Annotated in this window: 44 protein-coding genes and 4 pseudogenes (1 of these 48 running past the window's edge); 21 read left to right on the top strand and 27 right to left on the bottom strand. The window is 64.4% G+C overall.

Annotated elements, in window-relative coordinates; all coding sequences use genetic code 11:
* The 7 genes and pseudogenes from AWB67_RS03550 to AWB67_RS03520 all read left to right on the top strand — a co-directional run.
* A protein-coding gene (locus AWB67_RS03550; protein WP_143328399.1) for a tyrosinase family protein crosses the window boundary here: on the top strand, window positions 1-1,576 show its 3' portion. The gene continues 104 nt to the left of window position 1, outside the view; only the last 1,576 of its 1,680 coding nucleotides appear in the window; its start codon lies off the left edge, out of view; its stop codon occupies window positions 1,574-1,576.
* A gap of 159 nt (window positions 1,577-1,735) precedes the next feature.
* Window positions 1,736-3,444, top strand: a pseudogene (gene poxB, locus AWB67_RS03545) (ubiquinone-dependent pyruvate dehydrogenase).
* A 110-nt stretch (window positions 3,445-3,554) separates the two neighbouring features.
* Complete coding sequence (locus AWB67_RS03540; RefSeq protein WP_087654856.1) at window positions 3,555-5,714, top strand: FUSC family protein; 2,160 nt, start codon at window positions 3,555-3,557, stop codon at window positions 5,712-5,714.
* Complete coding sequence (locus AWB67_RS03535) at window positions 5,711-7,171, top strand: efflux transporter outer membrane subunit (RefSeq protein WP_087654855.1); 1,461 nt, start codon at window positions 5,711-5,713, stop codon at window positions 7,169-7,171. The genes AWB67_RS03540 and AWB67_RS03535 overlap by 4 nt, the downstream gene beginning before the upstream one ends.
* Window positions 7,155-7,358, top strand: coding sequence for a DUF1656 domain-containing protein (locus AWB67_RS03530; protein WP_087654854.1), 204 nt, complete (start codon window positions 7,155-7,157; stop codon window positions 7,356-7,358). The genes AWB67_RS03535 and AWB67_RS03530 overlap by 17 nt, the downstream gene beginning before the upstream one ends.
* A gap of 16 nt (window positions 7,359-7,374) precedes the next feature.
* Window positions 7,375-8,319 carry an HlyD family secretion protein gene (locus AWB67_RS03525; protein ID WP_087654853.1) on the top strand — a complete coding sequence of 315 codons (945 nt, stop codon included), beginning with the start codon at window positions 7,375-7,377 and terminating at the stop codon, window positions 8,317-8,319.
* Window positions 8,320-8,537: 218 nt separating this feature from the next.
* Window positions 8,538-9,164: pseudogene (locus AWB67_RS03520) on the top strand (helix-turn-helix transcriptional regulator); the annotation flags it as partial.
* A 33-nt stretch (window positions 9,165-9,197) separates the two neighbouring features.
* On the opposite strand, the gene AWB67_RS03515 reads toward AWB67_RS03520, so the two are convergent.
* The 3 genes from AWB67_RS03515 to AWB67_RS03505 are packed head-to-tail and all read right to left on the bottom strand — an operon-like array spanning window position 9,198 to window position 13,935.
* Window positions 9,198-10,187 carry a cytochrome d ubiquinol oxidase subunit II gene (locus AWB67_RS03515; RefSeq protein ID WP_087654852.1) on the bottom strand — a complete coding sequence of 330 codons (990 nt, stop codon included), beginning with the start codon at window positions 10,185-10,187 and terminating at the stop codon, window positions 9,198-9,200.
* Window positions 10,188-10,214: 27 nt separating this feature from the next.
* Complete coding sequence (locus AWB67_RS03510) at window positions 10,215-11,612, bottom strand: cytochrome ubiquinol oxidase subunit I (RefSeq protein ID WP_087654851.1); 1,398 nt, start codon at window positions 11,610-11,612, stop codon at window positions 10,215-10,217.
* Window positions 11,599-13,935, bottom strand: coding sequence for an FdhF/YdeP family oxidoreductase (locus tag AWB67_RS03505; RefSeq protein ID WP_087655042.1), 2,337 nt, complete (start codon window positions 13,933-13,935; stop codon window positions 11,599-11,601). Before AWB67_RS03505 ends, AWB67_RS03510 begins: the two co-directional genes overlap by 14 nt.
* A 232-nt stretch (window positions 13,936-14,167) precedes the next feature.
* Between AWB67_RS03505 and AWB67_RS03500 the strand changes: the two genes are divergently transcribed.
* A complete protein-coding gene (locus AWB67_RS03500; RefSeq protein WP_200822161.1) occupies window positions 14,168-14,572 on the top strand; it encodes a hypothetical protein in 405 nt (134 codons plus the stop codon).
* A 202-nt stretch (window positions 14,573-14,774) separates the two neighbouring features.
* On the opposite strand, the gene AWB67_RS03490 is transcribed toward AWB67_RS03500, so the two are convergent.
* The 5 genes from AWB67_RS03490 to AWB67_RS03470 all read right to left on the bottom strand — a co-directional run bounded on the left by AWB67_RS03490 (window position 14,775) and on the right by AWB67_RS03470 (window position 19,939).
* Window positions 14,775-14,993, bottom strand: coding sequence for a hypothetical protein (locus AWB67_RS03490; RefSeq protein ID WP_087654849.1), 219 nt, complete (start codon window positions 14,991-14,993; stop codon window positions 14,775-14,777).
* Window positions 14,994-15,085: 92 nt separating this feature from the next.
* A complete protein-coding gene (locus tag AWB67_RS03485) occupies window positions 15,086-16,639 on the bottom strand; it encodes a DHA2 family efflux MFS transporter permease subunit (RefSeq protein WP_087655041.1) in 1,554 nt (517 codons plus the stop codon).
* Window positions 16,640-16,693: 54 nt separating this feature from the next.
* Entirely contained in the window at window positions 16,694-17,926 is a 1,233-nt protein-coding gene (locus AWB67_RS03480) for an HlyD family secretion protein (RefSeq protein ID WP_087654848.1), read from the bottom strand.
* 37 nt (window positions 17,927-17,963) lie between these two features.
* Window positions 17,964-19,445, bottom strand: coding sequence for an efflux transporter outer membrane subunit (locus tag AWB67_RS03475; RefSeq protein WP_087655040.1), 1,482 nt, complete (start codon window positions 19,443-19,445; stop codon window positions 17,964-17,966).
* A gap of 56 nt (window positions 19,446-19,501) precedes the next feature.
* Window positions 19,502-19,939, bottom strand: coding sequence for a MarR family winged helix-turn-helix transcriptional regulator (locus AWB67_RS03470; protein ID WP_087654847.1), 438 nt, complete (start codon window positions 19,937-19,939; stop codon window positions 19,502-19,504).
* Window positions 19,940-20,116: 177 nt separating this feature from the next.
* On the opposite strand from AWB67_RS03470, the gene AWB67_RS03465 reads away from it, so the two are divergent.
* On the top strand, window positions 20,117-20,782 hold the full coding sequence (locus AWB67_RS03465; RefSeq protein WP_087654846.1) for an FMN-dependent NADH-azoreductase: 666 nt from the start codon (window positions 20,117-20,119) through the stop codon (window positions 20,780-20,782).
* A 32-nt stretch (window positions 20,783-20,814) separates the two neighbouring features.
* Window positions 20,815-21,234 carry a cupin domain-containing protein gene (locus tag AWB67_RS03460; protein WP_087654845.1) on the top strand — a complete coding sequence of 140 codons (420 nt, stop codon included), beginning with the start codon at window positions 20,815-20,817 and terminating at the stop codon, window positions 21,232-21,234.
* Between the two features lie 9 nt (window positions 21,235-21,243).
* On the opposite strand, the gene AWB67_RS03455 is transcribed toward AWB67_RS03460, so the two are convergent.
* The 7 genes from AWB67_RS03455 to tauA all read right to left on the bottom strand — a co-directional run bounded on the left by AWB67_RS03455 (window position 21,244) and on the right by tauA (window position 26,905).
* Window positions 21,244-22,470 carry a YbfB/YjiJ family MFS transporter gene (locus tag AWB67_RS03455; protein ID WP_087654844.1) on the bottom strand — a complete coding sequence of 409 codons (1,227 nt, stop codon included), beginning with the start codon at window positions 22,468-22,470 and terminating at the stop codon, window positions 21,244-21,246.
* Between the two features lie 108 nt (window positions 22,471-22,578).
* Window positions 22,579-23,193: a TetR/AcrR family transcriptional regulator gene (locus AWB67_RS03450; protein WP_087654843.1), complete on the bottom strand. Its 615-nt coding sequence runs from the start codon at window positions 23,191-23,193 to the stop codon at window positions 22,579-22,581.
* Window positions 23,194-23,259: 66 nt separating this feature from the next.
* Window positions 23,260-23,664, bottom strand: a complete 405-nt coding sequence (locus AWB67_RS03445; RefSeq protein WP_087654842.1) for a hypothetical protein — start codon at window positions 23,662-23,664, stop codon at window positions 23,260-23,262.
* A gap of 56 nt (window positions 23,665-23,720) precedes the next feature.
* On the bottom strand, window positions 23,721-24,068 hold the full coding sequence (locus AWB67_RS03440; protein WP_087654841.1) for a hypothetical protein: 348 nt from the start codon (window positions 24,066-24,068) through the stop codon (window positions 23,721-23,723).
* Window positions 24,069-24,153: 85 nt separating this feature from the next.
* Window positions 24,154-25,071, bottom strand: coding sequence for an ABC transporter permease subunit (locus tag AWB67_RS03435; protein WP_087654840.1), 918 nt, complete (start codon window positions 25,069-25,071; stop codon window positions 24,154-24,156).
* The gene (locus AWB67_RS03430; protein WP_087654839.1) at window positions 25,064-25,879 is read right to left on the bottom strand and encodes a taurine ABC transporter ATP-binding protein; all 816 of its coding nucleotides are present in this window, start codon (window positions 25,877-25,879) and stop codon (window positions 25,064-25,066) included. Before AWB67_RS03430 ends, AWB67_RS03435 begins: the two co-directional genes overlap by 8 nt.
* A 24-nt stretch (window positions 25,880-25,903) precedes the next feature.
* Window positions 25,904-26,905 (bottom strand): taurine ABC transporter substrate-binding protein, encoded by a 1,002-nt coding sequence (tauA, locus tag AWB67_RS03425; protein ID WP_235025033.1) that lies wholly within the window; start codon window positions 26,903-26,905, stop codon window positions 25,904-25,906.
* 279 nt (window positions 26,906-27,184) lie between these two features.
* Here tauA and pdxR point away from each other — a divergent pair, with 279 nt between their 5' ends.
* The 4 genes from pdxR to AWB67_RS03405 all read left to right on the top strand — a co-directional run bounded on the left by pdxR (window position 27,185) and on the right by AWB67_RS03405 (window position 32,290).
* Entirely contained in the window at window positions 27,185-28,699 is a 1,515-nt protein-coding gene (pdxR, locus tag AWB67_RS03420) for a MocR-like pyridoxine biosynthesis transcription factor PdxR (RefSeq protein WP_087654838.1), read from the top strand.
* Between the two features lie 152 nt (window positions 28,700-28,851).
* Window positions 28,852-29,256 (top strand): nuclear transport factor 2 family protein, encoded by a 405-nt coding sequence (locus AWB67_RS03415; RefSeq protein WP_087654837.1) that lies wholly within the window; start codon window positions 28,852-28,854, stop codon window positions 29,254-29,256.
* 16 nt (window positions 29,257-29,272) lie between these two features.
* Window positions 29,273-30,691, top strand: a complete 1,419-nt coding sequence (locus AWB67_RS03410; protein WP_087654836.1) for an NAD(P)/FAD-dependent oxidoreductase — start codon at window positions 29,273-29,275, stop codon at window positions 30,689-30,691.
* Window positions 30,692-30,856: 165 nt separating this feature from the next.
* Entirely contained in the window at window positions 30,857-32,290 is a 1,434-nt protein-coding gene (locus tag AWB67_RS03405) for an amino acid permease (RefSeq protein ID WP_087654835.1), read from the top strand.
* Window positions 32,291-32,357: 67 nt separating this feature from the next.
* Here the strand turns inward: AWB67_RS03405 and AWB67_RS03400 are convergent, their stop codons facing one another.
* Window positions 32,358-33,122 (bottom strand): IclR family transcriptional regulator, encoded by a 765-nt coding sequence (locus tag AWB67_RS03400; RefSeq protein ID WP_087654834.1) that lies wholly within the window; start codon window positions 33,120-33,122, stop codon window positions 32,358-32,360.
* A 209-nt stretch (window positions 33,123-33,331) separates the two neighbouring features.
* Between AWB67_RS03400 and sauS the strand changes: the two genes are divergently transcribed.
* Genes sauS through AWB67_RS03385 form a run of 3 tightly spaced genes read left to right on the top strand, consistent with a single transcriptional unit; the run spans window position 33,332 to window position 37,764 of the window.
* Complete coding sequence (gene sauS / locus AWB67_RS03395) at window positions 33,332-34,765, top strand: acylating sulfoacetaldehyde dehydrogenase (protein ID WP_087654833.1); 1,434 nt, start codon at window positions 33,332-33,334, stop codon at window positions 34,763-34,765.
* Window positions 34,762-36,321, top strand: coding sequence for an AMP-binding protein (locus tag AWB67_RS03390; protein WP_087654832.1), 1,560 nt, complete (start codon window positions 34,762-34,764; stop codon window positions 36,319-36,321). Before sauS ends, AWB67_RS03390 begins: the two co-directional genes overlap by 4 nt.
* Before the next feature lie 60 nt (window positions 36,322-36,381).
* Complete coding sequence (locus AWB67_RS03385) at window positions 36,382-37,764, top strand: MFS transporter (protein WP_087654831.1); 1,383 nt, start codon at window positions 36,382-36,384, stop codon at window positions 37,762-37,764.
* 48 nt (window positions 37,765-37,812) lie between these two features.
* On the opposite strand, the gene AWB67_RS03380 is transcribed toward AWB67_RS03385, so the two are convergent.
* Window positions 37,813-39,135, bottom strand: coding sequence for an MFS transporter (locus tag AWB67_RS03380; protein WP_087654830.1), 1,323 nt, complete (start codon window positions 39,133-39,135; stop codon window positions 37,813-37,815).
* 47 nt (window positions 39,136-39,182) lie between these two features.
* Complete coding sequence (locus AWB67_RS03375) at window positions 39,183-40,814, bottom strand: GMC family oxidoreductase (RefSeq protein ID WP_087654829.1); 1,632 nt, start codon at window positions 40,812-40,814, stop codon at window positions 39,183-39,185.
* A 329-nt stretch (window positions 40,815-41,143) separates the two neighbouring features.
* Here AWB67_RS03375 and AWB67_RS03370 point away from each other — a divergent pair, with 329 nt between their 5' ends.
* Window positions 41,144-41,965 (top strand): IclR family transcriptional regulator, encoded by an 822-nt coding sequence (locus tag AWB67_RS03370; RefSeq protein WP_087654828.1) that lies wholly within the window; start codon window positions 41,144-41,146, stop codon window positions 41,963-41,965.
* Between the two features lie 141 nt (window positions 41,966-42,106).
* On the opposite strand, the gene AWB67_RS03365 is transcribed toward AWB67_RS03370, so the two are convergent.
* Together AWB67_RS03365 and xsc (AWB67_RS03360) are read right to left on the bottom strand one after the other, a co-directional pair.
* The gene (locus tag AWB67_RS03365; RefSeq protein ID WP_025527925.1) at window positions 42,107-42,859 is read right to left on the bottom strand and encodes an IclR family transcriptional regulator; all 753 of its coding nucleotides are present in this window, start codon (window positions 42,857-42,859) and stop codon (window positions 42,107-42,109) included.
* A 210-nt stretch (window positions 42,860-43,069) separates the two neighbouring features.
* Window positions 43,070-44,896, bottom strand: coding sequence for a sulfoacetaldehyde acetyltransferase (gene xsc, locus AWB67_RS03360; protein WP_200822159.1), 1,827 nt, complete (start codon window positions 44,894-44,896; stop codon window positions 43,070-43,072).
* A 181-nt stretch (window positions 44,897-45,077) separates the two neighbouring features.
* On the opposite strand from xsc (AWB67_RS03360), the gene AWB67_RS03355 reads away from it, so the two are divergent.
* Complete coding sequence (locus tag AWB67_RS03355; RefSeq protein WP_087654827.1) at window positions 45,078-46,061, top strand: AAA family ATPase; 984 nt, start codon at window positions 45,078-45,080, stop codon at window positions 46,059-46,061.
* Window positions 46,061-47,782, top strand: coding sequence for a cobaltochelatase CobT-related protein (locus tag AWB67_RS03350; protein WP_087655037.1), 1,722 nt, complete (start codon window positions 46,061-46,063; stop codon window positions 47,780-47,782). Before AWB67_RS03355 ends, AWB67_RS03350 begins: the two co-directional genes overlap by 1 nt.
* A 5-nt stretch (window positions 47,783-47,787) precedes the next feature.
* On the opposite strand, the gene AWB67_RS03345 is transcribed toward AWB67_RS03350, so the two are convergent.
* The 3 genes from AWB67_RS03345 to xsc (AWB67_RS03335) all read right to left on the bottom strand — a co-directional run bounded on the left by AWB67_RS03345 (window position 47,788) and on the right by xsc (AWB67_RS03335) (window position 51,484).
* Window positions 47,788-48,513 carry a sulfite exporter TauE/SafE family protein gene (locus AWB67_RS03345; protein ID WP_087655036.1) on the bottom strand — a complete coding sequence of 242 codons (726 nt, stop codon included), beginning with the start codon at window positions 48,511-48,513 and terminating at the stop codon, window positions 47,788-47,790.
* 41 nt (window positions 48,514-48,554) lie between these two features.
* Complete coding sequence (gene pta, locus AWB67_RS03340) at window positions 48,555-49,595, bottom strand: phosphate acetyltransferase (RefSeq protein WP_087654826.1); 1,041 nt, start codon at window positions 49,593-49,595, stop codon at window positions 48,555-48,557.
* A gap of 62 nt (window positions 49,596-49,657) precedes the next feature.
* Entirely contained in the window at window positions 49,658-51,484 is a 1,827-nt protein-coding gene (gene xsc, locus AWB67_RS03335) for a sulfoacetaldehyde acetyltransferase (protein WP_200822158.1), read from the bottom strand.
* Window positions 51,485-51,646: 162 nt separating this feature from the next.
* Here xsc (AWB67_RS03335) and AWB67_RS03330 point away from each other — a divergent pair.
* Window positions 51,647-52,787 (top strand): annotated as a pseudogene (locus AWB67_RS03330) (2-aminoethylphosphonate--pyruvate transaminase).
* Window positions 52,788-52,863: 76 nt separating this feature from the next.
* On the opposite strand, the gene AWB67_RS03325 reads toward AWB67_RS03330, so the two are convergent.
* From AWB67_RS03325 to AWB67_RS39420, 4 genes and pseudogenes are all read right to left on the bottom strand, one after another.
* On the bottom strand, window positions 52,864-53,802 hold the full coding sequence (locus AWB67_RS03325; RefSeq protein ID WP_087654825.1) for a dimethyl sulfoxide reductase anchor subunit family protein: 939 nt from the start codon (window positions 53,800-53,802) through the stop codon (window positions 52,864-52,866).
* A gap of 37 nt (window positions 53,803-53,839) precedes the next feature.
* Complete coding sequence (locus AWB67_RS03320) at window positions 53,840-54,571, bottom strand: 4Fe-4S dicluster domain-containing protein (RefSeq protein ID WP_087654824.1); 732 nt, start codon at window positions 54,569-54,571, stop codon at window positions 53,840-53,842.
* A gap of 12 nt (window positions 54,572-54,583) precedes the next feature.
* Window positions 54,584-57,505 carry a molybdopterin oxidoreductase family protein gene (locus tag AWB67_RS03315; protein ID WP_087654823.1) on the bottom strand — a complete coding sequence of 974 codons (2,922 nt, stop codon included), beginning with the start codon at window positions 57,503-57,505 and terminating at the stop codon, window positions 54,584-54,586.
* A 55-nt stretch (window positions 57,506-57,560) separates the two neighbouring features.
* Window positions 57,561-57,671: pseudogene (locus tag AWB67_RS39420) on the bottom strand (YeiH family putative sulfate export transporter); the annotation flags it as partial.

Here is a 57,671-nt window from a genome sequence, read left to right as displayed (position 1 = left end):
GAGCCATTTAAAACTTGACCGACGAACGTTCCTGGGGGGAGCCGCCTCGGCATTGTCTCTCGCTGCGCTACCGAGCTTTGGCCAAACGGGGAACCCGATACGCCTCGAGTGGCAGCAATACAAAACCACTTGGCAATACGGTGTCTTCATGGACACAATTGGCAAGATGCGGGCCAACCTTAACGCGAACGACCCGAACTCATGGCTGTATTGGGTCAATGTGCACGTCAATTACTGTCCCCATAAACTGCCCTATTTTCTCGCTTGGCATCGGGGGTATATGTGGTATTTCGAGCGGCAACTAAAGATAATTTCAATCCGTTCGGACTTGACATTGCCTTACTGGGATTGGTACACGAATCCAACCATCCCGAGCGAGTTTACCGACCCCATGAGCGGCAATCCGCTCTACGTGCCCCGCGTGAACACGAACGTCTACAGCGCGCTGGACCTGACACCATTTCAAGCCTCGACGGTGAACTTCCAGCGCGGCACGGTCAATTCGTTCGAAGAGCGTTTCGAAACGCGTCCGCACAATCCGATTCACAACATCATCGGCAACGTGATGTCGCAGATGACGTCGCCGACCGATCCGATTTTTTACCTGCACCATTGCAACGTCGACCGGCTGTGGCACGCCTGGGCGCTGCCCGACGGCCGGACGATGCCGGTATCGACTTCGCCCTACTGGACGACGACAGGCCCCGAGCCGTTCGTGTACGCGCCCGGCATGACGATGCCGAAGGTACAGACGTATTCGCCGCGCAGGTCGGGCACGACAGCGCCTTACAGAACCGCTTACGATTATGCGAACGCGACCCGGCCGCTGGTGCTGCCGCCGCAAGCGCAGGTTGGCCGTATCATCCGGGTGCAGGCGAGCAGTTCGCGATCCCTGAAGCGGCCGCCTGTCGTGACGAGTTACACCGCGGTGCCGGCGACTGATATCAGCGCGGATACACGTTCGATCGGTGGCGTGAAGAACGTCGCGCTGGGTACGCAGTCGGTCAGCGTGCTCGTCACGGCTGAAGCGGCCTCGGTCCAGACGATCGACAACGTGATTTCGACGACCACCTCGGACTTTCCGGATGTCGTAGCGACGACCTCGACCACCAACTCGACCGCCAGTGATTCCACCGTGGCCCCGGCGGCAACCACGAATGCCCAGAAAGCGACAAAGCGCTACAGGTCGGTGAAGGTCGTGTTCGACAAACTCGCGATTTCGGCTGCGGGAGCGATGGGCGGTTACTTCTATAACGTCTATATGGACCTGCCAGACAACGCGGATATCGACGTGGTCGGGTCGAAGTATTACATCGGCACGCTGGGGGCTTTCGAGATCGCGAGCGCCGCGCATCACGGCTCGGTCACGCTGGAATATCCGGCAACGGCCGCGCTTGTCAAAGGGCGTGTCAAGGCTTCGCGTGAGCATGTGATCTCGCTCGTGCGGGTCGATGGCACCACGGCGCCGAAAGGCCAGGTGATCGCGATCGGCGAGATGCGCGTCGAGTTGTCCACCGACGCACCGTTTGTCGTGTCGAAGCCGCAAAAGCCGGGGCGCAACGACATTCCGTATTGATACGGCGCGAGATCGGGGGCAATCCCCGATCTCGTTTGTTACACGCGTCAAGGCACTGTAAGCCCCCCTTCAGGACAAATCCCCCGCATCTCTTTTACTCTACGTCATCGCGACCGGCCGCCCCGGTCGCTTCTCATCCACCGTGGAAAGGAGAAGAGCATGACGAAGACGACGATCGCCGGCTATCTGGCCGGCACGCTTGCTGCTGCGGGCGTCGAGCGCATCTGGGGCGTGACGGGCGACAGCCTCAACGGCCTTGCGTACAGCCTCGATCAGGCGGGAACGATCCGCTGGATGCACACGCGTCACGAAGAAGCGGCTGCATTCGCCGCCGGCGCCGACGCAGCTTCGACCGGCCGCCTAGCGGTCTGTGCCGGAAGCTGTGGACCCGGAAATCTGCACCTGATCAATGGCCTTTTCGATTGCCATCGCAATCACCAGCCTGTGCTCGCGATTGCGGCGCACATTCCGTCGACGGAAATCGGGCTCGGCTATTTTCAGGAAACGCATCCGCAGGAACTCTTCAAGGAGTGCAGCCATTACGTGGAAGTCGTGTCGTCGGCGGCGCAGTTTCCGCGCGTCCTCGCACGCGCGATGCGCACGGCGATCGAGGAACGCGGCGTCGCGGTGATCGTGCTGCCGGGCGACGTGGCATTGGCGGACGGACCGGCCGAGGCGCCGTCGTGGACTGGGAGCGCGCCCCCGCGCATCCTGCCCGCTGAGACAGATCTCGACCGGCTCGCGGCCATGTTGAACGGCTCCGATGCGGTCACGATCATGTGCGGCAGCGGCACACAGGGCGCGCACGACGAAGTGGTCGCGCTCGCCGATACACTCGGCGCGCCCGTGGTGCACGCGTTGCGCGGCAAGCAGTTCATCGAATACGACAATCCTTACGACGTGGGCATGACGGGGCTGATCGGCTTCAGCTCGGGCTATCACGCGATGATGTCGTGCGACACGCTGCTCCTGCTCGGCTGCGATTTCCCGTACCGCCCCTTTTATCCGGCTGACGCGAAGATCATCCAGATCGACTGGAAGGGCTCGCAGCTCGGCCATCGCGCACCGTTGGCGCTTGGACTCGTGGGCACGGTCAAGGAGACCGTCGCCGCGGTCCTGCCGAAGCTGACGCGCAAGACGGACCGCGGCTTCATCGACAACGCGCGCAAGCACTATGCGACGGCGCGCAAAGGGCTCGACGATCTCGCGACGCCCTCGGGCGCGGGCCGCCCGATCCATCCGCAATACCTGACGAAACTGCCAGCGACGACGCGATCTTTACCGCCGACGTCGGCACACCGACCATCTGGGCCGCACGCTATCTGACGATGAACGGCAAGCGTCAACTGCACGGCTCGTTCAATCATGGCTCGATGGCGAACGCGATGCCACAGGCACTCGGCGCACAGGGAGCGCATCCGGGACGGCAGGTCGTGTCGCTCTCGGGCGATGGCGGATTGTCGATGCTGCTCGGCGACCTGCTCACCGCGCGTCAGCTCGATCTGCCGATCAAGGTCGTCGTGTACAACAACAGCCTGCTCGGTTTTGTATCGATGGAACTGAAGGCGGCCGGCTACCTCGATACCAACGTCGACCTCAGCAAGACGGACTTTGCAGCCATCGCGCACGGTGCGGGCATCTTCAGCATTCGCGTGGAGGAGTCGGAGGACGTCGCGGGGGCGCTCAGACAGGCGTTCGATCACCCGGGGCCGGCGGTAGTGGACGTCGTCACGTCGAAGCACGAGCTCGCAATGCCGCCGACGATCAAGTCGGAGCAGGTCAAGGGCTTCAGCCTCTACCTGCTGCGCGCGATCATGAGCGGTCGTGGCGACGAGATCGTCGAACTGGGGCGCACCAACCTGCGTTAAGCGCAACATTGGCCGTGATCGCGCGTAAAAAGCGTGCGATTGCGACAACCCGCCGGGCACAACCGACGCAGACTTGTCACTGACGAAATCTGCAACCGGCGAGTGCCCCAATGAACCTGCAAGCGGACAGCGCGGCTCCGCCGCGCTTTCAGGACCAACTCAAGACGTACTGGCACGACGACGCGCCACGCTTCGCGCATATCGCGAAGGTGGCCGTCGCGATGACGCTCGCCATGGGGTTGTGCATGCGGCTGGAACTGCGCACGCCAGCCACGGCGATGGTCTCGAGCGTCATCGTGATGATCCATCAGCAGAGCGGCATGGTGATCGCACGCGGCTTCTATCGCGGGCTCGGCATGGTGCTCGGTAGCCTTGCGGGCCTCGTGCTCATTGCGCTGTTTCCGCAGCAGCCGGTGCTGTTCCTCGGCGCGCTGGCGGCGTGGATCGGCGTGTGCGTGTTCGGCGCGTCGTACTACCGCAACTTCCAGTCGTACGGTTTCGTGCTGACGGGCTACGGTACCGCGATCACCGCGATACCGGTGTGGTCGAATCCGTACGGCGTGTTCGACAACATGGTCTACACCGTCAGCGAAGTCGTGATCGGAGTGGCATGCGCGTGTCTCGTCAGCGCGCTGGTTTTTCCGCAGCGCGTGACGCCGGCGCTGTTCGAATCGAGCCGCAAGAACTTCACGAATCTCCTCGGCGCGATCCATTCGATGCTCGATGGAAAGAGTGCCAACGCCGGCTTCGATACGTTCGTCGGCCTGATCGTGGAGCGTTCGAGCCTGGAGAGCCTGCGCAGCGGCGCGGTTTTCGAAGACCCGTCGATGCGGCTGCAGAATCACGTCTTCCTCGATATCGACCGAAGCTTTATCGATACCGTCGCGTGGATTCACGCGCTGCATCAGACGCAAGCAAGCGCCGCCGCCGATGCCGATCCGCGTGCGGCAGCGGCAGTGGAAGAACTCATCGGCTTGCTGCTCGACGTCGTGCCTGAAAAGCTCCTAACGCTCGAAGACGTCGAGACGATGTCGCGCCGGCTCGCCGCGCTTGAAGCGGATCTGCCTGTGCGTCTTGGCCGTCTCTTGCAATCGCTCGCGGACCTCACGCCGCATCAGCGCCAGTTTGTCGCGACGACCGGCTCGGCGCTGCAGGCTTCGATCGCCGATCTGCGCGTGCTATGCGGCGGCTACATCGCGGCCCGCACCTCCGATGATCGTCCGTGGTCACAGTCCGTGATTCAGGCGATCACGCGCATTGGCAGGACGCGCGCGACGGCGAACCGCATCGCCGCGACGATCGCCGGCCTGCGCGCGGCCACCGCTGTGCTGCTGGTCGGCGGGGCGTGGCTCGCGTCGGGCTGGGTCGGCGGATCGACGGCGATTATCGCGGTCTCCATCACGAGCGCGCTGTTCGCGCTCGTTCCCAACCCGGCCGGCGCGAGCTGGCAGATTTTCGGCGGCTGCCTCGCGGGCACGGTCGCCGGCTTCGTGTTCAACTTTTTCCTGCTGCCGCAACTCGTGGGTTTCGAGTTGCTCGCGGCGACAATCGCGATTTTCGTGATGATCGGCAGCTATCTCAACACGTTCACGAAAACGGCGACGCTCGGGCTCGGCTTCAGCATCTATTTCTGCTTCATTGTCGGCATTTCGAATCCGACCGTCTACAACCCCAGCGCCTACCTCGATACCGGCTTTGCGTTGCTGCTCGGCATCGCGACGGCGGCCATCGCGTTCTCGGTCATCGTGCCGCGCGCGGGGGACTGGATCTCGGCGCAATACCTGAAGCAGATTCGCGGACTCGTCGCGCACATGGCGTGCGAGGGCGCCCTCGACGATCTTCTCTACACGTTCGAACGGAGCCTGCGCGATTTCATCGTCCAGATCGCATCGGCGCCGGCGGATCCACGCGTCGATCGCGCACGATTGATCGGACGGGCGTTCGCTGCGCTGGAGATCGGGCGGGCGATGATCCAGATGCGGCTCGACACGAAGCAACTTGGCGACGCGCTGCCCGCCGTATGGTCCGATGCCGAGCACGAGTGGCTCGCGGCACTGGCGGAGGTCTTCGCATCGGTCACGCCGCAGGCCGCCGAGCGCGCGCTCGAAGCGACGCGGCGCGCGTTGCTGGCGCTGCCGTTTCCGCGCGAGACGGCTGTCGATGCCGCGCTGCGCACGCGTTATCGCATGCGCGCGCTGCTGCATTTCGCGCAGATGACGCTGCAGGACGACACACTGCCTTTGAAGCAGGCGACGGGGAGGGTGGCATGAGCGCGCGGCGCTTCCTTGCATGGCCGACGATGGCATGCGCGCTGCTGCTGAGCGCATGCATCGACAGCGGCGGCATCCACACACACGAGTCGATGATCGACCCCGCGACGCTCGATGCAGGCGCCGCGATTCGCGCGACGCAACGTGATGCGAATTGGCCCGCAAGCGGCTGGTGGCGGCAATGGAACGACCCGCAGCTCGACAGGCTCGTCGACGACGCGACCGCCGGCAGCCCGGGCCTGCGCGCGGTCGAGGAGCGCATCGACACGGCGACGTATCAGGCGCAAATTGCGGGCGCGAGCGAACTGCCGCATCTGAACGCGACCGGCGATTTCCAGCGCAGGCGCTACGCACGCTACACGACGGCGGCGCCACCGGGCGGCACGACGGTGTGGAGCAACACGGCATCGGCGGATCTTTCGTACGACCTCGATCTATGGGGCAAGCAGCGCGCGATCCGCGAAGGCGCGCTCGATACCGTGCGGGCTACCGCAGCGGACGCGCGCTTCACTGAAGTCGAATTACAAACAGCGGTCGTGCGCAGCTACGTGCAACTCTCATTGCAATACGCGCTGCTCGACGTCTACCGTTCGGTGCAGGACGAGGAACGCCGCGCGCTCGATATCGCGACGCGCCGCTTGCGGGCGGGCATCGGCAGCCAGCTCGAAGTCAGCCAGGCGACGACGCAGCTATCGATGAGCACGACGCGTGTACAAGAAGCGCAGCAGCAGCTCGCGCTCAGCCGCATCGGCATCGCGGGGCTAGCAGGAAAAGGACCGGGCTACGGCGATTCGCTGACGCGTCCGAGCCTCGCGCAGAACATGCCGGTCACGCTGCCCGCGACGCTGCCAGCCGAACTCGTCGGACATCGCCCGGATGTGGTGGCGGATCGCTGGCGCGTGCTGGCGTCGGACAAGAGCATCGATGCCGCGCACGCCGATTTCTATCCCGACATCAACCTGCTCGCAACCGCATCGCTCGGCTCGGCGACGACGTTCGGCGGCTTCCTAAACTTCCTGAACAGCGACGGCATCGGCCACGGATTCGGGGCGGCGATCTCGCTGCCGATCTTCGACGGAGGCAGGCGGCGCGGCACGTATGGCGTCGCGGTGTCCTCGCGCGATGCCGCTGTCGATGCGTATAACCAGACCGTCGTCAACGCGATGCAGTCGGTGGCGGCGCAGGTCGTGTCACTGCGTTCGCTCGACGAGCAGCAGGCGTCGGTGGACGGCACGCTCGATTCCGCGCGCCGTTCCTATCGTCTCGCGCACGAGGGGTATCGTAACGGCATCACCGAGTTCCTTAACGTGCTGGCGGCCCAAAACGCGCAGTTGCAGCAAGAGGAGAGCCTCGCGCAGATTCAGGCGAAACGCCTCGATGCGTGGGCGCTCCTGATGAAGGAACTGGGCGGTGGTTTCGCGTCATCGAAAGGAGCAGACGATGTCCGGCGAGATTGATTTTTTTCTTTCGCTACTCGTGCCGGGCTTGCTGCCGATTTTGATCGGTTGCGTGCTGCTGTTCATTCTGCTCGATCTGGTGCTCGCGAAGGTCGGCGTCTATCGCTACACGTGGCATCCGAGCCTCTTTCGCGTGGCGCTGTTCGCAGCGATGTTCAGCGGCGTTTCCTTGCTGCTCAATCAATGACCGTTCGTTAACGACAATGAAAACGCAATCCATCCTGCGCGCCAGCTTTACGCTGACTATGCTTCTCATAGCCGTATTGCTCGTTCGCACGCTGTGGGTGAATTATATGTACTCGCCGTGGACGCGCGACGGCCGCGTGCGAGCAGAGGTAGTTCAGGTTTCGACCGATGTCTCGGGTCTCGTGAGCGAGGTCCGTGTGCGGGACAACCAGCTCGTTCGCCGTGGCGACATCCTGTTTATTCTTGACCCGGCGCGCTTTCACTACGCGGTCGCGCAGGCCGATGCCGACCTGCAGCGCGCGCAGGCGCAGATGGCGCAGGCGAGGGCGCAGATGGCCGCGAGCAGCTCCGATCTTTCGATGAAGCGCGCACAGGCGGCGCGCCGCGCGACGCTCGCCGGCGATGTGATTTCCGATGAGAATCGTGCCGATTCGGCATCGATCGCGAAGGAGTCGGCGTCCACCTATTCCGCCGATGTCGCCGCCTACGACGCAGCGGAGGCCACGTACAAGGCCGCGGTGGTCGCGCAACAGACGGCCGAGCTTAATCTCACGCGCAGCGAAGTCCGCGCGCCCGCCGACGGCTACATCACTAACCTGAATCTCTACCCCGGTGATTTTGCAACGGCCGGCGTCGCGCGCATGGCGCTGATCGATTCGCACTCTTTCTGGGTCTACGCGTATTTTGAGGAAACGAAGCTGCCCGCCGTGCATGTCGGCGATCGCGCAGTGGTGCGGTTGCTGTCGGGCGGCAAGGATATTCGGGGACACGTCGACAGTCTCGCGAGCGGCATCGCGGACCGCGACAACCCGACCAGCGGCGACTTGCTCGCTGACGTCAATCCGATCTTCACATGGGTGCGTCTCGCGCAACGCGTGCCGGTGCGCGTGCATCTCGACGATGTTCCCGTGGGCGTCAAGCTCGCGATGGGGATGACCTGCACGGTCACACTACGGCCTTGAGCGAGGCGGGACGTCTTACGTTCGTATAGTCCGTTCGATGCGAGACGCGGCGGGATTGCAGTGTGATTGCACGTTTGTCTGAACCTTGATATGAGGCCGGGCAACCGTTTGTAGGGATGGTTCGCGGTCATGCGTTGCGATACGTTTCAATCCCTTCACCGTGTCGGATGACTGATCATGATCAGCCCGCCGTCCCTACATGCGCAATGCTTCACCGACACGCGGGCAGGACGCTCGTTCGCGGACGCGTGCCCGCAGGCGCCGCCCAGATCACCGCGCCGGGCGTGCCATGCCGCGCCGTGTTCGAATCGCCGGCGGACGTGCTGTATCTGTCGTATCGGACAATGCATTGAAGGAGTGCTTCGAGGATCTCATCGATCGTCCGCGTTCGGGCGTGATCCGTATTGACGATGCGAATCTCGTGCGTGACCTCGCGCTCGAACCGCTTGGCGAGGCGCTGGCCGTCGCGCATTCGGACGTCGCCGCGCTCGGCAAGCTATTCACCGACAGCGTGAGTCTCGCGATCGTATCGCGTGTCGTCGTGCGGCACTTCACCGCTGCGCAGAAGACGCGCGGTGCGCCGGGCATTTCGCGTCGCAATTTCGCCGCGCGACGGGAGCGCGTCCCCATGAGTTTCTGCTGCGACGCCGGATCGAACGTAGGCAGCATTTGCTGCTCGAATCGAAGCATCCAGTGATCGATATCGCGCTGAGCTGCCGTTCCGCTCGCAGGCTCACTTCACGACGGTGTTCAAGCGCCTTGTCGGCGAGACGCCTTATCGCTGGCGAACGAAGGTGAAGAGCGAGCGGTGGTCAAACGGAACCGGGCGGCATGCAGATGCATGACCGCCCGGCAATTCGTTTGCAACGCGTTTGAATTCACTCACCCGCATGCGATCCCGTGAGCACCTTGCCACGGAAGATGTGGTACTGGTAGAGGTTGTAGCCGATCATCACCGGAAAGATCAGCCCGATACCGATCAACATGAACACGAGCGTCGGCGAATCCGAAGCTGCTTCGACGATACCGAGTTTGCCCGGAATGAAGTCGGGAAAAAGACTGATCGCGAGGCCGGTGAACGAGAGCACAAAAAGCGCAACCGATGCACGGAAGGGTCCGCGAGAACTGCCCAGATACAGCGACGCAAAGACGAGTGCGACAGCGAGCGCGGAAGCAAGTCCCACCGCGATCAGCAGATGAAACACGCCGGGCTGCGCCCAGCGATCCTGGCCGACCGCGCTAAAGAACCACGTCGCGCCGGTCAGCAGCACAGCGGCTGCGACCGTGAAGAACGCGCTCAACAGCGAAAGCCGCCGCGCCCATTGCTCGATCGACCCGACGGTCTTCTTCACGAGATATGTCGAGCCGAGCAGTGAATAGCCGGCCACTACGCCGATCGCCGTGACCGCGACGAACACGCCGCTCATCGCACCCGGCGCGAGGCCTGTGATGACCTTGCCGAGTATCACGCCCTGCGCGACGGCCGCCACGAGACTGCCGATCCCGAAGACCTTGTCCCAAACCGGACCGTGCGTGACGTTATGCCGGAATTCGATCGCAGCGCCCCGCATGATCAGCCCCGCGATGAGCACCATCACCGGCAAGTATAAATCCTGCATCAGGAACGCATACGCCGAAGGGAAAGCGCCGAAGAGCGCACCGCCTAGCACGACGAGCCAGGTCTCGTTCGCGTCCCAGACATGGCCGATCGTCTGCACCATGACGTCGTGATCCTCGCGGCGCTTCCTGAGCAGGCTGAGAATGCCGATGCCGAGATCGAAGCCATCGGTGACGACGTAGAACACCAGCATCAGGCCGATCAGGCCGAACCAGGTGAGGGCGAGTAGCGTGTGAGTCGAACTGTCCATGAAATGACCTCGCGATGAAAGAGTGAGCTAGTACTCGCCGACCGCGGGCGCAGTGCGCGCCGCGATGTCGGCGGGCGGAACCAGCGTAAGGTCGGGTCCGGCACGCAACCACTTCCGTGCGAGCACGAAGAACGTGCCGAGCAGCACGACGTAGAAGGCGAAGAACATCATCATGCTCATCGTCACCGATGACGCCGGCACGACCGAAACCGCATCCTTCGTGCGCAGCAATCCATAGACGACCCAAGGCTGCCGCCCGACTTCGCGCACGATCCAGCCCGCCTCGACGGCGACATAAGGCAGCGGTATGCACAGCACCCAGGCAAGCAGCAGCTTGCGCTGTTCAAGCAACCGCTCGACACTGCCGCGCGCCTTGCGCATCACATAAGCGGTCCAGAATGCGAGCACCATGAAAAGAAAGCCGATGCCCGCCATCACGCGAAACGCGTAGTAAAGGAGCGGCAGCATCGGCGGCTGGTCAACGGGTGCGAACTCCTTGAGACCCTTCACTTCGCCATGCAGCGAATGCGTCGCGAGCACGCTCAGCACGCCGGGCACTTCTATCGACCAGTCGTTGTGCTGCGCCTTCTGATCCGGCCAGGCTAGCAGTGACCACGACGCGCCCGTGCCCGGCTTGTTGGTTTCCCAATGCCCTTCGATGGCCGCGCCCTTCGCGGGCTGCGTCTCGAACACGCTGCCGCCGCTCGAATCGCCGAGCCAGATTTGCAGCGGGGCGACCACCACGAGCACGAGCAGCGCGATCCTGAACGAACGCACAAAGAACTCGGGTTGGCGTCGCTTGAACAGATTCCACGCGGAGATGCCGGCGATCACGAACATGCCGGTCTCGATCGCGGCGACCGACATGTGCGACACGCCCCAGACCATGTCGAGGTTGAAGATGGCCGCAAAGTAATCGGTCACGATGATCTTGCCATCCACGACCGAGACGCCGGCCGGCGTCTGCATCCACGAATTCGCGACCATGATCCAGAACGCGGAGATGCTGGAGCCGAGCGCGACCATCGCGGTTGCGAACAGATGCACGCCGCGCGGCACGCGTCCCCAGCCGAGCAGCATCACGCCGATGAATCCCGCTTCGAGCATGAAGGCCATCGCACCTTCGAAGCCGAGGATGTTGCCGAAGAACTGTCCACTGTATTCGGAGAATCCGGCCCAGTTGGTGCCGAATTGAAATTCCATCGGAATGCCGCTCACCACGCCGACCGCGAAGTTCAGCACGAGCAGCTTGCTCCAGAAGCGCGCCTGCCGGTAATACATGACGTTGCCGGTCCTGAGCCACAGCACTTCGACGAGCACGAGAAACGCCGAGAGGCTGATCGTGAGGATGGGCCACAGGATGTGGAAGATCGCTGTCATCGCGAACTGCGCGCGCGACAGGTCGAGGACGTCACTGATATGCATGCTGATCTCCTTCGACCGCCGCGCGCTGCGTGTCTTTAACCGCGGCGCTGCGCACGACCTTCACCGGCACGGATTTATACGACGGCGTGCGGCTCTTGGCATCGAACGCATGGAGCGGAACGAGCGGATTAGCTTCCGGGTAATACGCGCCGCAACATCCATCGGGCAGTTCGTACTCGACGGCCTTGAAGCCGCGAATGACCCGCTCGATGCCATCCTTCGAGACCGCAATGATATCGACGCGCTCGCCCGGATGCACGTTGCGCTTCTGCCATTCGCGCGCGTTCATGAACACGACGTCGCGCTGGCCGAACACGCCGCGATAGCGGTCGGAATGCGAATAGAGCGTCGTGTTGTACTGGTCGTGGCTGCGCATCGTCGTGAGGCGCAGCGTGTCCGGATCGTCGTGCGACGGGTCTTCGTCGAGGCCTTCGAACACGAGGAAGTTCGCGCGTCCGGTCGGCGTCATCCAGACACGCTCGCGGGCGGTCGACGTCAAATGAAAACCGCCGGGTTCACGAATCCGCTCGTTGTAGCGCTCGAAGATCGGATAGACGATTTCGATCGCATCGCGAATGCGGTCGTAGCTCTCGACCAGATGCTCCCAACGCACGTGCGAATCGGGCCCAAGCGTCGCGCGCGCGATGCCCGCGACAATCGCCGGTTCGCTCTTCAGATGCGGCGACGCTGGTTGATTGCGGCCACCGGACGCATGCACCATCGACATCGAATCTTCCACCGTAATCGATTGCGGGCCGTCAGCCTGGATGTCGATCTCGGTGCGGCCGAGGCACGGCAGAATCAGCGCATCTTTGCCGTGCACGAGGTGACTGCGATTGAGCTTCGTCGCGATGTGAACCGTCAGGTCGAGCTTGCGCATCGCCGCCTGCACGCGGACCCAGTCCGGCACGGCGGCCGCGAAGTTGCCGCCCAGCGCGACGAACACTTTGGCGTCACCATGCATCATCGAATCGATCGCGGCGATTACGTCATGGCCGTGCGAAACGGGCGGCCGAAACCCGAACGCCCGCTCGATGCCGTCGATGAGTTGCGGCGAAGGCTTCTCCGTGATGCCGACCGTGCGGTTGCCCTGCACGTTCGAATGGCCGCGTACCGGACACACGCCCGCTCCCGGCCGCCCGATGTTGCCGCGCAGGAGCGCGAGGTTCGCGATCTGCTGCACGGTTTCGGTTCCGCGATGATGCTGCGTGAGACCCATGCCGTAGACGAGGATCACGTTCTTCGCCTGCATGTAGATGTTCGCGGCGTTCTCGATATCGGCGCGCGTCAGGCCCGACTGCGGCACGATCGCGTCCCAGCTCGTGTTGCGCAGGTCTTCGAGGAGGGCGTCGATGCCGTGCGTATGCGCATCGATGAAATCGATGTCGAGCACGCGCGGCAGATTCGCGGCGAGCGCGGCATCGTCGGCTTCGACGATGGCTTTCATCATGCCCTTGAGCACCGCGACGTCGCCGCCCACGCGCACTTGATATAGGAACGAACTGATCTGCGTGGAGCCGAGTGTCGCCATTTCCACCGGATTCTGCGGCGATGCGAAGCGCTCCAGCGCGCGCTCGCGAAACGGATTGAACGACACGATTTTCGCGCCGCGCCGCGACGCGCTGTGCAAGTCGCTCATCATGCGCGGACTATTGGTGCCTGGGTTCTGGCCGAAGATGAAGATCGCGTCGGCGTGTTCGAAGTCTTCGAGCAGCACCGTGCCCTTTCCGACACCGATCGATTCCGGCAACCCGACGCTCGTCGCTTCGTGGCACATGTTCGAGCAGTCGGGAAAGTTGTTGGTGCCGAACTCGCGCACGAACACTTGATACAGGAACGCGGCTTCGTTCGACGCGCGGCCCGACGTATAGAAGTCGGCCTGATCGGGGCTGTCGAGACCGTTCAGATGCCTCGCGATCATCGCGAACGCGTCTTCCCATTCGATGGGCCGATAGCGGTCCGTGGCGTCGTCGTAGGCCATCGGATGCGTGAGTCGTCCGGCCATTTCGAGGTCGTAGTCGTCCCAGGCGGTCAGTTCCGAAACGCTGTGCGCCGCGAAGAAATCCGGCGTGCAGCGGTTCGCCGTCGCCTCCCATGCGACGGCTTTCGCGCCGTTCTCGCAGAATTCGAACGATGACGTGTGCTTCGGATCGGGCCAAGCGCAACCGGGGCAGTCGAAGCCTTCGGGCTGGTTCATCCGCAGGAGCGTCTTCGCACCCGAGACAGCCACGCCTTGCAGCGCGAGTGCTTCACCGGTTGCCTTGAGCGCCCCCCAGCCGCCTGCAGGCTCGCTGTAGATGCGTATTTCCTTTCGTTTGACCATGTCCGTTTCCTTCGCCGTTTCATTGAGGAGCATGGGGCGATGATCGCGTTCCGCTGCGGTGCGGGATTGTGTATTCGCCCGGCGGTTTCGGATTCGCACGCCGCGGGGCGTGTTTGTCTGACCAGCGATTAACGTGCGTTTTTGAAATGGCTGGCGCGATCGGAAAAGATCGGCGAATGAGTCCGCCGAATAATGGCTTCACCTTATTTCGAAGCCAAACCGGAGACACACCATGCGATATCTGGACGATGCACGAGTCAGCCGCACAGACGTTTCAGAGGACCTCGCTGCGCTCGGGCCGTGGACGCGACGCGTCGTGATCGCGACAGCCGCATGGTCCCTCGGCGAACTGCCGTTCGAAATCTGGCTGAGCCCGACCGTGACGGAGATGGCCGCGTGTGTCGTCGGAAAGCTGTTGTTCGTGGCGCTCGTGTATTTCGTTCTTTCGGGAAGCCGCGCGGCGGGGATCGGCTACGCGTTTCTTTGCACGATCGGATTGATGGCGATGACCTTCGGGCTGCCCGCCGAATACCGCGTGTTTCCGTTGGGATTCGCGCTTTCCTCGGTGGAATGCTTGCTGAAGGCGACGGCTTTTGTGTGCCTCGTTTCTTCGGGCGTTGTGCCCGGCGAGGATTGACGCGCCGTCCGCGTTTCTGATCAGCGCCTGCTCAGTGCGGCTAATGCGCGTGTCATTGCATACGCGGCATCGATCGCGGATTCGAGCGAGCGATCATTCGCCAGGCGCTTTCCATCCACTATCACCGACCAGCGCCCGGCATCGTGTTCCCAAACGAGCCGGCGATCGTCGAGCATTTCCGCAACCCATCGGCGCGTATCGATCATGGCATGCCTCGCACAGGGGCATCCGCACGAACGGTGTTGACCGCAGCGGCATGTTCGCTATCCACGGCAAGACGCTCCAGCGGCAATTGCGTATCGACGTTCAGCTTATCGATGGTCTTGCCATAGTCCATCGTCGCCAACACGCAGACCGCGCCGATCACGAGACAAACCGCAACGTAGCCACGTCGGACATGTACTGTTTTTACGGCGTTCATGATCGGTCTCCGGGTTATTTGCGTTCAGTATCGGCGAGCAAACGTTCACGATCTTTCGCGGCTGCACGTTCGCTTTTCGATTCGCACGCGACTCAATGCCCGCCCGCGCCTGCCGCCCCGGCGCCCGCGCCCTTGCTCGGTTTTGTAAGCCAGATGAGCGGAATGATCGCGATGAAGATCACCGCCGAGAGCCAGAAGATATCGTTCAGCCCGAGCATGGCGGCCTGCGCATTGAGAGAGCGCTCGAAGAACGCAAGCGCTTGCGGCGTGCCTCCGCCCAGCGCTCCTTGCAGCGAACTTAAAGATTCGACGAAAGCCGGGTTGTGCACGCTCGACTGATCGACGAGTTGCGAATGATGAAGGATCGTGCGGTCGTTCCAGCCGGTGCTCGCGAGCGACGTGCCCACGGCGCCCGCGAACACCCGCACGAAGTTCGAGAGGCCAGCCGCCGCCGGAATCTTTCCGGGCGGCAACCCCGACAGGATGATTGCGGTGAGGGGCACGAAGAAGAGCGCCATCGGAATGCCCTGCAGCAACGTGGGGATGACGAGCGTCCACGTATCGACGCCCGTTGTGTAGTGCGAGCGCATGAGGAAGACGCCCGCGAAGCCGATGAACGCGAGCGTCGCGAGCACGCGGGCATCGGACTTCGGCATGATCTTGCCCATCACGGGTGCGAGGATCACCGCGAAGATGCCGAGAGGCGCGGTGACGAGCCCGGCATCGACTGAACGGTAGTTCAGATACTGCTGCATCCATTGGGGCAGCAGCACGAGATTGGAGAAGAACACCGCATACGCGACGGAAATCGCCACGGTCCCGCCCAGAAAATTGCGCCCCTTGAAGAGCGTGATGTCGATCACGGGGTTTTTCTCGGTCAACTCCCAGATCAGGAAGAACGCGAAACTCACGAGCGCGAACACGCCGAGCGCCACGATCACCGGCGAGTTGAACCAGTCGAGGTCCTTGCCCTTGTCGAGCATGATCTGCAGCGAGCCGACCCACGCGATGAGCGAGATCAGTCCGACCTTGTCGATGGGAATGCGCTTCACCGGCGTTTCGCGATCGCGATAGATCGCCCACGTGACGCCCGCGGCGAACAGTCCGACCGGGATGTTGATGTAGAAGATCCACGACCACGAGTAGCTGTCGGTGATCCAGCCGCCGAGCGCGGGACCGGCGATCGGGCCGACGGTCGCCGTCATCGCCCACAGCGCGAGCGCGTGCGAGCTCTTTTCCTTCGGGTACGAGCCGAGCAGAATCGCCTGCGAAAGCGGAATCAGCGGCCCCGCGACGGCGCCTTGCAGAATCCGCGCGACGAGCAGCACGGGCAGGTTCGGCGCGATCCCGCACAGCCACGACGACAACACGAAGAGCAGGATCGCCCAGACGAACAGCTTGATCTGCCCGACGCGCTGCGTCAGCCAGCCGGTCAGCGGAATCGCGATCGCGTTCGCCGCGGCGAAGAGCGTGATGACCCACGTGCCTTCATCGATGGAGACACCGAGATTGCCGGCGATCGTCGGAATCGCGACGTTCGCTATCGACGAATCCAGCACGTTCATGAAAGTGGCGAGCGCGACCGCAAGGGTGGCAAGCACGAGCTTGCCGCCGGTGAGCGGTGCGGGAGAAGAAACTGGATTCATCGAAATCACCTGAAGTGTCTATGACTGACGTGTCAGATATCTGCGCGAAAAAAATCAACCCGCGCGGCGCTTTGCAGTTGCCGCGACCGTGCGCGCAGCGGGCATGTTCTGCCCGATGATCTTCGCGATCTCGGCATCCGCTTCATCGCCGTATTTGCTGAACACGTCCGTGCGATACGACGTCGTCGTCGCGGCGCCGAGTTGCGTGCCGGACGTGTCGCGCGTTTCGACTTCCGCCACCATCGACAAGCCGATGCGCAGCGGATGCGCGTCGAGTTCGCGCTGATCCAGCCGGATGCGCACCGGCAGCCGCTGCACGACCTTGATCCAGTTGCCCGTCGCGTTCTGTGCAGGCAGCACGGCGAACGCCGCGCCCGTGCCCGCCGAGAAGCCCTCGACGTGCCCGTGGTACTTCACCTTCGAGCCGTACACGTCGGCGACGAGCGTCACCGGCTGGCCGATGCGCATGTGGGCGAGCTGCACTTCCTTGAAGTTCGCGTCGACCCAGACGCCGTCGAGCGGCACGATCGCCATCAGCGGCGTGCCGGGCGCGACGCGCTGGCCGACCTGCACCGAGCGGCGCGCCACGTAGCCGGTCACGGGCGCGGGGAGCGTGTTGCGCGCGTAGCTCAGATACGCGTCGCGCACCTTCGATGCCGCGGCCTGCACGTTCGGATGCTGTTCGATCGACGTGCGGTCGGTGAGCGCGTGATTGGCTTCGGACTGCTGGCGCACGGCATCGAGCGCAGCTTGCGCGGAACTCACGGCATCGCGCGCGTGGGCGATGTCTTCGCCCGATACCGCGCCCGTGCCCGCGACCGCCTGACGGCGCTTCAGGTCGTCGTTGGCGCGCGCGAGGTCGGACTGGCGTTGCGCGACGGTCGCCGCGTAGAACTCGTTGTTCACGTAGAGGCTGCTCACTTGCCGCACCGTCTGGCCGAGCGTGGCTTCGGCGTTGGAGAGCGCCACTTTGGCGTCGGCGGCATCGAGCGTCACGAGCGGCGCGCCTTCTTTGACGATCTGCGTATCGTCGGCGTTCACCGCGACGACCGTGCCGCTCACTTGCGGCGTCAGTTGCACGAGGTTGCCGCTGACGTAGGCGTCGTCGGTTTCCTCATGGAAGCGTCCCGTCGTGTAGTAGTAGGTGCCGTAGCCCGCACCCGCCACGACGATGGCCGCTGCCAGCAGCGAGAGCAGCAGTTTGCGTTTGCCCGATTTTTTTGTTTGCGCTGGCGTCTCGGCCGGCTGGTCCGCCGCCGTCCGCGCGGTGGTGATCGTGTCGCTCATTTCATGGCTCCTGGAGTGTGCGTGGGACGTGTCCGCTTCAGCGCGCGGCAACGACGGGGTTGGCTTTGACGTCGGCGGAATCGGTGTAACCGCCGCCGAGTGCCGCCGCGAGCGCGATCTGCTGGTCGCGGCGATTCATCTTCAGATTCGCGACCGACTGGTCCGCCGCGAGCGCGTTCGTCTCGGCGTTGAGGACGGTCAACTGGTTCGTGAGGCCCGCTTTGTATTGCACGAGCGCGAGTTCTTCGGCGCGGCCCGCGGCCGACTGCGCGGTCTGTGCGTCGGCGAGTTGCGCGTCGGTCGAGCGGATTTGCGCGAGCTCGGTCGCGACTTCGGAGAGCGCAGTGACGAGCGTCTGGTGGTAGGTGGCGACCGCGTAGTCGAACTCGGCGTAGCGGCCCTTCAGTTGCGCGCGCAGGGCGCCGCCTTCGAAGATCGGCAGATGGATCGCCGGGCCCGCCGACATCGTGCGGCTCGCCGCCGTGAGGAGCCGCCCGAAGCCGAATGCATCGAGTCCTATCGCCGCGCTCAGGTTGATGTCCGGATAGAACTCGGCCTTCGCTTCCTTCACCTCGTGCGTCATCGAATCGACGCGCCAGCGCGCGGCCACGATGTCCGGACGGCGGCTCACGAGATCGGCGGGGAGGTTGTCAGGCAGACGCACTTCGTCGCCGATACCGAGCGCCGGCCGCGCGATCGCGAGCCCCCGGTCCGGTCCTGCGCCGAGCAGTGCTGCGAGCTGATAGCGCGTCGTGACGATGCTGCCGTCGAGCGCCGCGAGAGACGCGCGGCTCGTCGCGAGGTTCGCTTGCGCGGTCTTGCGCTCGACTTCCGTGTCGAGCCCGGTCGCGATGCGGCCCGCCGTGATGCGGTCGATCGTCTCGCGCTGGGCGATCTCCTGCTGCGCGATGTCGCGCAGCGCGTAGAGCCGCGCGAGCTGGTTATAGGCGCGGGCGATGGTCTCGTCGAGCGTGAGCCTGACGACTTCGGCATCGGCCTGGCTCGCCTGCAACTGCGACAGCGCAGCCTTAAGCGCCTCGCGGTTCTTGCCCCACAAGTCGAGATCATAGGAAGCCGAGACGAGCGCCTTGTTCTCCGATTGCCACGATCCACCGTAGGGCGGCGGCACGAGCGCATTCGACGAATACTGCTGGCGCGAGTACGAATACGAGGCGCCGACCTGCGGCAGCGTGTTCGCCTTCGCGGTCTCGCCGTAGGCCGCTGCCGCCGCGACCCGCGAGCGCGCCTGTTCGAGCGTCGGACTGCTCTTGAGCGCTTCGTCGAGGAGCGCTTTCAGTTGCGCGTCGCCGAACTGCTCGGCCCAGTCCGCAGCGGGCCAATGACCGGCTTCGGCAGGCAGGCTCTGTTGCGTGGCGTACGACTGCGGCTGCGCCATGTCCTTGTCGCTGTGAATTCCGGCGTAGTTCGCGCACGCCGACAGAACCGCCGCAAAGATCAGCGTGACGCTTGCCTTCGCGAGCCGCGAACCCGTCCTGCCTGAATTTGATTGATGTTTCATTTTCTGACCTGTCAGATAATTGAACAAAAAAATGGAGCGATTGGGTCGCGGCCCGCTCAGTCGTCGAGAAACTTGCGCAGCAGCCGGTTCAGTTCCTTGAACTCGCTCTTCGTGAAGTTCTTGACGCGCGCGTTGAGCACCATCGGAACGATCTCCGGCACATGCGCGGCGACTTCCTCGCCCTGTTCCGTCAGCTTCAGATTGACCACCCGACGGTCTTCCAGACTGCGGGAACGTTCAAGCAAGCCCTTGTCTTCCAGCTTGTCGAGCATGCGCGTCATCAGGCCCGTATCGATACCGAGCAGTTTCGACAACTCGAACGGCGTCGTCGCCTCACCGTGCCGCATCGACAAAAGAATACCCATCTGCTGCGTGGTGATGCCGAGGTCTTTCAGCGCGGCATCGATTTCCGCGACCAGGACGTTGCGCGCCTTGCCGATCGCAAATCCGATGCTCTGCGTCAGGTTGAAGCTCTCTGAGGTGTAGTGATCCATGTCTCGCTCCGTTGATGAAACGAACAGTATCTGCAAAATCAGATATTGTCAAGATCTGATTGTGTGGTTCTGTTCAAGTTAAGTGGTTACCTTGAATTGGACAAAAACGGCTATTTCAAACAGCCAGTCGACGCTTTAATCTTCGCTTCATCGATCAACACACGTAGGAGAGAAGTCATGAAAATCATGCATGTGGATGCGAGCGCCAAGCGCGAACGGTCCAATTCGCGGGCGTTGAGCCGCTTCTTCATCGAACAATTGCGCGACGAAGGCGTGGACGTCGAGCTCGATTATCTCGACGTCGCCGTGGACACGCCGCCGCACGTGACCGAGGCGTTCGCCATCGCCACCTACACGCAGGCGAGCGAGCGCACGCAAGCCATGAAGGACACGTTGGCGGCATCGGATGCGCTGTGCCAACGCCTGCTCGACGCCGACGCGCTCGTCTTCGCGATGCCGATGTACAACTGGTCGATGCCCTCCGCGTTCAAGGCGTTCGTCGACAGCATCACACGCACCGGACTCACCTACGTGAACACGGCGGACGGCCGTATCGAAGGGCAGCTCGGACGCCAGAAAGTGCTGTTCATCACTAGCCGCGGCGCGGACCTGCGCCCCGGCACGCCGTTCTCGTCGATGGATGCGCTCACGCCGTCGCTCAAGGCCGCGTTCGGCTTTCTCGGCGCGGCGAACCCGACCTTCGTCGATGCGCAGCCGCTCCAGTTCTCCGACCAGCAAGCCCGCACGGAAGCGCTCGAACGCGCGCGCGGCGAGTTGTCGGCGGTGGCGGCGCGCTGGGCAGAGGTGTCGTTGACGATGCAGGAAGAACTCGCGGCGTCTTGACGCCTTGCTAACACAATCTTAGGAATTCGATCATGAAACTCACGCAAATCCTCGCAGCCGCTGCGCTCGCCATCGCTTCGGTTGCCCCGGCCTACGCCCACGGCGACGCTGCCGAACGCGAAACCATCACACCCGCATTCGTCGAAGCGATGCCCAATGTGCCGGGCAAGACGATGACGGCTTTGGTCGTCGATTACGCGCCCGGCGGCAAGTCGGATCCGCATCGGCACGGTCAGGCGTTCGTGGTCGCCTACGTGCTCTCGGGCGCGATCCGCAGCCAGGTCAACGACGGCGAAACACGCGTTTTCCACGCGGGCGAACACTGGATCGAGAAGCCCGGCGCGCACCACACGGTGAGCGAAAACGCGAGCGATACCGAGCCGGCGAAACTGCTCGCGATCTTCGTCGCCGATGCGAAGGACAAGAAGCTCGTCACCTTCGACAAGAAGTAAATAAGGCCCTCAGTTCGTCGCCGGCTTGTTAGCGGCATTGCGTTCGCTCAGGATATCGGCGACGAACGCCAGCGATAGCGCCGTCGCGCCGAACCAGAAGATCAGCGAATAATCGTTGTTCGTGTGCGCGAAGAGAAACGAATAGCCATATCCGCCGACTGCCTGAAAGAGCGCGAAGGCCGTTGTCGCCCGGCTCCACGCCGCTCGCTGCTCGACGTGGTCGTGCGGCACGAGTTCATGGATGCGCCCGAGCACCAGCGGCACGATTCCCGGCGTGAAAATGCCGAGTATCACCGTCGCGATGCCGAGCGTTACCGGATTGCCGGACAGCGCGAGCATCGCGACGGCGACCGCCTGCAGCGCGAGTCCGAACCGATACGCCGCGCCAAAGCCGATGCGGTCCGCGACATTGCCGCAAATCACCGGCCCGAAGATCGCGGCGATCCCATACAGCACCCAATAGCCCGCGCCGACTCCGGCGCCGCGACCCAAACCGCGCGCGACGTAGTCGACGAGCAGGATCATCGCCGGCACGAGGCCGAGCGCATTGGCCGCGTATTGTGCATACAGCACTCGCAGCGCGATGCCGTTGGGGCGAACCGCGTGCGGCGCTAGTTTTGCCAAGGGCGCCGTCGGCGCGGCGGCTGGCCAGCCGAACCAGCTCGCCACCGAAAGCACGAGCGACAGTACGCCGAGACCGATCCACGTGTCCTGCAAACCGAACTGGAGCAGCTTCGGGATGATGGTTCCCGATGCCGCAATGCCAAGCCCCAGGCCGAGGAAGATCATGCCGCTCGCGAATCCGCGCCGCGCGGGCGGGATGTGCGGCAGGACGGTCGTCGCGACGAGGACCATGATCGCGCCGCCCGAAAGCCCGGACGCGAATCGCCACGCGAAAAACCACGACACCGAAAGCGGAAACGCGCACGCGAAGAACGCGGCGGTCGCCATCAGCATGAGGAGCCGCAGCGCGACGCGGTTCGACAAAGCCGACGCGATCGGCCGGCCGAGCAGCGCGCCCGCGAGATAGCCGGCGAAGTTCGCGGCGCCGAGCGTCACTGCCTGCGATGAGGTGAACCAGTGCGCCTGAATCAGCGGCGGAATCAGCGGCGTATAGGCGAAGCGTGCGAGCCCGATCGCGACGAGGCTCGCGCAGAGGCCCGCGAACATCGCGTAGAGCGAGCGAACGTCGAGAGAAGCCGGGTTGATAGGGAGGGCGGATGCGTCGTCGGACATACAGTGCTCCTTTTGAACCTGCGCGCCTGTCGCGCACGAATCGAATGGACGAGTCGGGCCATGCCGTGGTTTGGACGGCGGGCTTGCTGCCGGTGTGGCCGGCGAATCTCAGTGGATGCTGCCCTCGGGCGGCAGCGCGGGCAGGCCGAGCATCGCGAGCGCCGGGGCGACGGCGCCGCTCAACAGTTCGCGCTTCGGATCGACGCGCGCCAGCACGCGCACGCCGAGCAGAACGGCCAGCAGATGCGTGGCAGCGGCGCCGGGCGGTTGTATTGGTTCGATGTCGCCGTTTTGCTGGCCGGCTGCGACGCATCGCTCGAAGAAAGCGCGCAGGAGGCTCAGTTCGGCCGCGATCGCTTGCCGGAACTCGTCATCTTGCGGTGTGGATTCGAGCGCGGCGTTCACCAGCATGCAGCCGCGCTGATGCTTGTCCGCGACAGACCGGTCGATGATCTCGCCGAAGAACGCCGCGATCGCCTGACCGGGCGGAAGCCTCGACTCCAGCCGCGCGATGCGCTCGCGCAGCGTGCGGTCGAGATAGTGCTCGAGCGCGCGTCGAAAGAGCCCGCGTTTGTCGCCGAATGCGTTGTACAGGCTCGGCTGTGAAAGCCCGGTGCACGTCACGAGATCGCGCGTGGACGTGCCTTCGTAGCCGTTCGCCCAGAAGGCGTCGCCGGCTGCTTCGAGTACTTGGTCTTCGTCGAAATTTCGAGGTCGGGCCATGCCTTGCTCCAGTTCTGTATCGGGCGATACAGAACGCATTCTATATCAAACGATACAGAATGCAAGTCAATGGCCGAACATGCGCGTCCACGCGGCGCGGAGCCGTCGGGCGCGGTCTTCGAAGAGCCAGGAGGCCACCAGCGTGATGAGTGCGGAAATCATGCCAGTCACGATGGCCTCGGCGAACGGGAAGCCGTAGTGATTCACGTGCGAAAAGGCGTCGCCGAGCATCGTCAGGAGGCCGACGAGGAGCGCATTACCGTATCGATTCGAATAGAGCCGGGCCGCCGGCGTGAAGGTCAGAAGGACGGCGAGGATACCGGTGAGAAGGCCCGTCTGGAGGGCGGTCGTCCAGTGGGCGAGGCTCAGGATGTTGCCCCAACTGCCCGGCATGCACGTCATGCAGGCGCTGGTCGGCTGCCAGAACCGCTGGACAAACAGTCTGACGCGAAGCTTCCAGTCGCTCGACATCGTAGTCGCCCCGTCGATCCTGGTGAGGACAGACTTAACTATAGGTTCCTGCGGCATCAATCGTCACCGAATGGATTGCCTTTTCTCGCGGCGGGCGTCTGCGTCTTCGTCGCCAGATGGTTCTGCAGCCAGAAGTTCGCCTTGTTCAAGCCGAGCGCCTGCCAGTCCTGGCCGATTTCGCAGATGAATAACCGGTCGTCCGATGCCGTTGCAGGTGCAAACGCTTTCGACAGGTCCCTCGCGCCCTTGTCGGTGTTGAGCACGAGGAACGCGCCCATTTGATGCAGATGCAGGAATTCGTAGTCGCCGCCGGAAACGTGCGCGGCGATGTCCTTGATTTTTCTGTGCTGCTCCGTCGGGGCACCGATGAAGATGCTGACAAGATAAGTCGTTTTCGCACTCATGGGTGCTCCCGCCGTGTCGTGATTCAGGAAGGGTCCGATTGTGGCACAGCGGGATCCCGACCGGCATCGAATCTCGGCGGCCGCATCACACGTGGCCCTTCCAAGGCACGAGCACGCGTTCGACATAACGCATCAGCGCATCGAAACAGAGCGCAAAGAAGCCGATCACGATGATGCCCATGATCACGACGTCGCTCGCGAGGAATTCGGCCGCGTTGAGCACCATGAAGCCGAGCCCGCTCGACGACGCGACCATCTCCGCCGCGACGAGCGTCGTCCAGCCGACGCCGATGCCGATCCGCATCCCCGTGAAGATCTCCGGCAGCGCCGACTTCATGATGACGTGAAAAACCACCTGCGTGCGCGACGCGCCCATCGAATACGCCGCGTGGATCTGCTCGATCGACACGGACCGCACGCCGGCGCGCGCGGCGATTGCGAGCGGCGCGAAGATCGCGAGGTAGATCAGCAGCACTTTCGAGAACTCGCCGATGCCGAACCAGATGATGATGAGCGGCAAGTAAGCGAGCGGCGGCAGCGGTCGATAGAACTCGATCGGTGGATCGAATGCGCCGCGCGCGATCCTCGACACGCCCATCATCACGCCGACGGGAATCGCGGTGAGGCAGGCGAGCGCGAACGCGCCGAACACGCGCAACAGGCTTACGCCGGTGTGCTGCGCGAGGGTCGAGTTGGCGAAGCCATCGGTGGCGACGACGAGGAACTTCGCGTACACCGCCTGCGGCGAAGGCAGGAAGAGCGGCTTGATCAGATGCAGGTTCGTCACCGCGAACCAGATTCCAATCATCGCGACGATCGTGACGAAGCTTGTCATCAAACTGCTGCCGTGACCCGGCACGCCGAACGCGTCGCCGGGCTTGACCGGCTTTTTCGCGAGGATGCGCGAGCGGCGGCGCGGCGTGCGCGGCGGCGGGGCGGACGCATCGGCGGACACGGGTTCGCGGGCGTGAAAGGGCGCGTGAATCGCTTTGGAATCAGACATGCGAGACCTCTTCGCGTGTGGCTTGCGACTTCTCGTCGCCGTAGATGATGCCGAGCACGCGCTCGCGCATCTCGATGAAATCGGGGCTCGATTTGACGGCACGCGCATCGCGCGTTGCGAGAAAGCGCCGGTTGAAATCGAGTTCGTAGGTATGCGTGATGCGCCCGGGCCGCGGCGACATCACGATCAGCCGGCTCGCCAGAAAAAGCGCCTCCTCGACGCTATGCGTGATGAAGAAAAACATCTTGTTCGTCTTCGTCCACACGTCGAGCAGGAGTTCCTGAATGGTTTCGCGCGTGAGGGCGTCGAGCGCGGCCATCGGCTCGTCCATGAGCAGCATCGCCGGGTCGCAGGTGAGCGCGCGGGCGATGCCCACGCGCTGCTGCATGCCGCCCGAGAGCTGGTAGATCATGTGTTTGTGAAAATCCTGCAGGCCGACGAGCGCGAGATTGCGCACCGCAATCTCCTGCCGCTTCGCCTTCGGGACGCCCTGCAACTTGAGGCCGAACTCAGCGTTGTCGATCACGTTGAGCCACGGCAGCAGCGCGTGCTTCTGGAACACGACGCCGCGATCCGCGCCCGGTCCCGCCACCGGCTCGCCGCCGAGCAGCAGTTCGCCCGAACTGGGCGCGATGAAACCCGCCATCAGCGAGAGCAGCGTGGTCTTGCCGCAACCCGAGGCGCCGAGCGCGACGACGAAGTCGCCCGAATCGATCGTCAGGTTGATGTTGTCGAGCGCGTGGACTTGTTCGCCCGCCCGGCGGCCGGGGAACACGACGCTCACGTCCTTCACTTTCATGCTTTCCATGCATCCTCCTGATCGGCTGAACGCTTACTTGAGCTTGAGGGCGGCGTCCGCGTAAGCGGGCGTCACGAACTTCGCGTAATCGGGTGCGATCGTGCCAATACGCTTCTGCTCCTTCAGGAAGCCCGACGTGTCCTTCAGCGCGAGCGCCGCGCGGCTCGTTGCGCCGCCGCCGAGCCATTGCGGCGAAGCCTGGTCGGCGAGCGTCGGGTACGCGTAGAGCGAGAGCGAATCGGGCACGTCGGCGGGCGTGCCGCCGATCATCTTCGCGATCGCTGCGGCCTGCGGCGAACTCGCGCTCCATTGAGCCGGATTGCGTCGATACTGCTCGTCGGCATCGGCGATCGCCTTCACGAACTTCGCCATGAACGCCTTGTTGTCCTCGCCCCATTGACGATCGACCGCGATGCCATCGAACGTCGGCTTGCCAAGCTTCGACAGATCGCCCGATGTGACGAGCACCTTGCCGCTCTTCTTCAGTTCGGCGAGCGCGGGATTCCACACGTAGGCGGCGTCGATGTCACCGCGCTCCCACGCTGCTACGATCTGGTTCGGCTGCATGTTGAGGATCTTCACCTGCGACGGATCGACGCCCCAGTGCTGCAGCGCGAACATCGTGTGATAGTGGGTCGTGGACACGAATGGCACGCCGATCGTCTTGCCCTTCAGGTCAGCGGCCTTTGACACGTTGGCGCCGTTGCGCACGACCATCGCCTCGGCCTGGTTGATGTTGTCGAGGATCCAGACGAGCTGCAGGTCGAGCCCCTGGCTCACGGCGGCGGCAAGCGGACTCGATCCGATCACGCCGACCTTCACGTCGCCCGAGGCCATCGCGGTCGCCACCTTCGCGCCGGATTCGAACTGGCGCCAGTTGATCTTGTAGCCCGTCGCCTTCTCGATCGAACCGTTGGCGATCGCGACGATCCACGGATCGACGATCTGCTGGTACGCGATCGTCACTTCCTTGTCGGCGGCGTGCGCGGGGTTGAGCGCGAGCACAGCAGCGCACGAGACGATGATGCGCTGCATCGCGCGGACGAGCCGCAAAGGCAATTTTGGTCGCTTAAGGTCTTGCATGTCGGTCTCCAGGACGGGCTTTACGTGGCGGACACGCGGGCTTCTCGGAGACCGGCCGGGCTTGCCCCGATCGCCGATGCAGTGTCGATTCGAGTATCGTCATCTAAAAATTGGGCCAGTTAGTACCAGACGCGCCCGATCGTTGAGTCCACATTCCGCTGGTCTCACGCACCCGTCGTTGCGCGTTGCACAATGAGCCGCGCGAAGTTTTGAATCAACCAAGGAGGAAGCATGGCAAGCCGGACGTCTTCGGCAATGTGGACACAGCGGTTCCAGCGCCCGAATGAGTCGAACATCAGCCTGCAGGCGCAGATCCGCCAGATGCTGGTCGCCGCGATCCTCGACGGCCAGATTCCCGTCGATGCCGCCTTGCCGTCGAGCCGCGAACTGGCCGACCAGTTGAGCGTCGCCCGCAATACGGTGGTGCTCGCGTATCAGCAGCTCGTGGAAGAGGGCTATCTGATTTCGCGCGAGCGCAGCGGGCATTTCGTCAACCCGGCGATGCTCGAAGGGCAGCATGGCTTCGTGCAGTCGGAAGTGTCGGAGGCCGGAGCCCTCGCGCGGCCCGACTGGGGCGCGCGCATGCGGCGCGCGCCGTCCGCGCAGCGCAACATCGTGAAGCCCGCGAACTGGCAGAAATACGAGTTTCCGTTCATCTACGGCCAGTTCGATCAGGCGCTCTTTCCGACGAGCGACTGGCGCGAGTGCTGCATGAAGGCGCTTTCGGTGATGGAAATCCGCAACTGGGCGCCGGACCTGATCGAACGCGACGACGACACGCTCGTCCAGCAGATCCGCACGCGCGTGCTACCGCGGCGCGGCGTGTTCGCGATGCCCGACGAGATCGTGATCACGATCGGCGCGCAGCAGGCGCTGTATCTGATCGCGGATTTGCTCGCGAACGAGCGCACCACGATCGGCTTCGAAAACCCCGGCTATCCGGACGCGCGCAACATTTTCGAGAACTGCGATGCGCCGCTGTTGCCGCTGCCCGTCGACGGCGGTGGCGTCCGGCCGCTGGAAGACCGCGCGCTGCTCGCGCAATGCGATTACGTCTACGTGACGCCGAGCCATCAATGCCCGACCACCGCGACGATGCCGCTCGAACGCCGCCACGCACTGCTGAACATGGCGCAAGAGCACGATTTCGTCGTGATCGAGGACGACTACGAGAGCGAGAACAACTTTTCCGGCGCGCCGCATCCGGCGCTGAAGAGCCTCGATACCGCCGATCGCGTGATCTACGTCGGCAGTCTCTCGAAGAGCTTCGCGCCGGGGCTCCGGCTCGGCTACGTAGTGGCGCCGCGCGAGTTGATCCGCGAGTTGCGCGCGCTGCGCCGGCTGATGGTGCGGCACCCGGCGGCTTATATCCAGCGCGCGTTTGCGACCTTTCTGTCGCTCGGCCATCACGACGCGCTGCTGCGGCGTCTCGCCTACGCCTACAAGGAGCGCGCACAGGCGTTGATGACCGCGCTCGACACGCATTTGCCCGAAGCGCGCCACGTTCCGATCACGGGCGGCGCGTCGTGCTGGGTCGAGGGGCCGCCGTGGCTCGACGCGCGGCGCCTCGCAGCGGAAGCGGAAGCGCGCGGCATCCTGATCGAACTCGGCGACGTGTTCTTCATGACCGGCCGTGAAGCGCGCAACTGCTTCAGGATGGGCTTCTCGTCGATCAAGCTCGAAAAGATCGATGAAGGCGTGCGGATGCTCGCCGAACTCGTCAGGGCGCAACGCCCGCAACCCTGAGCCAGCAAGGCTTTGCGCCGTGCTCGCGAGGCTGGCCCAAGCGAATGCCGGCATCTGGAACTACCAACGGAAGTGAGTGCTGGATAACGTGTCGATGAGGATGGCCGCATGCGCACCCAGTGCGGCCCACGATTCATCTGACAGGAGACAGCATGACCGAAACGCTCACGAAGGCGCCCGCCGTTACCGCCGACACGCTCGCCGCCTTTTCCGACGCATTCAACCGCCACGACGCCGACGCGCTGATGCGCTTCATGACCGAAGACTGCATCTTCGATGCCGCCGGCGGCAGCGAGATCCACGGCGCGCGCTTTACGGGCCGCGCGGCGGTGAAGGCGGCGTTCGAAGCCGTCTTCCGTACTTTCCCCGATGCGCACTGGGGCCACGGCCGGCATTACGTCGCGGGCGAGCGCGGCGTGTCCGAATGGGTGTTCACGGGCACGCACGCGGAAGGCTGGCGCATCGAGGCCGAAGGCTGCGACCTGTTCGAATTCCGCGACGGCCTGATCGCGGTAAAGCGCGCGTTCCGCAAGGAACGTCCGAAGCAAGCCGCCTGAACCTGGGAGATTCGCCATGAAAAACGGTGCGATTCATCTGGACGCGTCGGGCCCGTTCGCCCGCGAGGCAGGCGTCGATACCCGCTACGACCCGACCTACGATCCCCTCGTCTCGCCGGGCCCCGGCCAGGGCAAGCAGTACGCGCCGACCTACTGGGCCGCGACGGCCGGCACGCCGCCGGCGGACGACGGCCCCGTCACCCAGGACATGGACGTCGATGTCGCGATCATCGGCGGCGGATTTACGGGGCTGGCCGCTGCGCTCTTTCTTGCGCGCGAGCACGGCATCAAGGCCGTCGTGCTCGAAGCGAACAAGGTGAGCTGGGGCTGCACGAGCCGCAACGGCGGACAGGGACAGAACGCGTCGGGGCGCCTGTCGCGCTCGCAGTGGATCGAGCGCTGGGGCAAGGACGTCGCACTCAAAATGCATCACGAGATCTACGAAGGCTTTAACACCTTCAAGTCGCTCGTCGCGCAGATCGATTGCGATCCGCAGACGGGCGGGCATTTTCTCGTCGCGCACCGGCCGCGCATCATGCAGGGGCTCGCCGCCGAGTCGAAGGTGTGGAAAGACGTATTCGGCTACCCGTCCGAACTGCTCAGTGCGGAGACGTTCCGCCGCGAGTTCGTCAACGATTCCGAATCGGCGGGCGCGCTGCACGAACCGGAAGGCATCGGCGTGCATCCGCTCAAGCTCGCCTACGGCTATCTGCGCATGGCGCGCGAGCACGGGGCGAAGGTGCATCCCGGCAGCCCCGTCATCGGCTGGCAGACGGTCAAGGGCGTGCATCATCTGCGCACGCCGGGTGGCACGGTGCGCGCGAAGGCCGTGGGCATCGCGACGGGCGCCTACACCGCGCCCGGACTGCACGAGTCGCTGAAGAGCCGCATCATGCCGATCCTTTCGAATTCGATGGTGACGCGCCCGCTCACACCCGCGGAACTCGAAGCCTGCAACTTTCGCACGACGCAGGTGCTCACCGACACGCGCACGCTGCGTTTCTACTATCGCCTGCTGCCGGACAACCGCGTGCAGATTGGCAGCCGCAGCGCGATCACCGGCGCCGATGCCCCGAACGAGCGCCACTTCGAATTGCTCGTGAACGGGCTGCACCGGAAGTTCCCGGCGCTCAAGGGCATCCAGATCGATTACTCGTGGTGGGGCTGGGTCGACGTCAGTCACGACATGATGCCGCGCGTCTTCCAGCCCGATCCGAAGGAGACCGTGTACTACGCGCTCGGCTATGGCGGCAACGGCGTATCGTATTCGTCACAGGCGGGACGGCGGCTCGCGGAGCGCATCGCCGGAAGAGGCGCGCACCAGACGCTGCCCATCTTCACCTCGCCGCTGCCGGGGCACCTGTTCGCGCCGTTCAGGCGCGTGGGACAGCGGATGCTTTATCACTGGTATTACAGGCGCGACGAAAAGAAATAGGCACGCGCAGCCGGAATCTTCTTCCCTATAAAAACGAAGCGGGGTGCGGGCGCGGTGAGCGATCACCGGCGCCCGGCCACTCACGCGCGCTCATGGGCGGCGCCCGTTGCGAGGCTCTATCGACGCACGCGGGACGCCGCACCGATCAGGATATGGAGGCGACACATGCAACAACCAGTCAACGGAAGCGAACTGAAGTGCGGACTCAAACAGCGGCACATGACGATGATCGCGCTGGGAGGCGTGATCGGAGCGGGGCTCTTCGTCGGCAGTGGCGTGGTGATCAGGCAGGCGGGGCCGGCTGCGATCATCTCGTTCCTGCTGACGGGCGGGCTCGTGGTCCTCGTCATGCGGATGCTGGGCGAGATGGCATCGGCGATGCCCGCCGTAGGATCGTTCTATGAATACGCGCGTCTCGCATTCGGCGAACGGCGCAAGTCGGGCGAGCTGGCCGGGTTTCTCACCGGCTGGATGTACTGGTACTTCTGGGTGATCGTCGTCGCGGTGGAGACCGTGGCGGGCGCGCATCTCGTCCAGTTCTGGCTGCCGGACGTGCCCGCGTGGGTCATCGGCCTCGTGCTGCTCGTGACGCTCACCCTGACCAATCTCGTCTCCGTCGGCAGCTACGGCGAGTTCGAGTTCTGGTTCGCGTCGGTGAAGGTCGCGGCGATCATCGTGTTCCTGTTCGTCGGCACGCTCTTCGTGCTCGGCATGTGGCCGGGCGCGGGGCAGGCCGCGCTGCCTCTTGCGTCGATCAGCGCGAACGGCGGCTTCATGCCGAACGGCATCGGGCCGGTGCTCTCCGGCGCGGTCGCAGCGACGGGCTTCTACTTCGGCGCGGAGATCGTGACGATCGCGGCTGCAGAGGCGCACGAGCCGGAGCGCGCAGTCGCGAAGGCGACGAATTCGGTGATCACGCGCGTACTTGTGTTCTATGCGGGTTCGATCCTGCTCGTCGTCGCGATCGTGCCGTGGAATTCGCCGGGCATGGCGACGCCCTACGTCAGCGCGCTCGAGGCGATGCGCATTCCGGGCGCCGCACATCTGATGAACGCGATCATCCTGACGGCGGTGCTGTCGGCGCTGAATTCCGGGCTGTACGCGGCGTCGCGGATGATGTTCGCCCTCACGCGTCGTGGCGATGCGCCGCGCGCGCTCGCGAAGGTGAACAAGCGCGGCGTGCCGGTGCGCGCGATCCTGATGGGGACGCTGTTCGGGTACGTGTCCGTGGTGATGTCGTATGTCTCGCCGGATACTGTGTTCGCGTTTCTGGTCAACTCGTACGGGACGGTGGCGATTTTCGTGTACCTGCTAATCGCGCTGTCGCAACTTAAGCTGCGCGCGCGGCTCGAACGCGATGCGCCGGGCAAGCTGCGTGTGAAGATGTGGTGCTTCCCGTATCTCACGTGGGTCGCGATCGCGGGGATGATCAGCATCATCGTGGCGATGGCGTTCATTCCTGATCAGAGAAAGCCGCTGTGGTTCGGCGTGGCGAGCGTGGCGGTGCTGCTCGTGGTGTTCTGGCAGCGGAATCGATGGAGGAAGGGGGATGGGGAGTTCGGAGTGGGGCGAGTAGAGGCGCGGCCGGTCAGGCGGTGAAGGGGCGCGCTGTTCCGGCGCACACCGTGCGTCCGTCCGGGGCCGCTTTCGAAGAAAGCGGCCCTGCTCACATCTGAAACGTCCGCGCCGTCTCCGCCGCCACCTGCCGCAGCTCCGGCACGAACGCGAGAAGATCCTCCATCGACACCCGCCCGACCGGCGCCTGCACCGCGATCGCCGCGCACGCGCGGTTCCGGTCGAGCATCACCGGCACCGCGATCGCGATCAGTCCCTGCAAGTGCTCCTGATCGTTGATCGCGAGCAGCCGCCGGCGCGTCGCCGCAAGCTCGCGGCGCAGCACCTCGCGATCGGTGATCGTGCGCTCTGAATAGGGCCGCAGCGGCAGCGTATCGATCATGCGTTCGCGCCGTTCCTTTGGCAGGAAGCTGAGCAGCAGCTTGCCGCTCGCCGAACAATGCAGCGGCACATGCGACCCCGCCTGCAGATGCATGCGCAGCGGCCACTCCGTCTCCACGCGATCCACGTACACCACATCGTTGCCGGCGAGCATCGTCAAATTGCACGTCTCACCGACCTTCGCGACGAGCTGCTCCAGGAGCGCATGCCGCGCCGCCGCCGGTCCCGCGTGCATCAGCACGTTCACCGCGAGCGAGCGCACGCGCGGCGAGCATTCGTAAAGCCGGTCGCCCGCGCCGCGCATGACAAGGTACGCGTCCATCAGTTGCACGAGGATGCGATGCACCGTCTGCTTCGGCAGGCCGAGCGCATCGACGAGTTCCGTCATGGACAGCGGACGTCCTGCCTCGGCAAGCGTCTCTAGTACGCGAAACGCCCGCACCGCGGCGGCGTTCGATTGATTGGATGCCGACATTCCGTCTCCTGAATATCGTGTGCGCCTGACCCGGCGACTTTGTTTGCATCGACTTTAGCGTTTTTCGGGACCGGTGAAAGTCCCGAATTTCGCTGATTCCGCGACTGCCGCGCAAGCAGCGAAGGATTGTCAGGAAAACGGGACCGCGTGCCGCGCGCCGCTCGCTAGATTGAAGTCACTTTCAACTCTCAAGCGACGGAGCGAACCGTATGAACGTAAGAGCCACTACCGCGGAAACCATGCAGGGCGACGTCGGACGGGTCGTCGGCGAACTCGTGGCGCGCGCCCGACAAGCACAGCGCGACTTCCAGTTCGCCGGGCAGGACGCGCTCGATGCCGCCGCGAACGCCGCCGCCTGGGCCATCATGGAACCGTCACGCAACCGCCGGCTGGCGGAACTCGCCGTCGCCGATACCGGCCTCGGCAACGCCGACGACAAGTTCCGCAAGAACTATCGCAAGACGCTCGGTTTGCTGCGCGACCTGCACGGACAGAAGACCTGCGGTGTCATCGCGCGCGACGTCGCGGCCGGCATCGTCGAGATCGCGCGGGCGGTCGGTGTCGTCGCGGCGGTCACGCCTTCGACCAACCCCGCCGCCACGCCCGCGAACAAGATCGTCAACGCGCTCAAGTGCGGCAACGCGGTGATCGTGGCACCGTCGCCGAAGGGGTACACGTCGTGTGCGCTGCTCGTCGGCTTCATTCACGAGCAGCTTGCCAAAGCCGGGCTCGCCGCCGATCTCGTGCAGGTGCTCCCGCCGCCGATCAGCAAGGCCGCGACCGCCGAATTGCTGCGTCAGTGCGACCTCGTCGTCGCGACAGGCTCGCAGGCGAACGTGCGTATGGCCTATGCGAGCGGCACGCCGGCGTTCGGCGTGGGCGCGGGTAACGTCGCGTCGATCGTCGCGGCATCGGCTGATCTCGACGATGCCGCGCGCAAGATCACGCGCTCCAAAACCTTCGACAACGCGACGAGCTGCTCGTCGGAAAACAGCGTCGTGATCGAAGCGGCTGTCTACGCGCGCATGCTTGCGGCGCTCGCGGCGAACGGCGGCGTGCTGCTCGACGACGCGCAGAAGGCGCGCCTGCAAGCCGCGATGTGGCACGACGGCAAGCTCGCCGCCGAGTGCACCGCGAAGCCGGCGGCGCAAATCGCGCGGCTCGCCGGCCTCGCTGACATCGCCGCGCGCCAGCCGGCTTTCCTGATGGTGGAGGAGAGCGGCTTCGGCGCCGGGCATCCGTTCTCGGGCGAGAAGCTCGCGCCGGTGCTTGCAGTCTACCGCGCACACGATTTCGACGATGCCGCGAGCATCGTCCAGCAAATCTACGCGTACATGGGCGCAGGTCATTCGGTCGGCCTTCATTCGGGCGATCCGGACCAGGCCGTGCGACTCGGCACGGCCTTGCCGGTCGCGCGGGTGATCGCGAACCAGGCGCATTGCCTCGCGACCGGCGGCAACTTCGACAACGGCCTGCCGTTCTCGCTCTCGATGGGCTGTGGCACCTGGGGACGCAACAACTTTTCGTCGAATCTCGGGTTTCGCCAGTACCTGAATACGACGCGCGTCGCGTTTCCGGTCGAGGAGCGTGTGCCCGAACTCGACGACCTGCTCGGCGACTTCTTCGCGAGGTACGGCCGATGAACACGCCCACGACCCTCCGCGCGCTGATCGACGAGCGCGCACGGCAGTTTCCCGACAAGCCCTTTCTGCTCGGCCCGGCGGAAGACGGCGGCATCGACGTTCTCACGTTCGGCCAGTTGCGCGACGCATGCGGCACGCTCGCTGCGCGTTTCACCGATGCGGGGCTGAACCCCGGCGACGTCATCTCCGTCTACATGGGCAACGGCCTCCAGACCGCGACGCTCCTGCTCGCCGCAATGTACGGCGGCTACGTGGCGAACCCGATGAACCTGCTGTGCCAGCCTTCGCAGGTGCGCTATATCGTCGAGCACTCGGATACGCGCGCGATCTTCGTGTCGCGCGATTCGCGGGAATCGATCGATGCGGCGCTCGCGGAACTGCGCGCGCAAGGGTTCGAACGCGAGCTCCGCGTGATCGAAACGCACCCCGACACGGTGGCGCACGCGCAACCCGCTTTCGCCGGCGAAGGCGCAGAGGCCGAGCGGCCCCGGCTCGAACAAAGCAATGTCACGCTGCTCATGTACACGTCCGGCACGACCGGCGCGCCGAAGGGCGTGCTGCTCACGCATCGCAACCTGCTTGCGAACGCGCGCAACATCACTGCCGAACACCGGCTCGGCAGCGACGATCGCGTGCTTGCGTCGCTGCCGCTCTATCACATCAACGGCCTCGTCGTGACGCTCATCGCGCCGCTCTTTCACGGCGGCTCGGTCGTGATGGCTGCGCGCTTTTCCGCGCGCACGTTCTGGCGCGACGTCGCGCGCCATCGCTGCACCTGGATCAACGTCGTGCCGACGATCGTCGCGTATCTGCTCGATCGCGACGAACGCGACCCGCATGACACCTTCGATCTCGCTGCGCTCAGGTTCTGCCGCAGCGCGTCGGCGGCGCTGCCGGCCGAGCATCACCGCGCGTTCGAGGCGCGCTTTCACGTCGGCGTGATCGAGACGATGGGCATGACGGAAACCGCCGCGCCCGCCTTCAGCAACCCCTACGACACGGCGCGGCGCCGCATCGGGAGCATCGGGTTGCCGTCGGGCGGCGAGGCGCGCGTGATCGATACCGAGGGCCGCGACTGCGCGCCCAATGAATGCGGCGAGATCGTGCTGCGCGGCGAGCAGGTGACGCGCGGCTATTACAAGCGGCCCGAGGAGACGCGCGCGGCCTTCACCGCCGACGGCTGGCTGCGCACCGGCGACCTCGGCTTCCGCGATGCCGACGGCTACTTTTACATCAACGGCCGCGCGAAGGAACTGATCATCAAGGGCGGCGAAAACATCGCGCCGCGCGAGATCGACGAGGCGCTGCTGCGGCATCCCGGCGTGCTGGAAGCGGCGGCGGTCGGCGTGCCGGATGCGGCCTACGGACAGGAGATCGTCGCGTTCGTCGTCGCGCGCGAAGCCGGCGGCGCGAACCCGCTCGATGCCGCCGCGCTGCGCGATCACTGCCTGCGCGAACTCGGCCGCTACAAGACGCCGAAGGAATTCCGGCTCGTGACCGAACTGCCGCGCGGACCGTCGGGCAAGGTCCAGCGGCTGAAGCTGTTGCAGACGTAGACGCATCCGCCAACTTGGCGCAGGACCACGACCGTCATATATAAAGAGATAGGAGACAGCATGGAAAAGCACACCAGGCGCGTTAAAACGCGCCATATCATTCTCGCGGTGATGTGCCTGATGTATTTCATCTCGTACATCGATCGCGTGAACATCGCGGTCGCCGGGCCGATCATCCGGCAGGAGATGGGCCTGACCTCCGGCCAGCTCGGCCTCGTGTTCTCGGCGTTCGCGTATCCCTACGCGGTGATGCAGATCGTCGGCGGCTGGCTCGCGGACAAGTACGGCCCGAAGCGCGTGCTCACCATCCTCTCGCTGATCTGGGGCGTCGCGACGCTCGCCACCGGCTTCGCCGGCAGCGTCGCGATGCTCGTCGGCCTGCGCTTTCTGCTCGGCATCGGCGAGGGCGGCGCGTTCCCGACCGCGACGCGCGCCTTCACCTACTGGATGCCCGTCGCCGAGCGCGGGTTTGCACAAGGCATCACGCACAGCTTCGCGCGGCTCGGCGGCGCAGTGACGCCGCCGCTCGTGCTCGCCGTCGTCGCATTCGGCGGCTGGCGCGATGCATTCCTGCTGCTCGGCGTCGCGAGCCTCGCGTGGACCGTGCTCTACATGTGCTTCTTCACGAATTCGCCGGAGCAGCATCGCCGCATCACGCCCGAGGAGACGGCGGAGATCGGCTATCGCAAGGGCGACTGCGACCGCGCGAAGCACGCCGCCACGCCGTGGCGCAAGCTGGTGCGCCGCATGTGGCTCGTGACAGTGGTCGATTTCTGCTATGGCTGGCTGCTGTGGGTCTACCTGACGTGGCTTCCGTCGTACCTGAAAGAGTCGCGCGGCTTCGACCTGAAGCAGCTCGCACTCTTCACCGCGTTGCCGCTGCTCGCGGGCGTGATCGGCGATACGCTCGGCGGCGTGATCTCCGACAAGCTCTACAAGGCGACTGGACGGCTGCGATTCGCGCGCTGCTCGGTGCTCGTCGTCGGCATGGGCGGCTCGCTCGCGTTCCTCGTGCCGGTGGTCTCCGCCGCCGATCCCGTCACGGCCGTGCTGTTCCTGTCGGCATCGTTCTTCTTCCTGGAGATAACGAACCCCGTGCTCTGGACATTGCCGCTCGACATCGCGGGCAAGTACGCGGGCACCGCGGGCGGCATGATGAACACGGGCTTCGGCGTGGCGGGCATGATCTCGCCGGTCGTGTTCGGCTATCTGATCCAGGAGACCGGCAGCTACAACGTGCCGTTCACGATCTCCGCCTGCCTGCTCGCGGTGGGCTTGGTGGCCGCGCTCTTCATCGATACGTCGAAGACCGTCGAGGCGGACGAAGAGCGCGAGGAACGCGAGAGCGTCTTGCTCGGCGGCGAGCCCGCATTCGTTCACGCAGGGCAGGGTGTGCGGATGGAGCGGCATCATCTGCGGCGGCCTTTGCGCTGGAAGAAGTGACGTGATCGAGGACGCGCGTCATGCACCGCGCGTCCTCATGCCGTGCGCTTACCGCGCTTCCCACTCGACACGCCGCACCGCCGTGCGTCCCCGGTTGCCGATCCACGCCGCCGAGAGAGCGCTCACGAGCGCCGAGAAGAGCACGTAGATGCAGATGAGCCACGGTTCGCCATCGCCTTTGCGCAGCAGGAAGGTCGCGACGATCGGCGTGATGCCGCTCGCGAAGATCCCCGAGAACTGATAGACGAACGAGATGCCCGAATAGCGGACCTTGGCGTCGAACAGTTCGGCGAAGAGCGCCGCTTCCGGACCGTACACCGATGCGTAGAACACGCCGAACGGAATGACGATCGCGAGCCAGATCAGGAGCATATGGTCGCTGCCGTGCTTCATCAGCCAGAAGCCGCCGAACGCGGAGAGACCGGTGACGAGCGATCCCCAGAAGTAGATGCGCGTGCGTCCGACGCGATCCGAGAGACGCCCGAAGAACGGGATCGTGAACATCATCACGACCGCCGCCGCCATCACGCCGAGCAAGGCATCGGTGCGGCCGACCTTCAGCGTCTGCGTCAGATAGACGATCGAGAACACGCCGAACACGTTGAAGAACACGCCGTCGATGAAACGCGCGCCCATGCCGGCGAGCACGTTGCCCGGATACTTGCTGAGCACCTCGCCGATCGGCAGCTTGATCTGCTCGCCCTTTTGCTTGACCTTCGCGAACTCGGGCGTCTCCATTACGTTCAGGCGAATGTACATGCCGATCGCAACCAGCACGATCGACAGCACGAACGCCAGCCTCCAGCCCCACGAGAGAAACTGCTCGTTGGTCAGGAACGACGACAGCGCCGCCACGACGCCCGAGGCGACGCACAGCCCGAGCGCGAGCCCGATCTGCGGGATGCTCGCGTAGAAGCCGCGCTTGTCCTTCGGCGCGTACTCGAACGACATCAGCACGGCGCCGCCCCATTCGCCGCCGAGCCCGATCCCCTGCGCGACGCGCAACAGAAGCAGCAGCGCCGGCGCCCACAGTCCGATCTGGTCGTAGGTCGGCACGAGGCCGATCAGCACGGTCGCGACGCCCATGATCATCAGCGTCATCACGAGCATGCTCTTGCGGCCAAGCTTGTCGCCGAAGTGGCCGAAGATCACGCCGCCGAGCGGCCGGCTCAGAAAGCCCACGGCGAAGGTGCCGTAGGCGAGCATCGTCGAGACGAGCGGATCGTCGTTCGGGAAATACAGCTTGTTGAACACGATGCCGGCCACCACGCCGTACAGGAAAAAGTCGTACCACTCAATCGTCGCGCCGATCAGGCTCGCCGTCACGACCCGCCTGATCTGCTTCGCGTCATTGCGCTTCGTCTGCTCCATGTTGCGTCTCCGGGTTAATGGTTGCCGCGTGGTTTTCCACGTCGGTGTCACAGCACTTCTTCGAGCACGGATTGCACGACCGAATTCTTCCGGTCGGCGCGGATCATGTCCGCCGCCTTCTCCGCGATCATGATCACGGGCGCGTTCGTATTGCCCGACACGAGTTCCGGCATCACGGACGCATCGACGACGCGCAGCCGCCCGAGGCCGTGCACGCGCAAGCGATCGTCGACGACGGCGAGCGCGTCGCGGCCCATGCGGCAGGTGCACGCCGGGTGATAGATCGACTGGCTGTGGCGGCGCGCGGCGTCGAGCAGTTCGGCGTCGGTCTGGTACTGGGCGCCCGGCACGAACTCCGAAACGATTTGCGGCGCGAGCGACGGCGCCCCGGCAATGCGCCGCGCCACCTTGATCCCGCCGATGACGACGGCGTGGTCGCGTTCGTCGGAGAGATAGTTGGGCTGGATCGCCGGATACTGGAGCGGGTGCGCCGAGCGGATCTCAACGCTGCCGCTGCTGTGCGGCCGCAACTGACACACGGATGCCGTGAACGCCGAGAAGCGGTGCGCGCCTTCGCCGGGTTTGTCGGCGCTGAGCGGCTGCATGTGGAACTGGATGTCGGGCCGCTCGACATCAGGCCGCGAGCGCGTGAAGATCGCGACCTGGCTTGCCGCGAGCGTGAGCGGGCCGGTGCGCCAGAGCGCGTATTGCAAACCGATCCATGCCTTGCGCAGCGGGTTGTTCACTTCGTCGTTGAGCGTGCGTTCGCGCGTCTTGAAGACCAGCCGCACCTGCAGATGATCCTTCAGGTTCTGGCCGACGCCCGCGAGTTCATGACGCACACGCACGCCTGCGCGGCGCAGCACGTCAGCGGGACCGACGCCCGAGTTCTGCAAAATCTGCGGCGAACCGATCGCCCCGGCCGCGAGGATCACTTCGGCGTGCGCGCGAGCCGTGCGCACTTCGCCGTCGCGCATGTACTCGACACCGACCGCCTGCGCGCCTTCGAAGAGCACGCGCGTCGTCTGCGCCCGCGTTTCGACGACGAGATTCGCGCGGTCCTTCGCCGGCTTGAGAAAGCCTTTGGCAGTGCTCCAGCGAAAGCCCTTGTAGGCGGTCTGCTGGAAATAGGCGACGCCTTCCTGCGAGGCTCCGTTGTAGTCGTCGTTGAACGGGATGCCGATATCCTGAGCCGCCGCAATGAAATGCTCCGCGATCGGCCGGCGCAGCCGCAGGTCCGATACCTTCAGCGGCCCGCCCACGCCGTGATATTCGCTTGCGCCGCGTTCCTGGTCCTCGGACTTTTTAAAGTAGGGCAGCACGTCGGCGTAGCCCCAGCCGCGGTTGCCGAGCGCGGCCCAGTGGTCGTAGTCCTCGCGCTGTCCGCGCACGTAGAGCAGGCCGTTGAGCGAACTCGATCCGCCCAGCACCTTGCCGCGCGGCCAGTCGAGTTGCCGCCCGGCGATGCCCGCGTCCGGCTCCGTGCGATAGCACCAGTCGTACTCGGGGTCGTGCATCGTCTTGAAGTAGCCGACCGGGATGTGAATCCACGGATTGCTGTCCGGGCCGCCCGCTTCGAGCAGCAGCACCCGGACGTCCGGGTCTTCGCTCAGGCGGTTGGCGAGAACGCAGCCGGCGGAGCCCGCGCCGACCACGATGTAGTCCACTTCGAACGACATGATTCTTGTCTCCTTTCGACCGGCGTTCACGCTGGTCTTTTCTTCAACCCTATGGAACGGGTTGTTCCGTTTTGTAGCTTTCAATGTCGTGCAAACGCCTCGCGATGCCAAGTGGAAAACGTTCGGTCAGCGGAAAGTGGAACGGAATCTCGCGAATTTGTCTCAAAATTCAGGGGTGAGCGGTGATGGGCCGTTCGCCGAGAGTTTTCGAATGATTCCAGGCGTAGCTGCTTGGCGGTTTCGTCATTGATCTAAAAAATGATATATTTTGTTCTGCTTTAATCGAACCCGGTCGATGCGGCCGGTCACGGCAAGGAGCCCCGCGCCCGATGAACGAGACCCCGCTTTCTCCCGGCAAAAACCACCAGTCGAACGAAGACAGCCGCGTCCTGCGCGCGCTGTCGATCCTCGATCAGCTTGCGGTCGCCGGGCAGCCTTACACACTGTCGCAACTCTCTGCGCGGCTGCACATTCCGAAGGCGACGCTCACGCGCCTCATCGAATCGCTCGAAGCGCAGGGCTACGTCATGCACTTGCCGGATTCGCGTGGTACCGATCGCGGCATCACGCTCGGTCCGCGCGCGGCGCAACTCGCGCTCGCGACGCTCGGCAGCAGCAGCTTCACGCGTGCGTGCCGGTCGCTGCTGCGCGGGCTGGTCGAGACCCTCGGCGAGACTTGCAACCTGACCGCACTCGATGGCGATACCGTGCTCTACATCGAACGGGTCGAGACGAACGAGCCGCTGCGGCTGCACATGCAACCGGGCATGCGCGTGCCACTGCACTGCACGGCGAGCGGCAAGCTGTTTCTCTCGCAGATGACACGCGCCGAGCGCAGCGCAGTGCTCGCGCGCCTGCCGCTCACGCGGATGACCTATCGGACGCTCACGGACGCAAGCCTGCTCGAAGCGGAGCTCGACCGGCTGTCCGCGCGCGGCGTGGGCATCGATAACGAGGAATTCGTGCGGGGGATGGTGGCGGTCGCCGTGCCGGTGCGCGACGAGGAGGGCAAGCACGTACTGGCGTCGCTCGCCGTGCATGCGCCGACGGCGCGCTCGAGTCTCGAGGATCTACTGAAGGCCGTGCCGAAGCTGAAGGAAGCGTCGCTGCGATTCGCGCCGCTGTTGCACAAGGCGGACGGGGCAGGCTAGGTCGCGGTCAGGTCGTGCTTACATCGTTTGATGCGCTTGTGCTTCGATGGGACTTGCCATGGAGCGCAGGCGCATCAAACGCCGTTGAACAAACCACACCATGAGCGCCATCGTAACCAGCTAGCGGCGTGGGCTGAACGATCAGAACGTGGAAGCCAGCTCGCGGGCCGCTTCCTGCAGACGTGGCACGAATTCCAAAGCCCTCGAAAGCGGTGCGCGCGACACGGGCGCATGCACGGCGATCGCGGCGACGCACTGATTCTGCGCATCGACGACGGGCGCTGCGACGCACACGATGCCGACGACGAACTCCTCGTTATCCACCGCGATGCCCTTGTGCGCAGCGCGATCGAGTTCGGCTTCGAGCAGTTCGGGATCGGTAAGCGTGTTGGGCGTGAAACGCTTCAACTGGAGCGCGCGCACGAGCACCGCGCGTTCGCTGGCCGGCAGCATCGCGAGCAACAGCTTGCCGCTCGCGCTGCAATACGCGGGCACGTGCGACCCGGGCTTGAGGTCGAGCCGCAGCGGCCACGGCGCCTCGACGCGATCGAGGTAGAGCACTTCCGTTTCGTGCAGCATCGTGAGGTTGCAGGTTTCTCCGAGATCGGACACGAGGCGCGTCAGGATCGCGTGACGCAGACGCCGGGCGCCGGAATGCATCATCACGCCGAGGCCGAGCTGCGCGAGACGCGGCCCGATCACGTATGCGTTCTTCTGGCCGGGCTCGCGGATCACGAGGCCGCCCGCTTCGAGCGACGCGAGCATGCGGTGCAACGAGGCCTTCGGCGCATCGATTTCGTGGGCGATGTCCGCGAGCGACACGGGGCCATCGGCAGCGACGAGATGTTCGAGCAGCGCGAACGCACGCAGGGTCGGGGTGTCCGCTTTTTTCATGTCTGCCGTTCCGGAAAATGGATCGGCAACATTGTACTCAACCGGGGTCCAGCCTGGTTTCGACAAGATTTCGGCCGTGTCCGCGACGTCCACGGGATCGGCGGAAAACGGTAAGCCGGATTCGAGGTTCATGGGCGGGCCTTTGCGCTATGTCGTACGAAATGGAACGAAACAGGCCGGAAGTGGTTGGCCTCCGGCATGTTTCAGCGGTTAGACGTAGTCCTTGTACTTGTCGAGCATGCGCACGGGCTTGGCGAGTGCGTCACGGCGGAACGGATCGCCGAGTTCGCGGGTACACATGATTTCGATGATGGTCGTCTTACCGTGATTCATCTGCAGATCGATCGCGCGTTTCAATGCCGGTCCGACATCTTCAAGCCGATCCACGACGATGCCCTCCGCACCCATCGCCCGGCCGATTTCAGCGAAGCTCTGGTTGTCGAGTTCGCCCGCAACGAAGCGGCGGTTGTAGAAATCGACCTGGTTCTTCTTTTCCGCGCCCCACTGGCGGTTGTGGAACACCACCGCCGTCACCGGAATGTTGTGGCGCACGCAGGTCATCGTCTCCATCAGGCTCATGCCCCAGGCGCCATCGCCCGCGTAGGACACCGCCGGACGGTGCGGTGCGGCCACCTTCGCGCCGATGATCGTCGGGAACGCGTAGCCGCAGTTACCCCAACTCATCGCAGCAAAGAAGCTGCGCGGCTTCTCGAAGCGCAAGTAACTGTTCGCGACTGAATTGATATTGCCGATATCGGTCGAGACCATCACGTCCTCAGGCATCGCCTTTTCCAACTCACGCAGCACCTGACGCGGATGCAGATACTCACCACCGCCCGGGGTGCGCTCGTGCTTCTGCTCTTCGATCATGTCGAGGCTGTACGGATCGCGTTCATGCGTCCATTCGTCGAGTTCTTTCTCCCAGGCGGCCTTCTCGGAGCGAATCTGTCCGGCGCGGTCTTCGCGCGATGCATCGCAGGCGAGCGTGCGGCCATTGAGACGCTGCGTCAGCGCGACAGCGGCGGCTTTCGCATCGCCGCAAATGCCGACGGTGATCTTTTTCACGAGCCCAAGCATCTTGTGATCGGCATCGATCTGGATGATCTTCGCGTTCTTCGGCCAGTAGTCCATGCCGTGCTGCGGCAGCGTGCCGAACGGTCCCAGACGTGAGCCGAGTGCGATCACGACGTCCGCGCGGGCGAGCAGTTTCATTGCGGCCTTGGAGCCTTGATAGCCAAGTGGGCCGCACCACAGCGGGTGGCTCGCGGGGAACGAGTCGTTATGCAGATAGCTGTTCACGACCGGTGCACCGAGCCGTTCGGCAAGTGCCTTGCATTCCTCAATGGCATCAGCCATCACGACACCACCGCCCGAGATGATCACCGGAAAGCGCGCAGTCGCCAGCAGTTCGGCCGCTTCGTTCAGACGCTGCTCGCCACCCGCGCCACGATCGAGCCGCTGCGGCTGCGGGATTTCGGCCTTGATCTGACCGTAGAAATAGTCGCGTGGGATATTCAGTTGCGTCGGCCCCATCTCGGCCATTGCGCGGTCGAAGCATCGGCCCGTGAATTCAGCCATGCGCGCCGGATGCGTAACGTGGCCTTGGTACTTGGTGAACTCCTGGAACATTGGCAACTGCTTGGCTTCCTGAAAGCCACCGAGGCCAATGCCCATCGTGCCCGCTTCAGGCGTGACGATCACCACCGGGCTGTGCGCCCAGTAAGCCGCCGCAATCGACGTCACGCAGTTGCTGATACCGGGTCCGTTCTGCCCGATCACCACGCCATGACGGCCCGAGACACGCGCATAGCCATCGGCCATATGTCCGGCGCCTTGCTCGTGGACCACCGGAATCAGACGAATGCCAGCGGGCGCGAAGATATCCATCGCGTCCATGAAGGCCGAACCCATGATGCCGAACATATCGGTGACGCCGTTGGCGGCGAGCGTTTCGACGAACGCTTCGGAGGGCGTCATGGCTTGCGGGCCGATGGCGTCGGTGGCGGGCGCGGCGAGGGTGGGGTCGAGTTCGCTCATGGGTGTCTCCGGTGTTTAATAAAAACGGAACGATAGGTTCCGAAAAGTGTGCGTTGAATCAAATGTAGATCAACGCACCGCCACCGTCAACGACAAATTCCATTATTCGGTATGATTTGTATCTAAAAAAGAATGCGTTTATGATGAGCCTAAAGAGAGACATACGCCGAGGAGAGCAAAAGTGACAGATATCGCGAGCAGCAAGCCGGACCGGATGGTGCCGGTGCGAAGCGTTTTCGGCATCGATTCCGGCCTGATGGTGCCCGCGTTCAGCGAGCGCGACGACCACGTCCCCGATATCGACGAGGCCTATCGCTTCAATCCTGAAGTCACGCTCGCGATCCTTGCAGGCTTTACGCGCGATCGCCGCGTGATGGTGCAGGGGCTGCACGGCACCGGGAAATCGACGCACATCGAGCAAGTCGCCGCGCGCCTGAACTGGCCGTGCGTGCGCGTAAACCTCGACGGCCACATCAGCCGGCTCGATCTCGTCGGCAAGGACGCGATCGTCGTGCGCGACGACCTGCAGGTGACCGAATTCCAGGAAGGCATCGTGCCGTGGGCGCTGCAACGGCCGGTCGCGCTGATCTTCGATGAATACGACGCCGGCCGCCCCGACGTGATGTTCGTGATCCAGCGCATTCTTGAGCGCGACGGCAAGTTCACGCTGCTCGACCAGAACCGCGTGATCCACCCGCATCCGTATTTCCGCATGTTCGCAACGACCAACACCATCGGCCTCGGCAACCTGAACGGGCTATACCACGGCACGCAGGTGCTAAATCACGCGCAGATGGATCGCTGGAACGTCGTCGCGACGCTCAACTACCTGCCGCGCGCGGAGGAAGCGGGCATCGTGCTCGCGCGCGTGCCTGAACTCGCCGACGACGCCGGCCGCGCGCTGATCGAATCGATGGTCAGCGTGGCCGAACTCACCCGCAAGGGCTTCGCCACGGGCGACCTGTCGACGCTGATGTCGCCGCGCACGGTCATCAACTGGGCGGAGAACTGCCAGATCTTCCGCGATCCCGCGATGGCGTTTCGCCTGACCTTCCTCAACAAGTGCGACGAGGCCGAGCGGCCAACCGTCGCCGAGTATTTCCAGCGCTGCTTCGGCCGCGAACTCGATGCCGGATGCGAGAGCCACGCATCGGCGCTTTTCTGATGCCGGCCGATCGCGGGGCGGCGCTCATCGCCGAGGCGCGTGAGCGCCTGTGCGCGTCGGCCATGCGCGCGCTCACCGGTGACGCCGAACTGCATTATCGAGACGGCCGCCTGTGGCGCGGCGACCGTCCGCTGCCGCTGCACGCGCCGCATCTGCACACTGATCGACATGACGACGATTTCGCGTCGCTGCGTGGCGCCGCCGATGGCGCGGCGCTGCGTCTCATGCATTCCGACGCGGCGCTGCATCGCGACCAATGTCCCGCCGATCCGGTCGAGCGGCTCGTGTTCGAACTGCTCGAACAACTGCGCTGCGAAACGCTGACGCCGCCGGGCATGCCGGGCGTCGTGCGCAATGTGCGGCATCGTTTCGAGGCGTGGTCGCGCGCGTTTCACCGCTCGGGGCTGCTCGACGGCCACCTCGGCATCCTGCTCTACACGGTGTCGCAGATGGCGTGGTCGCGGCTGACGGGCGAGCCGGTGCTGGAGGAAACCGAAGGACTCATCGAAGCGACGCGCGCGGCCATCGCGCCGGCGCTCGGCTCGGGCCTCGCGGGAATCCGCCGGCAACGTGACGATCAGGCGGCGTTCGCGATTCACGCGCTGGAGATCGCGCAGCGCGTGAGCGAGATGATCCAGGCGGCGCGCGCCGACCATTCGTCCGCGGACGCCGACGACCTCGATGACCAAGCCGCCGCGCGCAAGACGTTTTCGCTATGGCTCGGTTCGGATGAGGACGAGTACAAGGAGATGGGCATCGCCGTGACGGGCACGAGCCGTGCACTCGATGCGTCGGGCGACGGGTATCGCGTCTACACGAGTCGCTACGACGAGGAGGTGCGTCCCGCCACACGCGTGCGCCGGGCGCTGCTCGACGAGTACCGCGAGAAGCTCGACGCGCGCATCGCGGCGCAGGGGATCAACGTGAGCCGCCTTGCGCACGCGCTGAAGGCCGCGCTCGCCGATCCCGAGCGCGACGGATGGTCGTTCGGCGAGGAGCATGGCCGCATCGACGGACGGCGCCTCGCGCAACTCGTGGCATCGCCGAACGAGCGACGGCTCTTTCGGCTGGAACGACACACGCTCGTCGCGGATTGCGCGGTGAGCTTCCTGATCGATTGCTCGGGGTCGATGAAGGCGCACGTCGAACCGGTTGCGACGATGATCGACGTCCTCGTGCGCGCGCTCGACCGCGCGGGCGTGACGAGCGAGGTGCTCGGCTTCACGACGGCCGCGTGGAACGGCGGCCGCGCGCGACTCGACTGGCTCGCGCGCGGCCGGCCGCGTCATCCGGGGCGGCTGAACGAGGTATCGCATCTCGTGTTCAAGGATGCATCGACGAACTGGCGCCGCGCTCGCCGCGACATCGCCGCGATGTTCAGGGCGGAGCTGTTTCGCGAGGGTATCGACGGCGAGGCTGTCGAATGGGCGTGCAAGCGGCTCGGCGCGCGGCCGGAGAAGCGGCGCATGCTGATCGTGATCTCCGACGGCAGCCCGATGGACAGCGCGACCGCGCAGACCAACGATGCGTTCTATCTCGACAATCATTTGAAGGAAGTCGTCGCGCGGCATGAAGCGGTACGCGATGTCGAGGTGCTTGGGCTGGGCGTCGGGCTCGACTTGAGTCCGTATTACCGGCGCTCGTTAGCGCTCGATCTTTCGACGCCGCCGGATATGAAAATGTTGGGGGAGGTCGTGCGGTGGATGGGCGGGCGGGGGTAGGGCGCTTATTGAAGCCACCCCCGCACCGCCCTCACCATCAAATAGGCCCCAATGACCACCAGCACCCCGAACGCGATCCTTCGCGTCGCGACGCCGGATATCGGCGGCGGATAGCGCCGCGCCGCGACCGTCGCTAACGCCACCGCCGGCACGGCAAACACCGTCTGCATCCAGATCTCGTGTCCTAGCTGTCCGTGCCACGCGCTGAAAAGCGAGCGAATCAGCGCCGTCATGGCGAACAGCAGGATCAGCGCGCAGCGGATCTGCATGAGCGAGAACGGCTGTCGATAGAACTGGAACACGAGCGGCGGACCGGAAATGCCGAACATCCCGCTCAGCAGGCCGCCGAACACGCCGGAGAGAAAGAAGCCGCGATCGTCCGAGCGCCGCGCGAGCGGGGCGGGGCGCAACGCGGCGGCGAGCCCGCCGTAGAGGATCACCGCGCCCAGCATCATCTGCAGGATGCCCGACGCAGCGCCGCTCAGATAGTCGAGCAGCAGCACACCCGCGATCACCGATGGCAAGAGCCCGAGCGTCGCCGCGCCCACCGCGCGCCAGTCGATGTGATGTAGCGTGCCCGGCAACGCGATGGCGCTGTTCGCCAGCGTGACGAGGCTCACCAGCGCGGCCACGCTCGCGAGCGGTGCGAGGCCGAAGCCGCTCGCCGCGCCGAGCACGATCATGCCGAGTCCAAAGCCCGTGACCGTCTGGAAGTAGCTCGCGGCGCCCATCAGTGCGAGCAGCGTGAGCGCATGGAGCACGCCCGCGATGCTCACGGCGCGGACGAGGCCGCTCGCGTGTCGGCCGTCGATTGCAGTACGGCCTGCGCCTGCACACTCGTCACGGCGATCACGTAATAGATGTCGTCGGCGCTGCAGCCGCGCGACAGGTCGTTCGCTGGCTTCTTCAGCCCTTGCAGCAGAGGCCCGATCGCCTTCGCCCCGCCGATGCGCTCCGCCAGCTTGTAGCCGATGTTGCCCGCCTCCAGGCTCGGAAAGATCAGCACGTTGGCGTGCCCGTCGACCTGCGAATGCTCGACCTTGCGGCGCGCGATTTCCGCGACGATCGCCGCGTCGAGCTGAACGTCGCCGTCGATGGCGAGGGTGGGGCGCTCTGCCTTCACGCGTTCCGTCGCGGCGACGACCTTGTCGACCGCCGCGTGCCGCGCGCTGCCGCTCGTCGAGAACGAGAGCATCGCGACGCGCGGCTCGTCCATCAGCAGGCTCGCGGCGCTGTCGGCGGCGGCCATCGCGATTTCGGCGAGTTCGTTCGCGTCCGGTTCGACGACGAGCGCGCAGTCGGAGAAGATCAGGCCGCCCTTCATCGTGTGGAACGGCTCGCACAGCATCATCAGGAAGAAGCTCGAGACGAGCCGGAACCCCGGCCGCACGCCGATGATCTGGATCGCGGCGCGCACGACGTCGGCGGTGGTGTTCACCGCGCCCGCGACGGAGCCGTCCGCTTGGCCGAGGCGCACCAGCAGGTTCGCGAAGCAGAGCGGATTCAGCACCTCGCGTTGAGCTTCGTCGCGTGTCATGCCTTTCTTGCTGCGCAGCGCGAAGAGTTCGTCGGCGCAAGCTGTGGCGAGGGGTGATGTCGCCGGGTCGATCACGTCCATGTCCGCGAGATCGATCTGCTCGCGGGCCGCGGCCTCGCGGATGCGCGCCGTCTCGCCGACCAGCACGATGCGCGCGATGCCCTCGCGCGTCGCGCGTTGCGCCGCCTGCAGCATGCGCGGGTCCTCGGGCTCGCACAGCACGATGCGCATGGGCGTCGCGCGCGCGTGATCGATGATGCGGTTGATCGCTTTCATGAGGGTTTTTTGGGGAGTGTGGGAAGCCGGAAGCAGAGGTTGCTTCCGGCATGTTTCAGCGGTTAGACGTAGTCCTTGTACTTATCGAGCATGCGCACGGGCTTGGCGAGTGCGTCACGGCGGAACGGATCGCCGAGTTCGCGGGTACACATGATTTCGATGATGGTCGTCTTACCGTGATTCATCTGCAGATCGATCGCGCGTTTCAATGCCGGTCCAACGTCCTCCAGCCGATCCACGACGATGCCCTCCGCACCCATCGCCCGGCCGATTTCAGCGAAGCTCTGGTTGTCGAGTTCGCCCGCAACGAAGCGGCGGTTGTAGAAATCGACCTGGTTCTTCTTTTCCGCGCCCCACTGGCGGTTGTGGAACACCACCGCCGTCACCGGAATGTTGTGGCGCACGCAGGTCATCGTCTCCATCAGGCTCATGCCCCAGGCGCCATCGCCCGCGTAGGACACCGCCGGACGGTGCGGTGCGGCCACCTTCGCGCCGATGATCGTCGGGAACGCGTAGCCGCAGTTACCCCAACTCATCGCAGCAAAGAAGCTGCGCGGCTTCTCGAAGCGCAAGTAACTGTTCGCGACTGAATTGATATTGCCGATATCGGTCGAGACCATCACGTCCTCAGGCATCGCCTTTTCCAACTCACGCAGCACCTGACGCGGATGCAGATACTCACCACCGCCCGGGGTGCGCTCGTGCTTCTGCTCTTCGATCATGTCGAGGCTGTACGGGTCGCGTTCATGCGTCCATTCGTCGAGTTCTTTCTCCCAGGCGGCCTTCTCCGAGCGAATCTGTCCTGCACGATCCTCGCGCGATGCATCGCAGGCGAGCGTGCGGCCATTGAGACGCTGCGTCAGCGCGACAGCGGCGGCTTTCGCATCGCCGCAAATGCCGACGGTGATCTTTTTCACGAGCCCAAGCATCTTGTGATCGGCATCGATCTGGATGATCTTCGCGTTCTTCGGCCAGTAGTCCATGCCGTGCTGCGGCAGCGTGCCGAACGGTCCCAGACGTGAGCCGAGTGCGATCACGACGTCCGCGCGGGCGAGCAGTTTCATTGCGGCCTTGGAGCCTTGATAGCCAAGTGGGCCGCACCACAGCGGGTGGCTCGCGGGGAACGAGTCGTTATGCAGATAGCTGTTCACGACCGGTGCACCGAGCCGTTCGGCAAGTGCCTTGCATTCCTCAATGGCATCAGCCATCACGACACCACCGCCCGAGATGATCACCGGAAAGCGCGCAGTCGCCAGCAGTTCGGCCGCTTCGTTCAGACGCTGCTCGCCACCCGCGCCACGATCGAGCCGCTGCGGCTGCGGGATTTCGGCCTTGATCTGACCGTAGAAATAGTCGCGTGGGATATTCAGTTGCGTCGGCCCCATCTCGGCCATTGCGCGGTCGAAGCATCGGCCCGTGAATTCAGCCATGCGCGCCGGATGCGTAACGTGGCCTTGGTACTTGGTGAACTCCTGGAACATTGGCAACTGCTTGGCTTCCTGAAAGCCACCGAGGCCAATGCCCATCGTGCCCGCTTCAGGCGTGACGATCACCACCGGGCTGTGCGCCCAGTAAGCCGCCGCAATCGACGTCACGCAGTTGCTGATACCGGGTCCGTTCTGCCCGATCACCACGCCATGACGGCCCGAGACACGCGCATAGCCATCGGCCATAGGGCCGGCGCCCTGATCGCGGACCGCCGGAATCAGACGAATCCCAGCGGGCGCGAAGATATCCATCGCGTCCATGAAGGCCGAACCCATGATGCCGAACATATCGGTGACGCCGTTGGCGGCGAGCGTTTCGACGAACGCTTCGGAGGGCGTCATGGCTTGCGGGCCGATGGCGTCGGTGGCGGGCGCGGCGAGGGTGGGGTCGAGTTCGCTCATGGGTGTCTCCGGTGTTTAATAAAAACGGAACGATAGGTTCCGAAAAGTGTGCGTTGAATCAAATGTAGATCAACGCACCGCCACCGTCAACGACAAATTCCATTATTCGGTATGATTTGTATCTAAAATAGCGATGTACAAAACGTAGATCAAGGACCACAAATGCCCCAATCCGCCTCCGAAACCGGCGACTGGTTTCTCCTCACGCCCGGCCCGCTGACCACGTCGCGCAGCGTCAAGGCCGCAATGCTGCACGACTGGGGTTCTCGCGATGCGAACTTCGTCGCGATCAATAAATCGGTACTTGCGCAGTTGCGCGACATCGCGAACGGCGGCGATGAGTTCGTAACGGTGCCGGTGCAAGGCTCGGGGACGTTCGCCGTCGAGGCGATGCTGACGAGCCTCGTGCCGCGCGATGGCAAGGTGCTTGTGCTCATCAACGGCGCTTACGGATTACGCGCGAAGCGCATCCTCGATATCGCAGGACGCAAGACGGTCGTGCATCAGACGGCGGAAGACGCGCCGCCCGACCTCAAGAAAATCGAGTCGATCCTGAAGCGCACGCCGTCGATTACGCACGTCTTTGCGGTGCATTGCGAGACGACGTCGGGCATCCTCAATCCGGTTTCGCAGATTGGTGAACTCGCCACGCGTTACGGCAAGCGCTTCCTGATCGATTCGATGAGCGCATTTGGTGCGATCCCGCTCGATGCCCGCGCATTGCACGCGGACGCGATCACGGCATCGTCGAATAAGTGCATCGAAGGCGTGCCGGGGCTGGGATTCGTGATTTGCCGACGTGCGGCGCTCGAAGCTTCGCAAGGCAACGCGACGACGCTGGTTCTCGATCTACACCGATCAATGGTCGAACTTCGAGAAGACCGGCCAGTACCGCTTCACGCCGCCGACGCATGTAATCGTCGCGCTGCATCAGGCGCTTGAAGAGGTCAACGCGGAAGGCGGCGTGCAAGGGCGTGGCGGGCGGTATCGGACCAACTGCAGCATCCTCCTTGAAGGCATGACGGCGCTCGGTTTCAAGCCGTTACTCAAAGCCGAACTGCAAGCGCCGATCATCGTCACGTTCCACATGCTCGACAACGAACGCTTCGACTTCCAGCGCTTCTACGACGGTCTGAAGGAACGCGGCTTCGTCATTTATCCGGGCAAGCTGACGGTCGCGGATTCATTCCGGATCGGCTGCATCGGGCGGATCGGCGAGCGCGAGATGCGCGGCGCCCTCGAAGCGGTACGCGAGACGCTTCAAACGATGGGCATCACCGATTCATCGACGCAAGCCGCCTGATTCCGAGGCGGCCGGAACACAAATCGCAGCCGCAAGTCAGCGGCTTCAAGAGGTCGTACGCCGCCCGAAGGCCGCATCACGAAGCCCGCGCGTAATACAGATTCTGCGGATGCCTGGCCTCGGCGAAGAAGAACCATCGTTCCGCGACCAGCCCCGCGTATTGCGTGACGAAAGCGGCACAAAGCAGCCCGATCGACGACACGCCCGTTCCCGTCACCATCAGCACGAACGGCACGCCGAACGCGCAAGCAAGAAATGTCCACTTGATGCGCCGCAACGCTTCGGGCGTCTTCCCATGAAAAAACTCGCGCAGATTGAACGCGCCAGCCGTGAAGCCACGCGATTTCTGCACGACGTTCGTGCCCTTGATGCCGGTCGCGCTTTGCACTGTCGACTTCGGACGCAGGCGCGCATTGCGCACGAGCGACGCGACGCGGCTCACGCAGCCCGCGAGCGTCAGCAGGCAGGCGCACGTCGCGAGTCCGCTCGTAAGCATCGGCGCGAGCCACGCCGCGCATGCGGTCGCGAGCGTGAAGCCGGACGCGCAGCCGAGCAGCACGAAGTTGACCATCGTGAGCGGCGTCGCCCATTCCTGCAGGAAGCGCAGGCACGCGTAGATCATCGCGGTGCACACGAAGAGCGCGCCGCTCGCGACCACGCCGAGCGCGCCGATCGCGAGCGACCATGGCGACGCGAACCAGTGCGCGACGCCGTACGCGAACGCGCAGGCAAGAAACGCGGGCAGGCACAGGCATTCGCGCGAGAGCCATGACGTGCGCCACATCGCGATGGCGCGCCACGCGCGCTCGGGATGCCCGAGATGAAAGAACGAAGCGACGAGCCCGAGCACGCCGAGCACGACCGACACCGACGCGCCGACGACGAAGAACATCTGCGAAGGCGCCGCCACGATGCCGAAATGCAGCGTGGCTTCGACGCAGAACAGAGCGATTAAAAGGCCCTGCGCGGCGCCGCTCAACGTCGTGAGGAACACGACCGAGAATGCGGGTTTCATTGGCTGCTCCAAAAGTCGATGAAATCGATATAGGGAATCACATGCGCACGGCCATCGAGGCGAGATGCAATTCGCCGCGCTCGAGTTGCGCATCGAGCGTAACGGCTTGCCCGCTCTCCGGCTGACAAGAGCACGAACCGCTACCGCACGACGTGACCGGCTGCCTCGGCAGATAGTGGTTCGCGGGCTTTGTGTCCCACTCGGGCATCAACTGGTATCCGCCGCGCTCGCGTATCGCCTTCGATACGACCGACTCCGGGTCGTGAATATCGCCGAAGAGCCGCGCCGACGTCGGGCAAGCCAGCACGCACGCGGGCTTGCGATCGCGCTCGGGCAGTGCCTCGTTATTGATGCGATCGGCGCAGAGCGTGCACTTGGTCATCTCCTGGCGCGCTTCGTCGAGTTCGCGCGCGCCGTACGGGCACGCCCACGCGCAGTACTTGCAGCCGATGCACTTGTCGAAATCGACGAGCACGAGGCCGTCTTCCTTGCGCTTGTAGCTCGCGCCCGTCGGACACACGGGCACGCACGGCGGGTCTTCGCAGTGCAGGCACGACTTGGGGAAGTGGATGGTGTCGGCGAGCGGGAATTCGCCCGCCTCGTAGGTCTGCACGCGGTTAAAGAAAGTGCCGGAAGGATCGGCGTCGTAGGGGCGCGAATCGGAGAGACTGCCCGCCTCGCCCGACGTGTTCCATTCCTTGCAGCTCGTCACGCACGCGTGGCATCCCACGCAGACGTTCAGGTCGATCACGAGCGCCATCTGGGTCATGTGCGGCTCCTGTCAGTTGTTCTTGATCGTGTTGCGCAGGCGCGCGGCGAATTCCCCGCGACCCGCGAAGTAGGTCTGCACGACGCGCTGGATCACGCCCGTCATGCCGGGCGCGGCGCGCATCGGCGCGAATTGCGGGAGCGTGTGGTCCGCATCGGCTTCGGCCGGGTAGACGCGCACGCGCACGTCGTACCATGCCGCCTGGCCCGTGATCGGGTCGGAGTTCGACAGGCGCGTCGCGGCGGGCGTAGCGCCCGGCAGTTCGTCGGTGATCAGGTGATTGAGCAGGAAGCCGCGCTGCGATTCGTTCGCGTCGGGACTGAGGTTCCACGCGCCCGCCGCCTTGCCGATCGCGTTCCACGTCCACACCGTGCCCGGCTCGACGGCCTCGCTATAGCGCGCCATGCAGCGCACCTTGCCCCACTGCGATTCGACATAGATCCAGCCGCCGTCCTCGATACCGTTCTCGCGCGCCATCAGCGGATTCATGTACAGATGGTTCTCGCCGTGAATCTGCCGCAGCCACGCGTTCTGCGAATCCCACGAGTGATACATCGCCATCGGCCGCTGCGTGACGGCCGCGAGCGGGAAGCGCGCGAGATCGGTCGAATCGCGTTCGAGCGGCGGATACCAGAACGGCAGCGGATCGAAATAATGCTCGACGCGCGCACGCAGATGATCGGGCGGCTGGCGTCCCTTCGTGCGACCCTGCGCGGCGAGGCGGAACTTCTGCATCACGTCGGAGTAGAGCTGGATCAGGATCGGCTCGTTGAACTTGCGAAAGCCTTTTTCGACGGCCCAGTCGAGATACGGCCCGTTGCAGTTGCGCATGTATTGCAAGGTTTCGGGCAGTGTGTAGTGGAAGACGCAATCGTTCTTCGCGTACTGCTCCCACTGGTTCGGATTCGGCTCGCCGACGAGCGCGTCCTTGCCATCCTTGCCGCGCCAGCCGATCAGAAAGCCCACGCCCGAACCCGGCGCCGTCTGATGATTGACGATGAACTCCGGATAATCGCGATACTTGCGCGTGCCTTCTGGCGTCGTGAACGCGGGCAGCTTCAGCCGGCTCGCGAGCTCGATCAACACTTCCTGGAACGGCTTGCATTCACCCGTCGGCGGCACGACCGGCACGCGCACCGAATCAACCGGACCGTCGAATTCGGAGATCGGACGATCGAGCATCGACATCGCGTCATGGCGTTCGAGATACGTCGTGTCGGGCAGGATCAGGTCGGCGAAAGCGGTCATCTCCGACTGGAACGCATCGCACACGACGATGAACGGGATCTTGTACTCGCCGTTATCGTGCTTGTCAGCGAGCATTTTGCGCACTTCGACCGTGTTCATCGACGAATTCCACGCCATGTTCGCCATGAAGATCATCAGGGTGTCGATGGGGTAGGGGTCGCCGCGCCACGCGTTCGTGATGACGCTGTGCATCACGCCGTGGACCGCGAGCGGATATTCCCACGAGAACGCCTTGTCGATGCGGACGGGTCCGCCCGCATCGTCGATAAAGAGATCTTCGGGCGCAGCCGGCCAGCCGAGCGGGCCGCTCGCGAGCGGCGTGTTCGGCTTGACCGCGTCGGGATGATTCGGCGGTTTCGCCGACGGCGGCACCGCGCGCGGGAACGGTGACTTGTGCCGGAAGCCGCCCGGCCGGTCGATCGTGCCGAGCAGCGACATCAGCACCGCGAGCGCGCGGATCGACTGGAAGCCGTTCGAATGCGCGGCGAGTCCGCGCATCGCGTGGAACGCGACCGGGTTGCCCGTGACGGTCTCGTGCGTCTTGCCCCATGCATCGGTCCAGCGGATCGGCAGCGTGATCTTGTGGTCGCGGCTCACCTGCGCCATCTCGGCGGCGAGGCGCCGGATAGTCGCGGCGGGGATGCCGGTGATGTCCGCGGCCCATTCGGGCGTGCAATCGGCCACGCGCTCGCGCAGCAACGCGAACGACGGCGTGACGGGCGTGCCGTCGGTGAGCGTGTAGCGGCCGTCGAGCGCGGGGTCGGCGCCGTGGGCGTGATGCGGCACCGCGCGATTCGTCGCGCGATCCCACCACAAGTGGTTCTGCGGGAAGAGCGGGTTGCCTTCGGGCTTGTCGGGATCGCGCACGAAGAGGCCGAACCTGTCGCTCGCTTCGTTCATGTCGAGCAATTCGGCCGCGTTCGTGTAGCGCGCAACGAACGCGTGATCCCAGGCATCGGCGGCGATCAGTTCGTGGATCAGCGCCATGAAGAGCGCGCCATCGGTGCCGGGGCGGATCGGCACCCATTCGTCTGCGATTGCCGCGTAGCCGGTGCGAACCGGATTGATCGCGATGAAGCGCCCGCCCGCGCGCTTGAACTTCGAGAGGGCGATCTTGAGCGGATTCGAATGATGATCTTCCGCCGTGCCGATCATGAAGAAGAGCTTGGCGCTGTCGAGATCGGGGCCGCCGAATTCCCAGAACGATCCGCCGATCGTATAGATCATGCCCGCCGCCATGTTCGCCGAGCAGAAGCCACCGTGCGCCGCGTAATTGGGCGTACCGAACTGCTTCGCGAAGAGGCCGGTGAGCGCCTGCATCTGGTCGCGGCCGGTGAAGAGCGCGAACTTCTTCGGGTCGGTCGCGCGCAGGTGGGCGAGGCGTTTTTCGAGTGTAGCGAAGGCGGTTTCCCACGAGACCGGCTCGAATTGCGCGGTGCCGCGTTCGGCGTCGGGCTTGCGCACCAGCGGCTGCGTGAGGCGAGCGGGCGAGTACTGCTTCATGATCCCCGACGCGCCTTTCGCGCAGATCACGCCCTGATTGAGCGGGTGATTCGGGTTGCCGTCGATGTAGCGCACTTCGCCTTCGCGCAAGTGCACGCGGATGCCGCAGCGGCACGCGCACATGTAGCACGTCGTGGTCTTGACTTCGAGCTTTTCGTTTTGCGTGCGAGCGCTGTGTTCCATCTCTTGCCCCTTCTTGAGTGTGCTTCAACGCCTGAGCGTGCGCCTCTCGAATCGTTCAGCCGAACAGGTACTGCACGCCATAGGTAATTGCCAATCCACCGCCGATCAGCCATGCATACAGGATCGCGCCAGTTGCCAGCGCACGCGGACCGGCTTCGCGAATTTG

The organism is Caballeronia terrestris (genome assembly GCF_001544515.1).
Lineage (GTDB): Bacteria > Pseudomonadota > Gammaproteobacteria > Burkholderiales > Burkholderiaceae > Caballeronia > Caballeronia terrestris.
Note: the sequence above shows the minus strand (reverse complement) of the source record. Positions and strands in the feature narration are given on the sequence as shown.

What these genes read in the sequence shown, in the direction of transcription:
- AWB67_RS03540 (WP_087654856.1), top strand. Translation starts at nt 3,555, where the DNA reads ATGAACCTGCAAGCGGACAGCGCGGCTCCGCCGCGCTTTCAGGACCAA.
- AWB67_RS03535 (WP_087654855.1), top strand. Translation starts at nt 5,711, where the DNA reads ATGAGCGCGCGGCGCTTCCTTGCATGGCCGACGATGGCATGCGCGCTG.
- AWB67_RS03530 (WP_087654854.1), top strand. Translation starts at nt 7,155, where the DNA reads ATGTCCGGCGAGATTGATTTTTTTCTTTCGCTACTCGTGCCGGGCTTG.
- AWB67_RS03525 (WP_087654853.1), top strand. Translation starts at nt 7,375, where the DNA reads ATGAAAACGCAATCCATCCTGCGCGCCAGCTTTACGCTGACTATGCTT.
- AWB67_RS03515 (WP_087654852.1), bottom strand. Translation starts at nt 10,187, where the DNA reads ATGGACAGTTCGACTCACACGCTACTCGCCCTCACCTGGTTCGGCCTG.
- AWB67_RS03510 (WP_087654851.1), bottom strand. Translation starts at nt 11,612, where the DNA reads ATGCATATCAGTGACGTCCTCGACCTGTCGCGCGCGCAGTTCGCGATG.
- AWB67_RS03505 (WP_087655042.1), bottom strand. Translation starts at nt 13,935, where the DNA reads ATGGTCAAACGAAAGGAAATACGCATCTACAGCGAGCCTGCAGGCGGC.
- AWB67_RS03500 (WP_200822161.1), top strand. Translation starts at nt 14,168, where the DNA reads ATGCGATATCTGGACGATGCACGAGTCAGCCGCACAGACGTTTCAGAG.
- AWB67_RS03490 (WP_087654849.1), bottom strand. Translation starts at nt 14,993, where the DNA reads ATGAACGCCGTAAAAACAGTACATGTCCGACGTGGCTACGTTGCGGTT.
- AWB67_RS03485 (WP_087655041.1), bottom strand. Translation starts at nt 16,639, where the DNA reads ATGAATCCAGTTTCTTCTCCCGCACCGCTCACCGGCGGCAAGCTCGTG.
- AWB67_RS03480 (WP_087654848.1), bottom strand. Translation starts at nt 17,926, where the DNA reads ATGAGCGACACGATCACCACCGCGCGGACGGCGGCGGACCAGCCGGCC.
- AWB67_RS03475 (WP_087655040.1), bottom strand. Translation starts at nt 19,445, where the DNA reads ATGAAACATCAATCAAATTCAGGCAGGACGGGTTCGCGGCTCGCGAAG.
- AWB67_RS03470 (WP_087654847.1), bottom strand. Translation starts at nt 19,939, where the DNA reads ATGGATCACTACACCTCAGAGAGCTTCAACCTGACGCAGAGCATCGGA.
- AWB67_RS03465 (WP_087654846.1), top strand. Translation starts at nt 20,117, where the DNA reads ATGAAAATCATGCATGTGGATGCGAGCGCCAAGCGCGAACGGTCCAAT.
- AWB67_RS03460 (WP_087654845.1), top strand. Translation starts at nt 20,815, where the DNA reads ATGAAACTCACGCAAATCCTCGCAGCCGCTGCGCTCGCCATCGCTTCG.
- AWB67_RS03455 (WP_087654844.1), bottom strand. Translation starts at nt 22,470, where the DNA reads ATGTCCGACGACGCATCCGCCCTCCCTATCAACCCGGCTTCTCTCGAC.
- AWB67_RS03450 (WP_087654843.1), bottom strand. Translation starts at nt 23,193, where the DNA reads ATGGCCCGACCTCGAAATTTCGACGAAGACCAAGTACTCGAAGCAGCC.
- AWB67_RS03445 (WP_087654842.1), bottom strand. Translation starts at nt 23,664, where the DNA reads ATGTCGAGCGACTGGAAGCTTCGCGTCAGACTGTTTGTCCAGCGGTTC.
- AWB67_RS03440 (WP_087654841.1), bottom strand. Translation starts at nt 24,068, where the DNA reads ATGAGTGCGAAAACGACTTATCTTGTCAGCATCTTCATCGGTGCCCCG.
- AWB67_RS03435 (WP_087654840.1), bottom strand. Translation starts at nt 25,071, where the DNA reads ATGTCTGATTCCAAAGCGATTCACGCGCCCTTTCACGCCCGCGAACCC.
- AWB67_RS03430 (WP_087654839.1), bottom strand. Translation starts at nt 25,879, where the DNA reads ATGGAAAGCATGAAAGTGAAGGACGTGAGCGTCGTGTTCCCCGGCCGC.
- tauA (WP_235025033.1), bottom strand. Translation starts at nt 26,905, where the DNA reads ATGCAGCGCATCATCGTCTCGTGCGCTGCTGTGCTCGCGCTCAACCCC.
- pdxR (WP_087654838.1), top strand. Translation starts at nt 27,185, where the DNA reads ATGGCAAGCCGGACGTCTTCGGCAATGTGGACACAGCGGTTCCAGCGC.
- AWB67_RS03415 (WP_087654837.1), top strand. Translation starts at nt 28,852, where the DNA reads ATGACCGAAACGCTCACGAAGGCGCCCGCCGTTACCGCCGACACGCTC.
- AWB67_RS03410 (WP_087654836.1), top strand. Translation starts at nt 29,273, where the DNA reads ATGAAAAACGGTGCGATTCATCTGGACGCGTCGGGCCCGTTCGCCCGC.
- AWB67_RS03405 (WP_087654835.1), top strand. Translation starts at nt 30,857, where the DNA reads ATGCAACAACCAGTCAACGGAAGCGAACTGAAGTGCGGACTCAAACAG.
- AWB67_RS03400 (WP_087654834.1), bottom strand. Translation starts at nt 33,122, where the DNA reads ATGTCGGCATCCAATCAATCGAACGCCGCCGCGGTGCGGGCGTTTCGC.
- sauS (WP_087654833.1), top strand. Translation starts at nt 33,332, where the DNA reads ATGAACGTAAGAGCCACTACCGCGGAAACCATGCAGGGCGACGTCGGA.
- AWB67_RS03390 (WP_087654832.1), top strand. Translation starts at nt 34,762, where the DNA reads ATGAACACGCCCACGACCCTCCGCGCGCTGATCGACGAGCGCGCACGG.
- AWB67_RS03385 (WP_087654831.1), top strand. Translation starts at nt 36,382, where the DNA reads ATGGAAAAGCACACCAGGCGCGTTAAAACGCGCCATATCATTCTCGCG.
- AWB67_RS03380 (WP_087654830.1), bottom strand. Translation starts at nt 39,135, where the DNA reads ATGGAGCAGACGAAGCGCAATGACGCGAAGCAGATCAGGCGGGTCGTG.
- AWB67_RS03375 (WP_087654829.1), bottom strand. Translation starts at nt 40,814, where the DNA reads ATGTCGTTCGAAGTGGACTACATCGTGGTCGGCGCGGGCTCCGCCGGC.
- AWB67_RS03370 (WP_087654828.1), top strand. Translation starts at nt 41,144, where the DNA reads ATGAACGAGACCCCGCTTTCTCCCGGCAAAAACCACCAGTCGAACGAA.
- AWB67_RS03365 (WP_025527925.1), bottom strand. Translation starts at nt 42,859, where the DNA reads ATGAAAAAAGCGGACACCCCGACCCTGCGTGCGTTCGCGCTGCTCGAA.
- xsc (WP_200822159.1), bottom strand. Translation starts at nt 44,896, where the DNA reads ATGAGCGAACTCGACCCCACCCTCGCCGCGCCCGCCACCGACGCCATC.
- AWB67_RS03350 (WP_087655037.1), top strand. Translation starts at nt 46,061, where the DNA reads ATGCCGGCCGATCGCGGGGCGGCGCTCATCGCCGAGGCGCGTGAGCGC.
- AWB67_RS03345 (WP_087655036.1), bottom strand. Translation starts at nt 48,513, where the DNA reads ATGGGCGCCGCGAGCTACTTCCAGACGGTCACGGGCTTTGGACTCGGC.
- pta (WP_087654826.1), bottom strand. Translation starts at nt 49,595, where the DNA reads ATGAAAGCGATCAACCGCATCATCGATCACGCGCGCGCGACGCCCATG.
- xsc (WP_200822158.1), bottom strand. Translation starts at nt 51,484, where the DNA reads ATGAGCGAACTCGACCCCACCCTCGCCGCGCCCGCCACCGACGCCATC.
- AWB67_RS03325 (WP_087654825.1), bottom strand. Translation starts at nt 53,802, where the DNA reads ATGAAACCCGCATTCTCGGTCGTGTTCCTCACGACGTTGAGCGGCGCC.
- AWB67_RS03320 (WP_087654824.1), bottom strand. Translation starts at nt 54,571, where the DNA reads ATGACCCAGATGGCGCTCGTGATCGACCTGAACGTCTGCGTGGGATGC.
- AWB67_RS03315 (WP_087654823.1), bottom strand. Translation starts at nt 57,505, where the DNA reads ATGGAACACAGCGCTCGCACGCAAAACGAAAAGCTCGAAGTCAAGACC.